At 42.4% G+C, this 57,671-nt stretch carries 51 protein-coding genes and 1 pseudogene; 18 read left to right on the top strand and 34 right to left on the bottom strand.

Going from position 1 to position 57,671, the window contains the following annotated elements:
• Positions 1–67: 67 nt before the first annotated feature.
• The 4 genes from RMY16_RS15615 (at position 68) to RMY16_RS15600 (ending at position 3,172) form a co-directional block, all read left to right on the top strand.
• Entirely contained in the window at positions 68–433 is a 366-nt protein-coding gene (locus tag RMY16_RS15615; protein ID WP_084227153.1) for an STAS domain-containing protein, read from the top strand.
• A 594-nt stretch (positions 434–1,027) separates the two neighbouring features.
• Positions 1,028–1,507 carry a Mini-ribonuclease 3 gene (locus RMY16_RS15610; protein ID WP_322737163.1) on the top strand — a complete coding sequence of 160 codons (480 nt, stop codon included), beginning with the start codon at positions 1,028–1,030 and terminating at the stop codon, positions 1,505–1,507.
• Positions 1,508–1,599: 92 nt separating this feature from the next.
• Positions 1,600–2,778 carry a 23S rRNA (guanosine(2251)-2'-O)-methyltransferase RlmB gene (rlmB, locus tag RMY16_RS15605; RefSeq protein ID WP_322737162.1) on the top strand — a complete coding sequence of 393 codons (1,179 nt, stop codon included), beginning with the start codon at positions 1,600–1,602 and terminating at the stop codon, positions 2,776–2,778.
• An 85-nt stretch (positions 2,779–2,863) separates the two neighbouring features.
• Positions 2,864–3,172: a DUF1816 domain-containing protein gene (locus RMY16_RS15600; RefSeq protein ID WP_322737161.1), complete on the top strand. Its 309-nt coding sequence runs from the start codon at positions 2,864–2,866 to the stop codon at positions 3,170–3,172.
• A 165-nt stretch (positions 3,173–3,337) separates the two neighbouring features.
• On the opposite strand, the gene RMY16_RS15595 is transcribed toward RMY16_RS15600, so the two are convergent.
• Complete coding sequence (locus RMY16_RS15595) at positions 3,338–4,186, bottom strand: alpha/beta hydrolase (protein ID WP_322737160.1); 849 nt, start codon at positions 4,184–4,186, stop codon at positions 3,338–3,340.
• A gap of 289 nt (positions 4,187–4,475) precedes the next feature.
• A complete protein-coding gene (locus RMY16_RS15590; protein ID WP_322737159.1) occupies positions 4,476–4,619 on the bottom strand; it encodes a hypothetical protein in 144 nt (47 codons plus the stop codon).
• Between the two features lie 48 nt (positions 4,620–4,667).
• Between RMY16_RS15590 and RMY16_RS15585 the strand changes: the two genes are divergently transcribed.
• A complete protein-coding gene (locus tag RMY16_RS15585) occupies positions 4,668–5,384 on the top strand; it encodes an SGNH/GDSL hydrolase family protein (RefSeq protein ID WP_322737158.1) in 717 nt (238 codons plus the stop codon).
• A 53-nt stretch (positions 5,385–5,437) separates the two neighbouring features.
• Here the strand turns inward: RMY16_RS15585 and RMY16_RS15580 are convergent, their stop codons facing one another.
• Entirely contained in the window at positions 5,438–6,673 is a 1,236-nt protein-coding gene (locus RMY16_RS15580) for a methionine gamma-lyase family protein (RefSeq protein WP_322737157.1), read from the bottom strand.
• A gap of 90 nt (positions 6,674–6,763) precedes the next feature.
• Between RMY16_RS15580 and RMY16_RS15575 the strand changes: the two genes are divergently transcribed.
• From RMY16_RS15575 to RMY16_RS15565, 3 genes are all read left to right on the top strand, one after another.
• Complete coding sequence (locus RMY16_RS15575) at positions 6,764–7,585, top strand: acyl-CoA desaturase (RefSeq protein WP_322661850.1); 822 nt, start codon at positions 6,764–6,766, stop codon at positions 7,583–7,585.
• Positions 7,586–7,783: 198 nt separating this feature from the next.
• Entirely contained in the window at positions 7,784–8,836 is a 1,053-nt protein-coding gene (locus RMY16_RS15570; RefSeq protein ID WP_322661848.1) for a fatty acid desaturase, read from the top strand.
• A 220-nt stretch (positions 8,837–9,056) separates the two neighbouring features.
• Entirely contained in the window at positions 9,057–10,136 is a 1,080-nt protein-coding gene (locus tag RMY16_RS15565) for a fatty acid desaturase (protein ID WP_322737156.1), read from the top strand.
• Positions 10,137–10,253: 117 nt separating this feature from the next.
• On the opposite strand, the gene RMY16_RS15560 is transcribed toward RMY16_RS15565, so the two are convergent.
• From RMY16_RS15560 to fdxB, 7 genes are all read right to left on the bottom strand, one after another.
• Positions 10,254–10,703: an ArsC/Spx/MgsR family protein gene (locus RMY16_RS15560; RefSeq protein WP_322737155.1), complete on the bottom strand. Its 450-nt coding sequence runs from the start codon at positions 10,701–10,703 to the stop codon at positions 10,254–10,256.
• Positions 10,704–11,158: 455 nt separating this feature from the next.
• Complete coding sequence (locus RMY16_RS15555; protein ID WP_322737154.1) at positions 11,159–11,770, bottom strand: cupin; 612 nt, start codon at positions 11,768–11,770, stop codon at positions 11,159–11,161.
• Positions 11,771–12,049: 279 nt separating this feature from the next.
• Positions 12,050–12,535 carry a hypothetical protein gene (locus tag RMY16_RS15550; protein ID WP_322737182.1) on the bottom strand — a complete coding sequence of 162 codons (486 nt, stop codon included), beginning with the start codon at positions 12,533–12,535 and terminating at the stop codon, positions 12,050–12,052.
• A 72-nt stretch (positions 12,536–12,607) separates the two neighbouring features.
• Positions 12,608–13,207 carry a heme-copper oxidase subunit III gene (locus tag RMY16_RS15545; protein WP_322661839.1) on the bottom strand — a complete coding sequence of 200 codons (600 nt, stop codon included), beginning with the start codon at positions 13,205–13,207 and terminating at the stop codon, positions 12,608–12,610.
• Positions 13,208–13,592: 385 nt separating this feature from the next.
• Complete coding sequence (gene ctaD, locus RMY16_RS15540) at positions 13,593–15,281, bottom strand: cytochrome c oxidase subunit I (RefSeq protein ID WP_100900574.1); 1,689 nt, start codon at positions 15,279–15,281, stop codon at positions 13,593–13,595.
• 119 nt (positions 15,282–15,400) lie between these two features.
• On the bottom strand, positions 15,401–16,390 hold the full coding sequence (locus RMY16_RS15535) for a cytochrome c oxidase subunit II (RefSeq protein WP_322737153.1): 990 nt from the start codon (positions 16,388–16,390) through the stop codon (positions 15,401–15,403).
• A gap of 573 nt (positions 16,391–16,963) precedes the next feature.
• Positions 16,964–17,257, bottom strand: a complete 294-nt coding sequence (fdxB, locus tag RMY16_RS15530; RefSeq protein ID WP_322661831.1) for a ferredoxin III, nif-specific — start codon at positions 17,255–17,257, stop codon at positions 16,964–16,966.
• 1,063 nt (positions 17,258–18,320) lie between these two features.
• Between fdxB and RMY16_RS15525 the strand changes: the two genes are divergently transcribed.
• Complete coding sequence (locus tag RMY16_RS15525) at positions 18,321–19,916, top strand: helix-turn-helix domain-containing protein (protein WP_322737152.1); 1,596 nt, start codon at positions 18,321–18,323, stop codon at positions 19,914–19,916.
• 177 nt (positions 19,917–20,093) lie between these two features.
• Here RMY16_RS15525 and RMY16_RS15520 read toward each other — a convergent pair whose 3' ends face one another.
• Positions 20,094–21,071, bottom strand: a complete 978-nt coding sequence (locus tag RMY16_RS15520) for a sucrase ferredoxin (protein ID WP_322737151.1) — start codon at positions 21,069–21,071, stop codon at positions 20,094–20,096.
• A 1,104-nt stretch (positions 21,072–22,175) separates the two neighbouring features.
• Here RMY16_RS15520 and RMY16_RS15515 point away from each other — a divergent pair.
• Positions 22,176–22,928, top strand: a complete 753-nt coding sequence (locus RMY16_RS15515; RefSeq protein WP_322737181.1) for a Mut7-C RNAse domain-containing protein — start codon at positions 22,176–22,178, stop codon at positions 22,926–22,928.
• 4 nt (positions 22,929–22,932) lie between these two features.
• On the opposite strand, the gene RMY16_RS15510 is transcribed toward RMY16_RS15515, so the two are convergent.
• Positions 22,933–23,154, bottom strand: coding sequence for a hypothetical protein (locus RMY16_RS15510; protein ID WP_094352655.1), 222 nt, complete (start codon positions 23,152–23,154; stop codon positions 22,933–22,935).
• 134 nt (positions 23,155–23,288) lie between these two features.
• On the opposite strand from RMY16_RS15510, the pseudogene RMY16_RS15505 reads away from it, so the two are divergent.
• Both RMY16_RS15505 and RMY16_RS15500 read left to right on the top strand, forming a co-directional pair.
• Positions 23,289–23,429: pseudogene (locus RMY16_RS15505) on the top strand (ROK family protein); the annotation flags it as partial.
• A 21-nt stretch (positions 23,430–23,450) separates the two neighbouring features.
• Positions 23,451–24,092 (top strand): HAD family hydrolase, encoded by a 642-nt coding sequence (locus RMY16_RS15500; RefSeq protein WP_322737150.1) that lies wholly within the window; start codon positions 23,451–23,453, stop codon positions 24,090–24,092.
• Positions 24,093–24,348: 256 nt separating this feature from the next.
• Here RMY16_RS15500 and proB read toward each other — a convergent pair whose 3' ends face one another.
• The 10 genes from proB to RMY16_RS15450 form a co-directional block, all read right to left on the bottom strand.
• The gene (proB, locus tag RMY16_RS15495; protein WP_322737149.1) at positions 24,349–25,452 is read right to left on the bottom strand and encodes a glutamate 5-kinase; all 1,104 of its coding nucleotides are present in this window, start codon (positions 25,450–25,452) and stop codon (positions 24,349–24,351) included.
• Positions 25,453–25,709: 257 nt separating this feature from the next.
• Complete coding sequence (locus tag RMY16_RS15490) at positions 25,710–26,249, bottom strand: YqeG family HAD IIIA-type phosphatase (RefSeq protein WP_322661820.1); 540 nt, start codon at positions 26,247–26,249, stop codon at positions 25,710–25,712.
• Positions 26,250–26,302: 53 nt separating this feature from the next.
• Positions 26,303–26,929: a hypothetical protein gene (locus tag RMY16_RS15485; protein WP_322737148.1), complete on the bottom strand. Its 627-nt coding sequence runs from the start codon at positions 26,927–26,929 to the stop codon at positions 26,303–26,305.
• Between the two features lie 227 nt (positions 26,930–27,156).
• Positions 27,157–27,729: a DUF3727 domain-containing protein gene (locus RMY16_RS15480; RefSeq protein WP_292739658.1), complete on the bottom strand. Its 573-nt coding sequence runs from the start codon at positions 27,727–27,729 to the stop codon at positions 27,157–27,159.
• 143 nt (positions 27,730–27,872) lie between these two features.
• Entirely contained in the window at positions 27,873–28,370 is a 498-nt protein-coding gene (gene ruvX, locus RMY16_RS15475; RefSeq protein WP_322737147.1) for a Holliday junction resolvase RuvX, read from the bottom strand.
• The gene (locus tag RMY16_RS15470) at positions 28,351–29,613 is read right to left on the bottom strand and encodes a GNAT family N-acetyltransferase (protein WP_322737146.1); all 1,263 of its coding nucleotides are present in this window, start codon (positions 29,611–29,613) and stop codon (positions 28,351–28,353) included. Before RMY16_RS15470 ends, ruvX begins: the two co-directional genes overlap by 20 nt.
• Positions 29,614–29,821: 208 nt before the next feature.
• On the bottom strand, positions 29,822–30,028 hold the full coding sequence (locus RMY16_RS15465) for a hypothetical protein (RefSeq protein ID WP_322690484.1): 207 nt from the start codon (positions 30,026–30,028) through the stop codon (positions 29,822–29,824).
• A gap of 123 nt (positions 30,029–30,151) precedes the next feature.
• Positions 30,152–30,643, bottom strand: coding sequence for a hypothetical protein (locus tag RMY16_RS15460; protein WP_289798406.1), 492 nt, complete (start codon positions 30,641–30,643; stop codon positions 30,152–30,154).
• A gap of 121 nt (positions 30,644–30,764) precedes the next feature.
• Positions 30,765–32,906: a pentapeptide repeat-containing protein gene (locus tag RMY16_RS15455; protein ID WP_322737145.1), complete on the bottom strand. Its 2,142-nt coding sequence runs from the start codon at positions 32,904–32,906 to the stop codon at positions 30,765–30,767.
• A 301-nt stretch (positions 32,907–33,207) separates the two neighbouring features.
• Positions 33,208–33,546 carry a hypothetical protein gene (locus RMY16_RS15450; protein ID WP_322737144.1) on the bottom strand — a complete coding sequence of 113 codons (339 nt, stop codon included), beginning with the start codon at positions 33,544–33,546 and terminating at the stop codon, positions 33,208–33,210.
• A 298-nt stretch (positions 33,547–33,844) separates the two neighbouring features.
• Between RMY16_RS15450 and RMY16_RS15445 the strand changes: the two genes are divergently transcribed.
• A complete protein-coding gene (locus tag RMY16_RS15445; RefSeq protein WP_322661814.1) occupies positions 33,845–34,276 on the top strand; it encodes a hypothetical protein in 432 nt (143 codons plus the stop codon).
• Positions 34,277–34,322: 46 nt separating this feature from the next.
• Here RMY16_RS15445 and RMY16_RS15440 read toward each other — a convergent pair whose 3' ends face one another.
• The 6 genes from RMY16_RS15440 to petB all read right to left on the bottom strand — a co-directional run bounded on the left by RMY16_RS15440 (position 34,323) and on the right by petB (position 39,967).
• Positions 34,323–34,694, bottom strand: a complete 372-nt coding sequence (locus RMY16_RS15440; RefSeq protein ID WP_322737143.1) for a hypothetical protein — start codon at positions 34,692–34,694, stop codon at positions 34,323–34,325.
• Between the two features lie 84 nt (positions 34,695–34,778).
• Positions 34,779–35,960 (bottom strand): glycosyltransferase family 4 protein, encoded by a 1,182-nt coding sequence (locus RMY16_RS15435; protein WP_322737142.1) that lies wholly within the window; start codon positions 35,958–35,960, stop codon positions 34,779–34,781.
• A 10-nt stretch (positions 35,961–35,970) separates the two neighbouring features.
• A complete protein-coding gene (locus tag RMY16_RS15430) occupies positions 35,971–36,960 on the bottom strand; it encodes a GDP-mannose 4,6-dehydratase (protein ID WP_322737141.1) in 990 nt (329 codons plus the stop codon).
• A gap of 519 nt (positions 36,961–37,479) precedes the next feature.
• Positions 37,480–37,923 carry an anti-sigma regulatory factor gene (locus RMY16_RS15425; RefSeq protein WP_322661806.1) on the bottom strand — a complete coding sequence of 148 codons (444 nt, stop codon included), beginning with the start codon at positions 37,921–37,923 and terminating at the stop codon, positions 37,480–37,482.
• Between the two features lie 659 nt (positions 37,924–38,582).
• On the bottom strand, positions 38,583–39,065 hold the full coding sequence (gene petD, locus RMY16_RS15420) for a cytochrome b6-f complex subunit IV (RefSeq protein WP_181930359.1): 483 nt from the start codon (positions 39,063–39,065) through the stop codon (positions 38,583–38,585).
• 254 nt (positions 39,066–39,319) lie between these two features.
• On the bottom strand, positions 39,320–39,967 hold the full coding sequence (petB, locus tag RMY16_RS15415; protein WP_322737140.1) for a cytochrome b6: 648 nt from the start codon (positions 39,965–39,967) through the stop codon (positions 39,320–39,322).
• A gap of 406 nt (positions 39,968–40,373) precedes the next feature.
• Here petB and ctpA point away from each other — a divergent pair, with 406 nt between their 5' ends.
• Positions 40,374–41,618 carry a carboxyl-terminal processing protease CtpA gene (gene ctpA, locus RMY16_RS15410; protein WP_322737138.1) on the top strand — a complete coding sequence of 415 codons (1,245 nt, stop codon included), beginning with the start codon at positions 40,374–40,376 and terminating at the stop codon, positions 41,616–41,618.
• A gap of 75 nt (positions 41,619–41,693) precedes the next feature.
• Here ctpA and RMY16_RS15405 read toward each other — a convergent pair whose 3' ends face one another.
• From RMY16_RS15405 to RMY16_RS15385, 5 genes are all read right to left on the bottom strand, one after another.
• The gene (locus tag RMY16_RS15405; RefSeq protein WP_322737136.1) at positions 41,694–47,663 is read right to left on the bottom strand and encodes an AAA family ATPase; all 5,970 of its coding nucleotides are present in this window, start codon (positions 47,661–47,663) and stop codon (positions 41,694–41,696) included.
• 265 nt (positions 47,664–47,928) lie between these two features.
• Positions 47,929–48,810: a ribosome biogenesis GTPase YlqF gene (ylqF, locus tag RMY16_RS15400; RefSeq protein WP_322737132.1), complete on the bottom strand. Its 882-nt coding sequence runs from the start codon at positions 48,808–48,810 to the stop codon at positions 47,929–47,931.
• 92 nt (positions 48,811–48,902) lie between these two features.
• A complete protein-coding gene (locus tag RMY16_RS15395; RefSeq protein ID WP_322737130.1) occupies positions 48,903–49,274 on the bottom strand; it encodes a VOC family protein in 372 nt (123 codons plus the stop codon).
• A gap of 63 nt (positions 49,275–49,337) precedes the next feature.
• Positions 49,338–50,756 carry a DUF3370 domain-containing protein gene (locus RMY16_RS15390; RefSeq protein ID WP_322737129.1) on the bottom strand — a complete coding sequence of 473 codons (1,419 nt, stop codon included), beginning with the start codon at positions 50,754–50,756 and terminating at the stop codon, positions 49,338–49,340.
• Positions 50,757–50,984: 228 nt separating this feature from the next.
• The gene (locus tag RMY16_RS15385; RefSeq protein ID WP_322737126.1) at positions 50,985–52,094 is read right to left on the bottom strand and encodes an S-(hydroxymethyl)glutathione dehydrogenase/class III alcohol dehydrogenase; all 1,110 of its coding nucleotides are present in this window, start codon (positions 52,092–52,094) and stop codon (positions 50,985–50,987) included.
• A 353-nt stretch (positions 52,095–52,447) separates the two neighbouring features.
• Here RMY16_RS15385 and RMY16_RS15380 point away from each other — a divergent pair, with 353 nt between their 5' ends.
• Positions 52,448–53,731, top strand: a complete 1,284-nt coding sequence (locus RMY16_RS15380; RefSeq protein WP_322737124.1) for a valine--pyruvate transaminase — start codon at positions 52,448–52,450, stop codon at positions 53,729–53,731.
• Between the two features lie 107 nt (positions 53,732–53,838).
• On the top strand, positions 53,839–54,426 hold the full coding sequence (gene rimM, locus RMY16_RS15375) for a ribosome maturation factor RimM (RefSeq protein ID WP_322737122.1): 588 nt from the start codon (positions 53,839–53,841) through the stop codon (positions 54,424–54,426).
• 15 nt (positions 54,427–54,441) lie between these two features.
• On the opposite strand, the gene RMY16_RS15370 is transcribed toward rimM, so the two are convergent.
• Complete coding sequence (locus RMY16_RS15370) at positions 54,442–54,942, bottom strand: GNAT family N-acetyltransferase (protein ID WP_322737121.1); 501 nt, start codon at positions 54,940–54,942, stop codon at positions 54,442–54,444.
• A gap of 145 nt (positions 54,943–55,087) precedes the next feature.
• Here RMY16_RS15370 and RMY16_RS15365 point away from each other — a divergent pair, with 145 nt between their 5' ends.
• Together RMY16_RS15365 and RMY16_RS15360 are read left to right on the top strand one after the other, a co-directional pair.
• The gene (locus tag RMY16_RS15365; RefSeq protein ID WP_322737119.1) at positions 55,088–57,469 is read left to right on the top strand and encodes a phosphoketolase family protein; all 2,382 of its coding nucleotides are present in this window, start codon (positions 55,088–55,090) and stop codon (positions 57,467–57,469) included.
• A partial coding sequence (locus RMY16_RS15360) for a hypothetical protein (RefSeq protein WP_322737118.1) occupies positions 57,451–57,671 on the top strand: 221 nt, incomplete at its 3' end. The genes RMY16_RS15365 and RMY16_RS15360, both read left to right, overlap by 19 nt.

Below are 57,671 nucleotides of genomic sequence, written 5' to 3'. Positions count from 1 at the left end.
CAGATTGTAGACAACTTGCTCAAAAACCATCTATACTTGAGCGTTCACTTTAACTCATGAGGAGGGAATTATTGCTGAGCCACTGAATCTAACCGTTAGCCTGAGGGGCACTCGTGAAGTCCGGGATAACTGCCAGCTATTCCGCCTCACAGGTTTGTTAGATGCTTTTTCTGAGCCGACATTTCGCAAGACACTTGGCAGCAAGATAGACGAGGGCCCTAAGCACATTATTTTGGATCTCTCACAAATTGACTTTGTTGATAGCTCTGGCTTGGGTGCTCTCGTGCAGCTAGCCAAGCAAGCTCAAACTGCTGATGGCACTTTGCAAATTGTCACGAATGCCCGCGTAACTCAAACGGTCAAGCTTGTTCGCCTAGAGAAGTTTCTCTCCCTGCAAAAATCAGTTGAAGACGCTCTAGAAAACGTCAAGTAGTCTTGATTGCTCGATCTGAGAGGTAAATTTAGCTATCCAGATTCAATCTCAGATAGCTTAATTTTTAAAACTTCTGGCAGAAAACCTCTCTCCTTGTGGGAGAGGCATAAAGCCAGTTGAGCTATTATGTTTAAAGTTGAGTAAAAACTAAAGATATAGAGACCCAATTTATTGGGTGTGTATTGGGTATGTAATCGTTGGCTAGAATATTGGATAAATAATCAAGTCTGAGATATTTGTTGTAAGAAATACAAAGCCAGCAGATTTGTTTATAGATAGATTTGACTTGATGCTGTATAGTTAAAAGTTGTCGTTTACTCCGTAAGCATCACAATGCTACCAAGTAAAAGGGTGAATTTGATGTTAAAATTTTACCCTATCTTAGGCCCAGACCACAAGAAGTAGGCGAAATTTGGTTTATAGATGTTGACATCAGGGTGATTTTAAATGCCAACTCTCAATCAAAAAGATGAAATTAGGAAGTAATTTTGATAGTATTGATTATGCTAAGTATACTATCACGGCATACTTCAGAAAAATCAGTCTTTGCGAAGAATGCCTGCCAAATGTAGCCCGTCAAGGAATGATTTATTTGTGAAGTCACAGGAGGAAGAGCTATTAGATGGACAAGATGAAACTCCCAAACAGAGCTTGTCTTGGACTGAAGCACTCTTGGCAACCACAGGGCCATTCCAACAGATTTCCCTCTCGCAAGTGCAACAAATTTCTCCTAGTGCTTTAGCATATTTAGGGGATGCAATTTATGAGTTGTATGTTAGAATGTCCTATCTGCTGCCATTGCAGCGGTCAGAAATTTACCATCGTCTGGTAGTGGAGCAGGTAAGAGCAGAAACACAAGCGCTACATTTGCGATCGCTAATTCCTCATCTCAGGGATACCGAATTAGAAATTGTCCGACGGGGTAGAAACGCCGCAACAGGACGCCCTAAGCGACTTAATCCCGAAATTTATCAACAGGCAACTAGTCTAGAAACTTTAATAGGCTACTTATATATCACCGATTACCAACGTCTAACCGAGCTGTTGCAAATACTTCATCTAGAAAAAGAGTGAAAACTCAATTTCGCAGTAGCCACAACACTAGATTAGGTTCAAAAAATTGAGGTAATCGGAACGAGCAACCATACGCTATATTCATAACTCAAATGCAGGATAAACCCAAAAAAGTCAAGACTTCTAGCGAACCAAATCGGGGACAACCCGTAAAAATTAAAGGTAAACGTGTTATTACTAATCCGGCTCGCAATCCCAGGAAAATAGATAGCAACCCCATTTCTGTTGCGAATCCGACTCGCAATCCCAGAAAAGTAGATAGCAATCCCATATCTGGTGCGAATCCGACTCGTAATCCCAGGAAAGTAGATAGCAAACCCACATCTGGTGCGAATCCAACTCACAACCCCAGAAAAGTAGATGGCAACACCATCTCTGTTGTTAATCCGAATCGCAATTCCAGGAAAATAGATAGCAACCCCAATTATGGGAACTCGCGACAACAAAATAGCAACTTCTCCCAGCCGTCTGTATCTACACCGACAGAAGAAGATAACGATCTCATCTACGGTCGTCATCCAGTATTGAGTGCATTGCAAAATCAGCGCAATCTCAACCGTCTCTGGATTACTACCCGTCTGCGGTACGATCCCAGCTTTCACCATTTTCTCTTGCAAGCAAAGGAAAATGGCACAGTTATTGATGAGGTTGAACCCAAACGTTTAGACTATCTCACCAACGGCGCTAATCACCAAGGTGTGGCAGCACAAATTGCTCCCTACGCTTACATGGAATTGCCCGATCTAATTGAGCAATGCAAATCTGTAACTGATGCTGTAATTGTAGTAGCTGACGGAATTACCGATCCCCACAACTTGGGAGCAATAATTCGTACTGCCGAAGCAATAGGCGCTCAAGGATTGGTAATTCCCCAAAGAAGGGCATCTGGGATCACTTCCACTGTCATGAAAGTGGCAGCAGGCGCTTTAGAAAATTTTGCTGTAGCTAGAGTTGTCAACCTCAGCCGCTCCTTAGAAGAATTAAAAGAAGCTGGCTTTTGGATTTACGGTACTGCTGCAAGTGGCAGCGAACCTTTGCATACAGTCAATTTCACTGGCCCAATCGTTTTGGTAATCGGCTCAGAAGGTGAAGGTCTGAGTATGTTAACTCAACGCTCCTGCGATTTTTTAGTATCGATTCCTCTACAGGGTAAGACTCCCAGCCTGAATGCTTCTGTAGCAGCGGGTATGGCGCTTTATGAGATTTATCGCCAGCGATCGCTAAATACCCTGCACTTAGATAAATTACAAAAAATCTCTTTGAAAAAATAACGTAACAGAGTATAAAGAAATGTAAAAGATAATAAAGCAGCATATCGTTTAACACCCTGTAGACGTTTATAAATCGGCTAAAACCATGAAAACCATTTGGCATAACCTCAAGGAAGTGTTAATTAACACATTCGACTACATCGGCTTGGCTTGGTGGGTAGAGATTGTCACACAGAATCCCCGTTGCACGTATTACTTCGGGCCATTTCTAAGTTCTTCTGATGCAACATTAGCAAGCAAAGGATACATAGAAGATTTGGAGATCGAAGGAGCGCAGGGAATTGTTGTGAATGTCAAGCGCTGCAAACCTAGTAACTTAACAATTGCTGACGACTTGGGGGAAAGATTTGACCGCAAAGTACAGCCTGCCTTTGGCGGTCAAATTGTAAGTTAGGCCAGAGAATGAAAAGGATGTTCTGATGCGGGGACGCAAAGACATGGAGACACAGAAAATTCTTTTATCGGGGGTTATTGCGTCTTTTTCACTCATTGCGTCACCACATCTTCTCTCTCCATTTCTTCTTCGTTGTCAATAGTCAAAATTTTTTAAATATTTGGACTATTGACTCTCAACTACCTGCGGATGTTCTTTCAGCCAACGATCAATATCATTTAGCACCTGCTGGGGAACTTCCCACGGAAAAAGATGAGCGGTGTTGGGATAGCACTGCCACTGAGAATTGTTAAGGTGTTGAGCAGTTTGTAAGCTGGAATCAGATGTGATGTGGCGGTCTTTTTCACCAGCAAGTACTAAACTAGGACATTGTATTTGTTCTAAATCTACAAGCCGATTGTATCCTGATTGAATTGCACTATAGAGCGCACGAGTAGCAGCAGGGGAGGTTTGCAAATAAGCCGGTACTGCTTCCTTGGCGATGTAATTGTAACTGGTAGATGTATGTTGTTGGATTAGGTAGCGGAAAAGTGATCGCTTACCAAAAGTTTCAATATTCCATTGCCAACTCGGTTTTATATAGTTCAACAAGGCAGCAATGCCAGTATATAAATTATCTTGCCAAGTAATAGGAGGATGACTGCCACGGGGTTTTGCAGCTGTCGCCACTAAAATCAGCCCAGTAACGCGCTCTGGCAAACGTAATGCCATCTCCATTGCCAAAATGCCACCAAGTGACCATCCCAATACTAAGCACTTTTCAATGTGCAAGCGGTCTAGAAGCGCTTCTAAATCAGTCAAATGGTCATTCATGTCAAAATTGGCGTTGTAGCGGCTTTTGCCGTATCCGCGTAAATCAGGGGCAAAAGTTTTGTAGCGTTTTGATAAATGATTGGTAAAGACAGAAAGACTACGACCAGTACCAGGATGACCATGTAAGCCCAAAATTGGGAATCCTTGACCTTGGGTGTAGACATTTAGACGTGCAGTAGTTGTGGTGTAGCGATCGCTCATTACTCGCCCTTCTCCTGTCTACCGAACAAATGTTCTAAAATACGTTGACTTTCAGTTTTCAAGCCTTTAATCTTAGTCACAACTTATTTCCGTTCAAAATCGCTTCAAAGTTACGTACCTATTCAGTTTAGGTTGTGAACCTACAAGCTAGACACTGTTTTAGTCTTGTATTTGAAGGGTGGTTAGTCTTTCTCTTACAAGCCCTGTCTGTTCAGAGCAGGATTTGTGACAGTAGTTCCATCTTATTTTTCTAATTGTGTCATAGGCTTGAAATCCTTCTGCCCAGCAACTACCCAGAATGAAGAATTATGTTTACCTGTAGCGATCGCACAAGCTGAAGTTCTAATGGCTCAACGTTGAGATGGGTTGCAACCAGTGCAAAAAGTATTCCGAGATTCAGGGTTTGTAACCGCAAATCCATCTTCTGATTCATATCGTCTATCATCTCCTCATGCTAGGGTCGGACAAACAGGAGAGTGTAATGGCTGCGTTTCGACCTACGCGACGACACTTTATTCAAGTATTTGGCGGGACAAGTGTCCTAACTCTCTTTGGCTGCAATCGACGGGAGCAAGAAATGGTGACGCTATATACCTTTGGCGACTCAATTTTAGATTGCGGACGATATAACGAGTTTGGTGTTCATCCAGGGCAACTCCTCGTCCAGAATGATGATCGCCTGTTTCCCGAATTTAAAGGTCAGGATCTAACTTCACGTGGGTCTGCTCAACTGCAACATCGTGCGCGTGATGGTGCAACGGTTGATGGGTTGCCTTCTCAGGCTCACCAATTGCGGGTGGAAGGAAAGGCGATCGCACTAATCACTATCGGTGGTAACGATCTACTGCGGGGATTAATTCAAGATACTGGTGCAGGGATCGCAACTTTTGCCAATACTTTGGACACATTTGTACAGCAGTTGCCAATTCGCCCCGTTGTGCTTGGTAATGTGTACGATCCTACCTTTGGAGATGACAGGCGCAACTTTGTAGGGGTTGAGTCGGCGATCGCCCGCAAGAACCTCCAGCGTATGAACACTGCAATTCAAGAAATCGCTAATCGCTATGGGCAATTTGTCGATCTCCACGCCCATTTCCTAAAGGGCGATCCATCCTGGTTTACAGCGACGATCGAGCCAAGTCTGTTGGGTGCATCCGAAGTGAGACGGGCTTTTCTCCCCTATGTTGTCGGTAAATAAAGATTTTTTTCCTGTGTCGATATATAGTTGAGCGTTACCAACCCAATCCTTAATCACAAACCACTAGTGCCGATTGCATCGATCGCAGCTTCCAAGGCGATCGCCACATGAGTCCAGTGAGTCCCTCCTTGGCAATAAACTACATATGGCGAGCGCATTGGCCCATCTGCTGATAATTCCAAAGTACTCCCTTCAATAAATGTCCCCCCAGCCATGACCACCTGGCTCTCATAACCTGGCATATCATCTGGAATAGGATCTAAGTAGGAACCGATAGGAGAATGCTGTTGTATGGCTTTACAGAAAGCAATTAGCTTTTCGGCAGAACCGAGTTTAATTGCCTGAATTACATCTCCACGGGGAGCTAGGGGAGCAGGATTTACTGGATAACCGAGTTTATCAAATACATAACCAGTAAGATAAGTCCCTTTGATCGCCTCTCCTACCATCTGCGGCGCTAGAAATAAGCCTTGGAACAGCAGGCGATTTTGGTCAAAAGTAGCACCACCATAACTACCAATACCGGGAGCAGTGAGGCGACAAGCGGATGCTTCCACTAAGTCGGCGCGACCGGCTACATAACCGCCAGCACTGACAATGGTGCCACCAGGATTTTTAATCAATGATCCCGCCATTAAATCAGCACCTACGGCTGTAGGTTCCTTTGTTTCAATAAATTCGCCATAGCAATTATCTACAAAGCAAACGGTGTTCGGATTTTGCTGTTTGACTAAGTGAACGATTTTTTCAATATCGGCAATTGATAAACTAGGACGCCAAGAATAGCCACAAGAGCGCTGAATTAAGACTAAACGAGTGTTTTCAGCCACACTAGTTCTTATTGCTTGCCAATCTATAGTTCCTTCTGGGGATAGCTCCAATTGACGGTAATTTATGCCAAACTCGATAAGAGAGCCTTGACCTTGACCCCGTAAACCAATGACTTCTTCAAGCGTATCGTAGGGAGAACCGACCACTGCTAACATTTCATCTCCAGGACGGAGAACACCAAACAAAGCACAGGCGATCGCATGAGTTCCCGAAACAAACTGCACTCGCACAGCCGCAGCTTCAGCACCCATAACTTCGGCAAAAACTTTATCTAAAGTTTCTCGTCCTAAATCATCGTGACCATAACCACTTACACCAGCGAAGTGGTGTGTCCCTACACGGTGATTACGAAAAGCATCCAGCACTCGTTTTAGATTATGCTTGACCTGAGCGTCAATTCCAGAAAAAATCTCTAATAGTGCCTGTTCTGCTTGCCGCAGCTGTTCTAAGCTGTTCATCAGTTCCTCGTTCAAAAAAATTAAGATTATAGATATGCGGATTTTAAGATCGCGCAGACTAGGCTGGAAAATTCAAATTCAGGTTACTGCATGACAATTGCTACTTCAACCAAACCTCAAGTTAACTGGGTTAATACCCTATTTTTCATTGGACTGCACATCGGCGCTTTATTTGCCTTTGTTCCTGGTAACTTTAGCTGGACAGCAGTTGGTGTGGGTTTCCTGCTGTACTGGATAACAGGTGGTTTAGGAGTTACTCTCGGATTTCACCGCCTTGTTACTCATCGCAGTTTTCAAACTCCCAAGTGGCTAGAGTATCTCCTGGTTTTCTTTGGGACACTCTCGTGTCAAGGAGGCCCAATTGAGTGGGTCGGGACACATCGCATTCATCATTTAAACTCTGATACTGATGCCGATCCCCATGATTCTAATAAAGGCTTCTGGTGGAGCCACATGGATTGGCTGATTCACTACTGTCCCGCTCACGCTGATGTTCCTCGTTTCACCAAAGACATTGCCGAAGACCCAGTTTATCAGTTTTTAGAAAAATATTTCATTTTGATCCAGGTTGCTCTAGGTGTATTGCTTTTGCTTCTAGGTGGCTGGTCATTCGTTGTCTGGGGAATTTTTGTTCGCATTGTCTGGGTTTACCACTGCACTTGGTTGGTGAACAGCGCGACTCATAAATTTGGCTATCGGAGCTATGATTCTGGCGATAAATCGACTAATTGCTGGTGGGTAGCCGTACTAGTTTTCGGTGAAGGCTGGCATAATAACCATCATGCTTTTCAATACTCAGCTCGTCATGGGCTGGAATGGTGGGAAATCGATTTAACCTGGATGACAGTTCAATTGTTACAAGCAGTTGGTCTGGCTACTAATGTGAAGTTGGCCCCAACAAAAGTTAGTTAAGAGGTAGGAGTTAGGATGTGTAGCCTTTTTAACTCATAATTGATCACTTCTAACTCCTAACTTTTCAAAAAGCTATTTACTTACGGGTGCGCTTGTGTCGGTTAGGTTGCTATAATCCGAAGCGCTAATGTGAAGAATTTTTACGGCAAGTTACTTTTTGGTGACTTGGTGGAGGAGTTTATTGTTTTTTAGGTGTCCATGACTACATCAATAATTAATAGCCAGAAACTAAGTGATGAGCCTAGTAATTCCGACTTTCGGCTCAAAGATATTGTCAAAACCCTGCCACGCGAATGTTTTCAGCAGAACCGTCGCAAAGCTTGGACACAAGTCCTGCTGAGTGTCTTGGCAGTCGCCTTGGGCTATTACAGCCTGATTATCACTCCTTGGTTTCTTTTGCCCCTAGCTTGGATTTTTACGGGCACTGCTTTAACAGGTTTTTTTGTAATTGGCCATGATTGCGGTCATCGGTCTTTTGCCAAACGTCGTTGGGTAAATGATTTGGTAGGGCATTTTTTCATGATGCCGTTAATTTACCCCTTTCACAGTTGGCGGATTAAGCATAATTATCACCATACTCATACCAACAAGCTGGATGAAGACAATGCTTGGCATCCCATTAGACCAGAAGTGTTTGAAGATTGGGATAAAACCCGACAGTCTGCTTTTGAACTGTTCATGCGTAAACGGTTCTGGTGGGTAGGTTCCATTGGACATTGGGCTGTGGTGCATTTTGATTGGCGGAACTTCAAAACTAAAGACCAATCGAGTATCAAGCTTTCTGTGGCTGTAGTAGTTGTATTTGCTGCGATCGCTTTTCCGCTTCTGATCGCTACAACTGGTATCTGGGGCTTTGTCAAGTTTTGGCTAGTACCCTGGATGATTTACCATTTTTGGATGAGTACTTTTACTATTGTTCACCATACTGCCGCAGATGTTCCTTTTACGACAGCGAACAAGTGGAACGAAGCTCTAGCACAGCTAGCTGGCACTATTCATTGCGATTATCCGCGCTGGGTAGAAATACTGTGCCACGATATCAATGTTCATGTCCCTCATCATATTTCCACTGCGATTCCTTCTTATAATTTGCGGCTAGCTTACAGCAGCATCAAAGAAAATTGGGAGCCTTATCTACATGATGAGTGTCAGTTTTCTTGGCCTTTAATGAAACAGATTACAGACCAGTGTCAACTATACACAACTGACGTTGGCTATAAGACTTTCGACGAACATTATACACAGCGATAAATAGCACTGTGACTACACTCACGCTCTTAAATTTAACGAGAGCGTTTATAATGCTGTGTTTAAATAGAATTTGGCGACTTTTTACTAACTAAAAATTGTTAGGTAAATTGCCAAAGTTTCCCTTCTTTGGTGTTAGCGATCGCTAGCTTCGTGGGCATCCTAGAGGTGAGATTATCTTGTCTCAAATAAAGTTCCGATTTATATCCAACAAAAGAATCCAGTGCAATCAAATATCGTCACGTTCAATAATCCTGCTGGCTACGAAACGTCTGAGGATTCCACTAAATTACCTTTCACTCTTCAAGATTTAAAAGCTGCAATTCCTGCTGAATGCTTTCAGCCCAATGTAACAAAATCACTTTTTTACTTTTTTCGTGACATCCTGATTATCAGTCTGCTTTATGCAGTTGCTTCTTACCTGGATTCTTGGCTTTTCTTCCCGATTTTCTGGCTAATGCAAGGAACGATGTTTTGGGCTTTGTTTGTAGTCGGGCATGACTGCGGACACCAATCTTTTTCTAAGCATAAATGGCTGAATGATTTGATTGGACATCTTTCTCACACACCAATACTTGTTCCTTATCATGGTTGGCGAATCAGCCATAGAACCCATCACAAAAATACTGGCAATATCGATAACGATGAAAGCTGGTATCCTGTAAGCGAATCACAATACAAGGAGATGCCTTTAGCCCAAAAGATCGGCAGATATTATATTTTTCTCTTGGCTTATCCTGTGTATTTGTTTAAGCGTTCTCCTAATAAAGAAGGCTCACACTTTTTGCCCAGCAGTTCGCTTTTCAAACCATCGGAAAAATGGGATGTCCTCACTAGTACTGTACTTTTGATTGGTATGGTAGGTTTGCTTGGCTTCCTCACCTACCAATGGGGTTGGATGTGGTTGCTGAAATATTATGCTGTCCCCTACCTTGTATTTATAGTTTGGCTAGATTTGGTGACATTTTTACACCACACTGAGCCAGAGCTTCCCTGGTATCGTGGAGAAGATTGGACTTTCTTGAAAGGCGCAATTTCTAGTATTGACCGTGATTATGGTTTGGTTAATCATATCCATCACGATATTGGTACTCATGTTGCTCACCATATATTCCTTAACATCCCTCACTACAATTTGCTGAAGGCAACTGAGGCAATAAAACCAGTGATGGGTGAGTATTTCCACAAGTCGGAAGAACCTATTTGGAAGTCATTATGGCGTTCATGTGTCAGCTGCCATTTTGTACCTGATAGTGGTAGTAGGGTTTACTACACATCCAACAACAAGTTAGCTAAAGACTAGAGCCAATTTCAAAAGCCCTCTCCCAAGCTTGGGAGAGGGCTTTTGATTCATGGAAGAAGTCTAATAACTGAAGCTAGCTTGCTTTTGATGTTGTTCACCATGATGGTTACAGCCACCCTAATGATTATGGTGATGATGACCATGCCCGTGGGAGCAGTTTTGCAAATCTTGCTTCATCAGCTTGTCGCTGATTTCTTGCAATGATTCATCCACAGCTTGTAAGCCAATCCAAGTATCAATCTTTTGGACATCAAATCCTACCTCACGGCGATCATTTACTTCTAATAAAGGACGGCGAATTAACAGTGGCTCTTTCAGCATCAGCGCCAAAGCGGTTTGTTCATCCACTTTTTCAGGAACCACCTCACCAGATTTTACTTTGGGAGCGGAAGGATTAAACCATTCGGCTACGGGGCGATCGCCAAAAAATGAACGCAACCGCTCAACTGTCCAAGGTTCTGTTAGCAGATTGCATGGTATCACTTCATGACCGGCAGCTGTGAGCAAAACTTTTTGCTTAGTACCACCTTTACAGCCTGGTTTGCTATAGAAAATTACTCTTGCCATTTAACTACCTCTTAGTAGAATACGATTCGGTTGTAGGGATGCACGGCTGTGCATTGGCGTCAACTTAAGCTCAAACGCTTATTCCACAGGCGTTTTACCCCCCTTAGTCCCCCCTTGGAAAGCTACGGTGTACACACAAGTCTGAAATAGCTGATTAATCTGGGTTTTACCCCACCCTAACCCTCCCCTTGCAAAGGGGAGGGAACTAGATAGATTTTCTTGTTTCCCCCCTTGGCAAGGGGGGATTAAGGGGGGTATTTCGACTTCTGTGTACACGGTAGTCTTGGAAAGGGGGGAAAAAGGAATCTAGTTCCCTCCCCAATACATACGGGGAGGGTTAGGGTGGGGTAACGCAGATCGTGATGGGAAGCCAGAGAACTGAAATATCACGTTTTGACAAGGGTTTCACGTTAGGTTGACACGTATGCACGGCTGTGCATCCCTACTGCGTGATGCTAAAAGTTTTTAGCACTATACTTAATCGGGTCAAACTCAAATCTCTCATTGGGATCGGTTTCACCGTAGATATTAAAAGTCACAGTTGGTTCATCACCCACTGCTTCTACACAGTGAATTGCATCGGGAGTAAAGCTAATAATATCTCCTGGAAATAAAGTTAGCTCTCCCGTCTGTTCAATTTTGTCCTCAAATTCTGGGCTATTAGTGCGTTGCCAAAAAGTATTTTTTTCCTGACCTTTTAGCACCGCCACGATTCCCCATGTCCCATGATTATGAATGTTTGATCGGGTTCCCGGTGCAAATGTTACTGTTTGCACAGTTAAGGGAAAACCCAATTCATCGTATAGGAGTAAAACAGAGGTTCCCGTTTTGGGCGAAGGTTCTAACTGTTGACTTCGTACCCAGTAGGAATTTACAATCAAGCACCTTACGAGCATCCGAATTTCTGGCAGACAACTGACTTCATCATCCCCACTATTGAGAACATCTTCCACCTCAGTTAAAAATCGATAAAGGCGGTAATTTTCTCTCAATAAATCCCATGCTCTTACAGATTTACAAGCTTGATGCTGACCATCCCCCGTTAGTAGCCAATCTCTACCTTTCATAACTTTTAAATTGATAACGGAGAAGATTGGATGATCAGGATTGGAGAGACATTAGGAATATTACCTACAGGAAGTTTAGTAGGTATCGTGACAGGAGGAAAGATAGAGTTACTATCAGTAGCTGCTCCTAATAGGGAGTAAGAGGAATACGATCTGGTAGATAACCAATTGTTCATGATTTTTCGCAAAAAGGGCATTGGGCATCGATTATTTTACAGACGCGATTAATCGTGTCTCTATTCAACTCGACTCTTTCTTGTTGAGAAGTGCATTGACTAATTAATCATCTTCTTCAGCTGGACGTGTCAAAATATCCAGGAGAATTCCAGCACCAAAATCATGCTTTTCATCTATCTCTTTAACTTTGGTGCTGATTTCTTTTGCTTCCTCAATTTCTCCTAACTTTGCTAGTACTAATCCAGAAGCAGCATAAGCATTTAAGTACAATCGAATTTGTGGTTCTTCTTTGCGATTGACTAGTATCGGCTTAAGTTGCTCCCAGTCATCAGGAAATTTTTCTAGTTCTTTAATTTTATCTAATAATTTGATTGTTGTTTGTAATGCAAGAGAATAATTATTTTTATAATAGAAAAATCTATATGCTGCTACCAATACATCTGTATTTTCACCAGTTTGTGCTAAAGCTTGTTGAATATATTTTTCTGATTCTGATGTGTTATCCCAGTTTTGTGCAGCTAAAACTAATAAGTTTTTAATGTCCTCTGGAACCTGGAACCATGAGAATCTGTTTGCATCGAGTTGCATAATAATTTTTTGTGCGTAGGCAATAGGCAATAGTAAAAAAGTAGTAATAATTACCAATGCCTAATGCCCAAGTTAAAACAAAGTGAGAATGTACACCAAAGTGAATAAAACAATCCAAATAATGTCAACGAAGTGCCAGTAAATTTCTGTCATTTCGATGAAAGTATGATTGGTTGCAGAATATTCACCAGGGAGACGCGATCGCCACAATGCGCGTAATATCAATAACAGTCCCACAAAAACGTGCAAACCGTGGAACCCTGTCATGATATAAAAGCAGTTGGCGAAAACATTGGTAGTCAGTCCGTACCCTAATGTTGAGTACTCATAAACCTGACCACCTAAGAAAATTGCACCCATGATTGCAGTAATGGCATACCACAGTTGCATTCCCTTGACGTTATTCTTTTTAATCGCCGTATCACCAAAGTGAATCACGAAACTACTAGACACTAGAATAATGGTGTTAATTGTCGGCACAAGTAGTTCTACTTCACTTCCTTCGGGAGGCCAAACTGCTGTAGTACCTCGGAAAAATAAGAAAGTGGCAAAAAATCCTCCAAACATCAGGGATTCAGAGGCGAGGAATGTCAACAATCCCCAAACTCTTAAATCTGGATGTTCTTCGTGTCCTGTACTGTGATCTTCGCTCGTGGTTGTAGCTATAGTCATAGATTTTTTGACAATACGATCTACTCTGTCTGTTGTGGAAACTTGAATAAAGAATGAAGTATGAACCAGCTAAATTTCCATTCTTTATCCAAAATCCTTGTTTAGCCAAACTCTCGGCTTGTTCAGGAATTTTCAAAATTCCGAGTTTTGTGTTCTGAATTCGGGCGTTCGTTTTCTGAATTCGGGCGTCCGTTTATTGAATTCGGGCGTTCGTTTTCTGAATTCGGGCGTCCGTTTATTGAATTCGGGCATCCGTTTATTGAATTCGGGGGTTCGTGTTCCAAGCTTGAAGTTTCGTGTTCCAAGCTTGGAGTTTCGAGTTCTCAAATCTAATGACTAGAAGTTTTAGTGACTTTAAGTGCGATCGCATCACTCACTCTACGAACTAAGCACTAGCTTCCGGCGTCGCTGATGACTGTAATTCAGTTCTATGCTCCTGACCGTAGTCATAAGGGCCATGAGTGACAATCGGCAACACTTCCCAGTTTTCAATTGCGGGTGGTGAGCTAGTTGTCCATTCTAAGGTCAAAGCTTGCCAAGGATTATCACCAGCCAAAGGCCCTTTCAACCAACTGTAAATCATGTTGATGGCAAAAGGAATTACCGATATCCCCAAAACAATTGAACCGAAGGTACAAATTTGATTGAGGTCGATAAATTGGGGGTCATACATTGCCACTCGTCGGGGCATTCCTTTCAAACCCAATTCGTGCATGGGTAAGAAAGTAAGATTAGTACCGATGAAGGTAAGGGCGAAATGAACCCGTCCCCAATTTTCATTCAGCATTCGTCCGGTCATTTTGGGGAACCAGTGATAAATGCCGGCGTAGATGCCAAACACGGAACCGCCAAACAGAACGTAGTGGAAATGTCCGACAACATAATATGTGTCGTGGACGTGAACATCAAAGGGGGCTGTTCCCATCGTTACACCGCTTAAGCCGCCCATGACAAACATGGATAGCAAGCCAATGGCGAAAAGCATCGCCGTGGTGAAGCGGATTTTACCACCCCAAAGGGTAGCAACCCAGGCAAAAATCTTCACGCCAGTGGGAACTGCAACTATGAGAGTGGAGATGGTAAAGAACATCCGCATCCAGCCGGGTGTGCCACTGGTAAACATATGGTGTACCCAGACGAACAAACCGACAACGCAGATGGCTACACTAGAGTAAGCGATCGCTTTATAACCAAAGATTGGCTTGCGGGCGTGAACTGGAATTACTTCCGACATGATGCCGAAGATGGGCAGAATCATTAGATATACTGCCGGGTGAGAATAAAACCAAAATAAGTGTTGATAAATTACAACGTTACCGCCTGCATCTGGTTTAAAGAAGGAGGTGCCAAAGTTGAGGTCAAACAACAGCAGAACTAAACCGGCTGCTAATACAGGTGTGGAAAGAAGTGCCAGCAGAGAGGTAGCCAAGATTGCCCAACAAAACAAGGGCACTTGATCCCATTTCATGCTAGGAACCTTCATCATCAAAATGGTGATTACGAAGTTCAGCGAACCCAAAATTGAAGAAGTTCCCACTAAGACGATCGCAAGTATCCACATAGTTTGAGCGATTGGTGCTGTCACCAAACTCAAAGGTGGGTAAGCTGTCCAACCAGATTGGGAACCGCCAAAAATGAAACTACCTAAAATGAGCGCACCTGCTGGGGGATTTAACCAAAAGGCGATCGCGTTCAGCTTCGGGAAAGCCATATCCCTGGCACCAACCATCAACGGCACCAAATAGTTACCAAATCCCCCAATGGCGCTAGGGACAATCCACAGGAAGATCATGATCGTCCCGTGATTGGTCATGAAAGCGTTATACAGATTGGGGTCGAGTACGTCTGCATCTGGTGTTGCTAATTCAACACGCAGAGCAACAGCCATCAGTCCGCCGATGAGATAGAAAACAAACGCCGTCACTAGGTATTGGATACCAATAACCTTGTGGTCAACATTAAATGTAAAATAGTCTTGCCATTTCCACGCCTTCGGATGGGAGGTGTGGCCAATTACCATTTTCGGTTTATTTTCTTCTGGTGGAGTATTCCGTGGAAATTCTACCTGCGTCATATTTTTGTCCTACCCTACGGGAAGCCGCCCTCTGGGCGTCTATGTCGTTTGTCATTTGTCCGTTGTCATTCGTCCGTTGTCATTTGAATGACTAATGACCAATGACCAATGACCAATGACTAATGACTCATGACTACTGACTCTAGAGTTACTGCACTAATTCCCATCTCATGGGTGTGGGGCGCGAGAAACTCTGATGTTGATAAGTCGTCTGGATTAACTGCAACGACTTGATTTATATTTTGTTGTTGAGCAATCTGGTTTTCTGTCCGCCAGCTATCATATTCTTCTGGTGTGTGGACAATTACCTGTGTCCGCATTGAACCGTGATAACCACCGCATAACTCAGCACAAACTACGGGATATGTACCTGGTTTAGTGGCGACAAACCGTAATTCGGTAGGGATACCGGGAAGCGCATCTTGCTTCAGCCTAAAGTTTGGCACCCAGAATGAATGAATTACATCTTGTGCTGAAAGGTTGAGTTGAACATCAGCACCGACGGGTATGTGCAATTCCCCAGAGGTGATGCCACTATCAGGGTAATTAAATAACCAGGCGTACTGTATGCCTTTGACATCAACAACTAAATCGGCTGGTTTATCTAGGTTTTTGGGAGACGCGCCAATACCAATTGTTGGGGCTATTGTTGGGGCAGTTGTTGCTTCTGAGGTATCGCTTAATGTAGCTGCAAGAGCGGTTCCCGACTGATGAGCAACATGAGCGGCTGAATGAGGATGACCCGCAGGCTCAAATCCACCCATTCGGTTAAAAACATCTACACTGTAGATGCCCAAACCGAGGACAATCACTGTGGGAATTGCTGTCCAAAAGATTTCTAAGGGAACGTTGCCTTCTATTGGCAAACCATCGGTATCATCACCGCGACGGCGACGAAACTTAACCAAAAAAACTACAATTGTTCCTTCTACCACCAAGAAGAGTGCGATCGCAATGGTAAACATGACGTTGAAAAAACCGTCTACCAAAGGCGCTTGTAACGATGCCTGCGCCGGCATGAGAGTGTGGTTTTGACCGATCCAAATGCTGATTGCTGTAACTACTATCCCAGCAACCAGAGTCCATAGTGAAACAGGAATTTGTTGCATACATGCTACCTGCTTTGTAAACCGTCTTTAGAGCTGTTATTTTCTGAGAATTGGGCATCGGGCATTGGGTACTAGGCATTGGGCATTGTTACCTATTTCCCATTCCCTATACTTCGACTTACCTCGGCTCCGGTTCCATCGAGCGAAGTCGAGATGCTCGGCACGAGTCGCTCAGTACAAGTTCCCCATTTCCTATTTCCTTTTCACTTATTAACTTTCTAACGTGCAGCCATAAAAAATGGGGGAAACTTCCAGATTTTTTCCATATCTTTCCCCCAAAAAATGGCAAATTATATTTCAACTCATACCACAAAGTTAGCCCCCTGCTTTCATAAAAGCTAGTTGTTCCAAGAGGGCACTGTTAGGCCTAATATTGATTAGGCTATATTAGCAGCAAGTTTAAATTTGTTAATAGCTAACATTTTGCAATTCACGGATTTGTTTACTGTGAACTTTTTATTAATTCCAGTAAGTATTGAGTATTCCCCTCAAGTTACCTTGCCTAGCGCATTTGCGCTTTATTCAAACAGTGCCTCCTTCGACGAACAACAATTTTGACTAACTTCAAAAACTTTAATTATTTAAAGCAACGTGGGTGTAGCAGTTCTTTGGACAAATCCGCGAACAAGCTTCACAACCAATACAGTTTTCTGGAGAAGTAACTGCCATTACTTTCCGTTCAATTTCTTCATCATCTTCATCTTCCACAAATTCACCTTCTTCATTGAGCGCCTTCAAGCCAAGCACATTGTATCCGCATACCTTAATGCATCTGCCACAGCCGATACATTTGTCCTTGTCGATTTCCTGAGCGAATTTTGGTGTCCAAGCCTTACCGCCAAATGTCAAACCTGTTAGTTGTGCCATGAATAAATCCTCAGCAATTTTGCCTGTCAATCTGTTGGTGCATTAATCATCATATTATCCTAGTCTTTTATTATTTTGTATTCAAAACTTACTTTTGTCACATCAGTTTTCGATGACTTTGAACACAATGCTCAATTGTTTTTTATGTCATTTTATAGATAAAAATTATTGCAAATAATTCTTATGAATATTTAGTATTCTTCGTTCCTATGCTTTACATCTACATACATTCATTGAGCCTCTGGCTAGAGACAGTAGCCCATGAGCAGCGATTTCCATACAGAGGATAAGTAACAAGTTGAGAATTTGAAACCTCTACAGTTGAGTAAAGCTTCATATCTATGTGATTTATAGCTGCTGATTTAACTATTATTTCCAGCAAATGCAACTATATCTCTAAGAGTAATGATATTCTTTTTCAAATATTTTTAGGCTTAGGCAAATAAGTTTGGATAAAAAGTATATATATATACCAAAATAAATGTTCGCTAGTTACATTTTGATATATAAAATATGTATTTTAGAAAGCAACAATTTTCAATTTAGTTTGATTTAAATATTTAGATAAATGATGACAAAAGCAATATTTGTATTTCATTTGAATACACAAAATTAATTTATAAAGGAACTGTAAAGTTTATGGCAGAATATGAACGTGCTTTAAATATTAAAATTATTAACAAATCAGAGGAAGCTCAAATATAGGAGGCTCAAAGATTTAGAAAAAATATTTTGTTTAAGGTTTTATCGTCAAAGCTAAAATGTTCATTAAGTACTAAATTAAATAAATGTTAAGAGTTTTTTCCAAGCTCAATACGAACAAAATAATCATTTTTATCATGAAATGTATAGTTAATAAGAAGTTTTATTAGGCTATTTTTGAAGCAAATAGCTTGCACTTGGATACGAATTTAACAAGTGGATGTGGGAATTGAATGTGGTGAGAAAAGATTATTCTCACTAGAAATATCGTGTGGTAGCGAGTCATGAATAAACAGGACTCATCCAGGGGAGAACTGAGCCAGACATCTCAACGATTAGAGTGGGAAAAGAGCCAAACCAAATGCCTTATACAATTCCTAACAACAGTTGCGTTGGATGTGACAACTGCCGCCCCCAATGTCCTACGGGTGCAATCAGAATAGAGGACAATGAATACTGGGTCGATCCTGGTCTTTGTAACAATTGCGAGGGCTATTATTCAGAACCGCAATGTGTAATAGCTTGTCCAACTAATTCTCCTATTCCTTGGCAGGCGAAAAAGGGAAGATGCAAAGTTGAACCAAGAGATGCTAGCAGCTTAGACTTGTTTTCTAATGGTAAGAATAATCCATTTGCTTCAGCGATCGCAATTTGGGAAGCTTGTAATGTATTAGCGCAGCGCACATCCCTACACTGGGAAACTGATGAAGAAGGTTACATCAGTTACAGCCGACAAGTCAATCAAGGACGAGGTGCGATCGCTTTTCATATTCAAGATCCCTTCAAAGTGAACGACAAGGCCACAGATATAGCAGCAATCGAGGGGCTTGACATCAGAGCCGCTTGCATACATCTAATTTTTGCAGCTTATGCTACAGCTTTAGAGCAACCTTGGGAGCAAGAATTTGCGATCGATGAGCGACAAATCGAGAAATATTTGGGGATGGAGAAACGCAAAGACTTGAGCAAAGCTGCCAAGCTAGCTTTAATGAAAAATATCGTTCAGCAAGCTTGCTCCCTAATTATCTCCATTGACTGGCCCCAACAAGGCCGAATTAACGGATTCTCTCTTGTCGGTAGCCGGCTATGGCACTTAGTAGATATTCAGCACCACTTCCAGGAAGACAATCTCGGATGCAAATATCTGATTGGGCTAACTTTTAAAGTAAAAGCAGGGTTATGGGCGCAATATTTCTTAAACAAACAAGCGTGTAAAGAGCGAACTGCATTCTATCAATATGGCAGTCTCCCCAAAACGCTGCTAACCACAGTCATGAGTATTTGGCAGCAACATGAAGGCGCAGTTCGACTAATGCTGTGGTTGCTGTTTAAAACCAAAATGGGCAAAGAACAACGCATTACCATTCCTACCTTGCTGCGTATTGCTTACGGTGAAGAAAAAGTCGCCCTTGCATCCAGACAACGGGAAGAACGCAAACGTCTGCTGCGAACCTTTGAAAGCGATTTAGAAATTCTCAATCACTATGGAATGAAGCCACTTTTCGATCCAGTTACTTACCCACCAGAAATTCAACCTTTGTGGGCGAAATTAATCGATCTTCCTGAAGATCCAGATGAAGCATTAGAATTTTGGACTAATGACGGAGGTGCTGAAACTCGCCTCACAGATACAGGCCCCCGTGGTAAATGGAATCTGCTAATGAATGCGCGGATTTTGGCTTTTGAACTCCCGCCAGAATGGGAACAGCAAATCTCAGAATCGGAAAAAAAGCAACGACGAACTGCTAAAGCCAAAAGGAAGCCCAAAGCTACAAACGATTTGCTAGGCGAACAGATTTTGCAAGCGCGAAAAAATTTGAATCTCTCCCAAAGAGAATTGGCAAAACTTACAGGTAAAAGCCAAAGCTGGATTCGAGATATTGAAAATGGTCGTTTAAAAGCCAAATTAGAAGACCAAGTACTGTTACGAAAAGTCTTAAATATGGCTCCATCTTGATTCAATATTTGGAATTTAAATGCACAGGGGCATAGATATTTTATTACGAATTTGTGCAGTATTATACTAAATACTCAATACAGCATTTCATTAATTCGTAGCGAACTAAACTTAGCAAGACTCTGCGTTACTTTGTGCTTCCCTTGGCGTCCCTCTGCGTTTAAAAACTCTCCACTTCTATGTACTATAACTCATTACCTTACTAGAAGTAATCCAAAAACTACCGACAGCATATTTAGTAACTACCAACTCTCGTGTAGCATTGCATGAACTCTTCAGTTGTTGAGTCTTGGTTTCATCTTTCACAAGTTTAGCCTGGTAAGTGTAGAGAGAACCACAAGGTTGTTCAAAACTAAGTTCAGCTAAGATAGTACTGTTGTCTAAACTTTGCTCTAAAATTTTGCCTGCAACTTTGTAGTTAAACCAATCCCATCCTTTATAAAGGATTAACTCTCTTTCCAAAACCTGAAGTGCAGCAGGGAGAATTCCCCAGCCTCGATAGACTTGATGTAAGCATTGAATATCGCCAGTACGAGTCAAAATCGATCTAAATGAATCTCGATCGAGACGACCATAATATCTTCCTTCTGGCAAGTCTATTACTGTTGGTGCAAACCGATGTCCACCAAAGTGCGATGATTTCCAAATTCGCACATTATCTAAGCACAAATCAGCATTACTCGCTGTTATTTGGAAGTAAAAAGGAGCGCCATATCTCGCACAACACTTATCATGGCTGCCGTGCGTACAAACTAAAATATCTCTAGTTGTACTAGTTTCTACTTCCAAATTAGAATCGATACCCCATATCCATTTTTGGACAACTCCTGCTACTTGCTCAATATTTGCTAGCTGAAACTCCTGCTTATGGTATCCATTACTTAGCCCCTCTTCTTTTTGATAAATCAAAAGCGTAGTGTGATTTACTTTGTGTGATAAATCATTAGCAATTAGGAGAAATCTAATCGGTAGTTTCGCACGCTTCACTTCTTCTACCAAAATCTTCAAATTCTGAGGCACCCATTTGGAGTTAAAGGCTTCTGATGTCCAAGGTAAAGGACACTCAACTAAAATATAAGTTTGATAATTGGTGGCACTACCAATAACATCTTCTCCTACTTGCCGCGAATCATCAGAACAAAAAAAAGTATTCATCTCGCTGTACTCATTAGCATATTTTATGGACAAAAGGTATTACAAAATACAATTGTGTTCTTAGCTACAATATCCTTGGCTCAAGGAGATAAAAAAGAACAATATTCATTTCCTAGCTAAAACTAGGTAGCCACTTTATAACATCATTATTGATCGAGGTCTTTCCGGTTAATAAATTCTCCACAATAAAGATAAATAGTGTCAAGAGATATTTTTCCGTATGAGTGGCGTTAATTTTGTATCTAGTTTTATTGTTATTTGGTATTTAATAAATTTTCATTAGCGGAAACTTAGTTTTTCTGAACTTGGTGTCTTTGGCAAAATCAAGTATATTAAATCTAGTACATAGACGCAAAGCAACTTGGAGAGTTACCGACGATTAACTTGCTTACAATATTGATGTAGCTGATACTACAATCAAAAATGTTCCTAGCAGTAACCTAGTTGTTTAAAGTTTTGCTGAAGTTATCTACATAGCTAATTACATATCCTGTTTTTACATATAAAGATATAATTCAGTGCCGTTCATCTGAAAAATATATTCCTAAAAGTAGATGCGAAAACATTTAATAAACAGAAATCGCTTTGGTAAGCCAATACTGTTTTAAGACTTGTTCCACACTATCTGCTTTCAATTTATCTATCGAATTATCCATATTGCAAATAATTCTCAATAATTTGAGAAAATAAAAAAAGTCAAATTAGGGGTAAATGATTTAATTCCCCGTACTCCATCTGCGATAAGTTAATAATTAAAAGTAGTGACTAATTATTAGCACTGTCACTGACATTAACATTAACAAATTTGCTATTTAGCGTTTTACCTAATCTAACTTCCCGAAGCTTGTGTCAGGGTTTGATGATAGGCATCTGTTTTGACTGTAACTGAAGTCAATAAGAAATGCAAGTTTTTAAGAATCTTTATAACTTCTTTACAGTGTGTTGCCTCTAGGACATTGCTTAAATCAAGGTGAACAGGCATTTCATAGTCAGGATAACCCACTACAAAAAGCATTGAGAGTTTCAATATAATAGATAAAGTTTTGCAATTATGACAAATTGTTGCTAGTAAAGGCGCACTTACTAGTTCAAATATCTGTAGCTATGGCGATCGCATATTTCTACTTTCACGCAGAATTGAATCATTTTTTACCACGGCATCACAAACAGGTGAGAATCTCTCATTTGTTTGAGGAAAAAGCCTCAATTAAGGACATGATTGAGTCGTTGGGTGTCCCTCATCCAGAGGTGGATTCGATAAATGTTAATGGTGAATATGTAAATTTTTCTTACATAGTTTCCGATGGAGACACTATCAATGTTTATCCAATTTCAGCTAGGAGCCTTATTATACCAAGCGTTTCTGTTTTACCAAAACCGCTCAGTATTATCCGCTTTGTTTTAGATATTCATTTGGGGAAGCTTGCGACATCTTTACGACTTTTAGGTTTTGATACTTTATACCGCAATGACTACGAGGACGAGAAATTAGCCCAAATATCTTATACTCAAGCGCGGATTCTCTTGACTCGTGATAAAGGTCTATTGATGCGTAGTTTGGTAACGTATGGGTATTATGTTAGAAACACTAACCCTGAACAACAAATTATAGAAGTACTGCAACGCTTCGACTTGTTTGAATTAATCTCACCATTTAAACGGTGTTTGCGTTGCAATGGATTATTAGCACCTGTAGATAAACAATCTATTATTGAACAATTGCCAGAAAAGGTGCGATCGCAGGTTGATGAATTCCAGCGTTGCCAAGACTGCGATCGCATTTATTGGAAAGGTTCACATTATGAACGATTACAACAGTTTATTGATGGAGTACTCAACTCACAAAAACGTGAGTAACTATTTACCCAGCTGAAATATTTCCACTGATTATTTGACTACCCCCGATTCTGGGATCTTCATCTTCGCGATTCAAATCATCAGGAGTAGGATTTTGCTTACTCTGTCCACTAACTTCTTCTGGTTCAATGGGATCTGCCTCTTGAGCTTTATCAATATCAAGAGAGCGAGGAGGTTCTTTGGCGTGAGAGAAATCGATAAGTGGATCGGGTTGCTCAGTAGTCATGAGTTGCTAAATAATAGTGTAGTTTTTTCTAGTGTTAAATGTATCTTGAGTGCAAACATCTTTCTTCAGAAAGAAACTACGTTGTGTGATGGTGTAATAAAAGGTGAGTGAATGACATTAATTTGAGTTCTCGATTTTGGTGGGTGGTGCGTCAGGCGGCGCGGGAGACGGCTTTGCCAGAAATTGATTTTGAAATTGTGCCGGCAGTTCTGGGGGATGATGCGCCATTGTGGGGCGGTGTGGCGATCGCTTCTATGACAATCCCGAATTTGTAAATGGGCGAGGCGTGGAGCGAAATGCAAACAGAATTAGTTATTTTTGATTGTGATGGAGTGTTAGTAGACAGCGAGGGATTAAGCAATCGCGTTCTTGTGGAATTTGTCGCTGAGTTTGGACTTGCAATGAAACTTGAAGAAGCCATTTTGTTATTTAAGGGTTGCAAAATGGCTGATTGTGTTGCTGTCGTTGAGCAAAGACTTGGGAAAAAGATGCCGCAAGATTTTGTAACTCAGCTTCGTACCCGTACTGCTGAAGCATTCGAGCGTGAACTACGTCCTGTAGAAGGAATAGAAGCAGCTTTAGACAAGATTAATCTACCTATTTGCGTTGCTTCCAGTGGCCCACCGGAAAAAATTAAGTTAGCTTTGCGTTTAACTAACCTACTCCCTCGATTTGAAGGACGTATCTTTAGCTCATATAAAATTGGAAGTTGGAAGCCAGCACCTGACTTATTCTTATATGCAGCTAAAAATATGGGAATTCAAGCTGCATCCTGTACGGTTGTAGAAGATAGCGTTTTGGGTGTACGTGCAGGTGTTGCTGCTGGCATGAGAGTTTTAGGTTACACCAAGCAAAGTGAGGCTAATCTACTTGAGGCATCTGGAGCGCGTGTCTTTTACTCCATGCAGCAATTGCCTTCTTTGTTGTTACACCATTAAACTTATAATTATGAGTTTTATGTAACAATTAACACTCTGAGCGATATTAAAATATTTTCTTTAATTTAAACCTACTATTACTGTTGAATATTTTGACTTTTCAAAGCTGGCTTTAATCGCTTTAAACTGTTCCCAACTTAACCCATGTCGAAAGAAACGTTGTTCTTCTGGTAAATTAACAGAATTTTCTAACGTTTAAGTAATAATATTTTTTACTCTCTCAGTTAGTAGTCACAAAATTTATCTAATTTCCATTTTAAGTCAAAACTAAATTATCTCGATGAATCACGGTTTCTGCACCGGCATAACCTAAAATTGTAGAAATTTCCCGCGAATGATGACCACAAATCTTTTGCAGTTCATTGCTGTTGTAATTTACAAGTCCTCTAGCAATTTCGTTACCGTTTATGTCACACAATTGCACGGCATCCTGTGTATCAAACTCTCCTTCTACTAGCTTAATTCCAGATGCTAATAAGGATTTTCCCGCTAGAGAAATTGCCGCGATCGCACCTTCATCTAAATACAATTTCCCCGCAGGTACAAGTCCGTAAGCTATCCAACGTTTACGCGCCGAAGTTGGTTCAGGTTGCGGTTCAAAATGCGTCCCAATCAATTCGCCTTGGATAATTTTTTCGATATTCCGGGGAAATCGCCCTTGAGTAATTACGGTACGTACTCCCGCAGCGATCGCAATCCTCGCAGCCGAAATTTTTGTCACCATCCCACCAGTACCCCACCGAGAACCTTGGGAACCTATTTGTAATTGAGCTAATTCTTTAATGCTACTAACTAGAGCGATCGGCCGCGCATCTGGCACGGAACGGGGATCGGCTGAGTATAGCCGATCAACATCGGTGAGCAAAAATAGCCAATCTGCTTCTACTAAGCTGGCAACTAATGCCGAAAGAGTGTCATTATCACCAAATTTTAGTTCGTCTATTGCTACGGTATCATTTTCATTTACTATGGGGATCACTCCCAGTCCTAGTAGTTCTTGAAAGGTGTTGTAGGCATTGAGATAGCGGCTGCGCTGTACCAAGTCACTACGAGTTAATAATACTTGGGCGATCGCCTGCTGCAAGGTAGTAAATAAATCATCGTATATCCGAATTAACCTGCCTTGTCCAACTGCTGCTACAGCCTGTTTCAGTGCGATCGCTTTCGGACGTTCAGTTAAACCCAACCGCGCACAACCCACGCCCACAGCGCCAGAAGAAACCAAAATCACCCGATGTCCTTGGCGTCTTAAATTGCAGAGTGTTTCCGCCAACGTAGCAATGGTAGAAAGTGCTAATTGTCCCGTTTCTGGTTGAGTTAGGCTAGAAGTACCGATTTTGACAACAATTGTTAGTGGCATCTAAAAAGTGAGGAGTTAGGAGTTAGGAGTTAGGAGTTGAATTTAATTCATAACTCATAACTTCTAACTCCTAACTCAATTTGTAAAGCGCCAATCCCTCTATAGTGAAGGTTGACGCTTTACGGAAGTATATTTACTTAGTATGAGTTAGGGTCTTTTTTGGCTGACCCCATGTTATTAATACTTATGATCCCCGATTTTTTGGTTCCAGTAAGATTCCTTAACCATTTCTTTAGATTTACTTTCCTGACGATTTCTCAACTTTTGTGAATCTTAGTTTTCTTGGGGGTAATAGATGCTCCCAAAATTTCAGATATCCAAACTTCAAAGTTACGGACGGGATGAGAGCGCAGAGCCACGTCGGCATGAACAATTGGTTCGACTAGAATAGTAAACATCCCCAGGCGATTACCTGCTATGACATCGGTAAACAAGCGATCGCCTACCATCCCCACTTGATGTACTGGTAAATCCATTCCCCTAAGTGCTGCTCTAATTTTGCGTCGGGAAGGCTTGGCTGCACCTAAGTAGTAAGGCAAGTTGAGCGATCGCGCAATTCCACCAATTCGTGCCTCACTGAGGTTGTTACTCACCAAGCACAGTGCAGTACAGGTACGGATTTGCTCCACCCACTCTCGTAGTTCTGGGGAAGCTATCCCGACTGTAAAGGGTACTAAAGTTTCATCTACATCCAATACCAGCCCTTTAAGCCCGTATTTTTGGATAATATCTGGTGTTAGGTTCAACACTGAACCCTCTAAAATCAAGTCAGGCTGTAAAAGATTGTTCCAGGCCATAGTCACCAGTCAAATTTAAATAGCTCAGACAAATGAGCATAACCCAATATAGTTTAGTTAGTCGAACCCCATCCTGGAATATCTCCCTGAACATTTTGAGATAAAATCCCTAAAATCTTATCTATCTCTTTGATGTAATAATTATTTAAATCAATAAATACATCGTTTTCTTTTAATTTCAAAAACTTCCAAATATCCCCTGTTGTTACCGCACCGTAAATTTTTCTGATTTCATTGCCTTCTTGTTGATTAAACAATTGTGCTGCCAACATTGCGGCTGCACATTGACCTAATCCACCTTTAATATTTTCATTTTTGGCTTCAATAATAACCACCACAGGCACATTAATTGTTAGTTGCTCTTTAGAACGACTAATGATAAAGTCACAGTATCCATTCAAACCTTTTTCTGCATCTACATTAAAGTCTGTTCCCGAAAATAAGCTAATTGGATAATTAGCTCTGCGTCTTACCTCCAACAATATCGGAGTGATAATCATTTCTGAACGAGCTTTTTCAGTATTAATTGCTAAAGCCAGTTCCGTAGTTTCTTCTAAAGAATTTTTGAGTTTCTCACTTGCTTGTAAAGGTTTTATGTCAGCACATAAATCAGCTTCTTCATCAATGCGGATGCTGAACGACTTTTTAAATTTACTTAATGTAAAATCGCTATAAGCCATTTTCAGCACCTCATACCAATTTTAGATTTAGATCGTGGAATTGAAAATCACGACCAAAATGCTCGTTCCAGAATTTTAAACAATACTAATTGTGCCAATTTAGTGTCAATTTTCCATAGTTTCCAGATTTAATGGGACATGGTAAAAGGTTTAGGTAGATTTTGATTACAATGAAAATTCACAATTAAAAATTCAAAATGTAACATTTTCATTTTGAATTTTTAATCTTATTCCACTTCATTAAAAAGATGTTCTTCTAAAAGAGGTTGCACTTTACGAAACTCTTCTGGAGAAAGTAATTCTGGCTCACCTGTTTTTGTTATCCGTGCAAAAAACAACAAGGGATCTAGGGGTGTATAAATTGCATACTCCTGATCTTCATCATAGAAGCTAGCGAGTAGCTGTAATTGTTCTGGCTCTAAATCTTCCCCTTCGTCTTCGATTTCTAAGGTAAAGAGTTCTGATTCTTCAACTGGCGGTAAATCACCTGCAACTGTCAGAGCATAAGCTGTGTTCTTCAATATCAGGTTCTGTTCAGATAGCACAGCTTGGGCATTAGCAAAAATTTGCTCAATGATGGCGTCATCTTCTACCAGAACCGCTTCTTCTTCCTCACCGTCACCTTCCCAAGAAAAAATTTCTACAGGTGAGTCTACAGGAAGAAGCAAAACGTATTCTTGCTCATCAACCTCAAGGCGATGCTCTATATAACAGTCGAGCGATCGCCCTTTGTCATCGGTTAAAGTTATGGAACCCGCATGAGCGTTATCATTTTCTTCAGGAAATGGAGAGGAAAACATAGCCGAAATGTAGAAATTTAATAAATACCAGCAAGTTTGAAAATCGCTTAACTATAGTTAATGACATATTATGTCAAACAAATAGCTTTATACGTAGATACAACTGCTGGCTAATCGTTTTCAGAATATCATGTTAAAAGGTATCAATATTCAATAGCCGCAACTGAACTGCGGGAGTTGGCACGCTTAACATCCAGCCATTGTTGTAAAATCAAAGCGGCTGCCTTGCGGTCAATCAAACCTTTATGGCGTGACGGGGAGCGGTTTTCAGCTATCAGGAGTTGCTCTGCTTGAAATGAAGTTAATCGCTCATCCATATATTCCACAGGCAGGTTTAGTGCCTTAGCAAGTCTTGTAGTAAATTTCTGAACTTGACGAGCCTGAAATCCTAGTGAGCCATCCATTGAATAAGGTAAGCCCATAACTAGAATTTGCACCTCACGTTCATTAACTATTTGTCGGATTCGCTCGACATCTTGCTCAAAAGATGCACGTTCAATTGTGGTGATACCCGTGGCAATTAAACCCGTGCGATCGCACCCAGCTACACCAATCCGCTTGCGACCAAAATCTAGTCCCAAGGCTGAAATAAACGGTTTTGGTTGCTCTTGGGATATCACACTAATTCTCCTGCTGTGCATCTGCTGATTCAGCAATCGGCGATGTTTCTATAGTAGGGTTTTGGTTTTTTACCGAAAAGTTAATCGGTTCTGGCTTGCTTGGCAGAGGCTTATCAGATGATGGCAGATTTCCTGGTTGTATCCATGACATCCCACCTGGTATAGGTTTACGAGTAGGTTGTAGACCTTGTAGCATATCAGTCCACTGGATGCCTTCTAAGGAAACGAATTTCGACTCTCTTAACTTGTGCCACACAGAGCGAGACATGACTAATGTATGTTCTATGCGTTTTGCCCCTATTCGCTCCAAATATTCTTCTCGCTCTGCCTGATAGTCTGAGGAGGCTAGTTGTAACCCTTGCTGGGGAAAATCTTGGGCAATGCGAGCTAGTTGAGAGAGTAATTCTGGATAAAGCCAGGTGTAAGCAGGATGAACTGTCAGCGTTGCAACATGGGGAACTTCACCCTTGCGATCGAGTTGCACCTGAAAATAACCGATCGCAGCTTTGCGTTGCGGTTCAAATACGTAACCACTGATTACTTCTGTTTTAGTCAGCCATTGCTTCACTGCATCAGTTAAAGCACCAAATAAACTGGTTTTAAAGTCGCGGGTATTACGGTCAAAAACCTGACGTACCAAAGGTGGCATCGATGCCGTATCTAGTTGATATAGCAACTGGGCATCAGCATTGCTCACTGGCAATAGGTTGGGCAAGTCTGGCTCTGCTTGTGCTAATTCAGCCAGTAATTCTGGCCCAATTTCCCAGTATGTCATTTCTGCCAAACGCTGGAATCCATTTTGCCGATATAGTGCCAGCGCCTCTATGTCATTGATGTTAACTTCTAGTAGCCAAGTGCGAGCTTCTAAAATCGACTCAAAGCAATGACGCAAAAGTTGCGAACCAATTCCTTGTTTATCTACACCACGCTCTAGTAGCACTTGATCGATCCGCCAAGTACTGCGTGTGCGGTTAAAGGGTGACACTTGAATCATTCCTAAAAGTATCCGCCCTTGCTCTGCGACAAAAGCACAGAGGCGATACTGTAGCGGGTTAGGAAACCAACTTAAAAATTTGAGTAATCCATACCAGCGACGCAGCCTTTGCATCTGGCTGATGGCAAAACCTGCTCCCTTCGGAGTAAGGGCTGCGAATGACTCTTGAGTTATGCGCTCAATGCCGTCCAGATCCCGGTATTGGACTGGTCGGATAACAACGCTGAGGTTTCTGGGAAGTAATGAAGTCATTTTTATTCGAGCCGCCATTTAGCCTTAACTAACTGCTCTTCAAAGGAAGGAACTGCTGCAATAATCTTAACTAGTTTCTGCTCTCTACTATTGTGCCAAAAGGGTGATTTTAGTAACTTAATACTTAAAAAGCAGAAAAAGCAGACCTTGTGAGAACACCATTGGCATTGACCCAACAACATCTGCCCTTATTTTATTTGAATTTTGATTAAAATTTGTATATATTTTATAACCCTTGCCGAGAAACTAGCTTTTCAAAGTTGGCTTGGGTTTGATGGAGTAATTGGTGGCGACTATCTACTAGTGTTTGCTTCAGCGTTGGAACAAGATTGCGAGCTTGTAAAGTCATGTGAAGTTGCAGGTTGGCAACATATTCACTGAAATCTTGATTCATTTCATCTGCGCCCGCATCTGTTAATAAATTTGATTCCATTGCCACTGTGTTCTCCTGTGTTAATCCTGTGCTGTCTCTCTTCATGACCAAAAATTATCACGTTGTTTGGACTAACTTCTTAATTTGCAATGAAGTTTAACGCTTCTTAGAATAGCGTGCCCCTTAAAATCTCAAACCAACACCACCTTGTACGGAGATAGCTGTACCACTGCTATCTCGGTAGGCATCAAAAGCAATAATGGCATTGCCAAAAAGGACAGTATTGCTATTTGGGATCATATAATCGATGCCCGGTTGTAAAGCAAAACTAATTTTGTCACCCACCGGAGAAGAACCACCACCACCAGCCAATACTAATCCAGCGCCCAAGTAGGCATCAGCTTGCCAGTTGAGAGGGAAATCGTAAGAAACTGTTGGTACAACTGCTGTATTATTACCAATTAAAACTTGGGCGCGGAGTGAAATTGGTGCTTCCAAAAGCTTGTAGCGCCCCGCGATTACTCCCCCAAATTGGATACCATCGGTAAAACCAACAGTGGGGCCGATACCAATATAACTGCCATAAGCTACTTGAGCTTGTGCTGGTTTAGTACTAACCAGACTCAAGACCAAACCAGCCCCCAAAACTGAAACCAAAGATGGAATATACTTCATAACCAACTCCTCACACCAATTTGTCATTTGTCATTTGTCATTTGTCATTGGTAATTGGGCATGGGGCATCGGTTATTCTCTCCCTGCCCCTCTGCCCCTCTGCTCCCCTGCTCCCTTCATTCTACGGGCAACGGGGATGAATGCCTCCTTGAGTACAAATGTATGCTAGTTGCTTGGCATCTAAATTTTTGGCTTTAGAAAAATCAACCCCTTGGACTACGGCCGATACTGAGCCTAAATCTGGGGTTTGGACAAATTGATCTGCTGGATCTTGTTTGCTAGGAGCAAGAATTGCCCCTTTAAAATCTGCTCCAGCGATGTTTGCCCCTCGTAAATCTGCAAGACTCAGGTCGGCATTTTGTAAGTTAACGTTTTCCATTTGGGCAGAACGTAAAACAGCACCAGTTAAACGAGTAGCGCTGAAGTTAGCATTGCTGAGATTAGCACGATCCAAATAAGCTCCTGACAAATCTGCCCCTTGCCAATCAGTGTTAGTTAAGTTGGCAAAAGATAATTGCGTTCCGATGGCAGTGGCGCGACCTAAACGCGCTGCATACAGATTGGCTTCGTTCAATTTGGCATCGCCTAAATCTGCCCCAGTCAAGCTGGCTTTTTCCAAAACTGCGTTTCGCAGATCGGCTCCTACTAGTTGGGTGCTGTTGAGTTTAGCATCATATAGACGCGCGTTGGATAAGTTGGCTCTGTTAAGAGTAGCGCGACTCAAATCGATCCGGTTCATCAAGACGCGACTGAGGTTAGCATCAGTAAGATTGGCTTGCTGCAACTGAGCTTGGCTTAAATCAGCCATTACATCGTCATAGGTATCCCAGCGCCCATCTTCACCCACACCCCGGAAGCGACTACCCTTAAAGCTGGCTTGGTTAAGATTTGCAGATTTAAACTTAACTCCAGATAAATCAAGATTGTCTAGTACTAAGTTGAAGTAGGAACTTCCGGAAGTACCGCTTTGACCTAATTGAGTCCTATTAAGGTCAACACCCTCAATTTTTTTACCGCTATAAACAGAGAGAATCTTGTTGATTGTCCGTTGGTTTCTTTGTAGCCGCCCTTGCCGTAATTCCCGCTCTTTGGTTGCAGTGCTACCTACAGATTCCAGTTCGCTGACCAAAAACTGATTCTTATTTTTGAGTTCTGGGATGGCTTGGGGCCCGACAGTTGTCAAAGCTTGTTGAATTGTATCCAGAAGGCTGGGGTTAGTTTCGCTAACTAATAAATCCGCCAGAAATTTAATGGACTGTGGGTCATTAAGACCACCCATAGCTAGAATTGCACTTTGGCGTTGCTCATTAGTCGCCCCAGAGTTGGGAGTCAATTGTTTGACAAGTTCAAGGAATTGTTGGCTGTTGATTTGCTTGGTTGCTCGCTGAGATTGTTGAATTTGGATATAAACTTGAGTGCCAATTAAAGTTGCCAGCACAGCAGTCATACTCGTCAGCCCTATCCCAAACAAAGTCAGATTGGGATTTTGCTGTATCCGCCGCCACAAATTAGGCGAATGGCTGGTTTGATCTGCCGCTAATTCTTCTCCCTCCTGGTTTTCTTCTGCTTGATCGTTACCATCAGCAGACTGAGCTTGTTTGTTCCTAGCTAAGAGTGCATCGATTGTATAAGTACCTGCGAGTTGATCGTGTAGTGCGCGACGCCCCCGACGTGATGGTAAGCCTATCCCTTCACCCACAATCATTAATAAAGATAAAAATGTGAATAATCCTAAATTCGGAAAAGCAAAGCTGTAACGCCACAGCAGATAGGCGATGGAAATGGGTACCGTCCAGCGCCCAACTCCTTCTCTAATCACAACTGCCCCCAATCCGGGCGCCTTTCCTTGCTCGTTGACAACCCGGACTTTTAACCAACGTTTCGGAATTGTGCTACCAGTCTTAGCTAATAAATACAATTGCCACCACGAAAGAGTTACAGGTGCTAACAAGGCAATTGTCCACAAAATATTAGTCGGCCATGCAACGTTACGAATGCCATAACTCACAGGTAGAGCTAGGGGTCTGGCGATCGCTCTTTCTGTGACTACCAGCACGGGGTTCAGCGGCACTCGGTTCAGATCGCTTCTAGAATTGGCATAGACACCAATGCCGAAGGGAATCAACCCACTAGTAACCACGAGTGTGATTTCAGCCGTCCAAGCAGCAAAACGCCTACTTGCTAGCAGCAGCGAATTGGCTCTTTCCGATTTTTTTGACTGACCAGATTGATTACTAGTTCTCCTGACAATTGGTGAGGTCATCGTATAATTTCCTTTGATATTATTTCTACGCCGCGATCGGCACAATTAAAATAGACTAAGCTAGTCAGCAAAAAGAAAAGCATATTGAAATAGGATTTAGGAGTAATACAGCAGAATTCAGGAGTCAGAATGGGCTGCGCCCCGCTGCGCTAACAGAAGAAAAACAGGCTTTATACCTAGTTTTGACACTTCGTTTCTGTACTGCACCTTCCTTGAAATCCTCTATAAGTCAGAAGCGGTTTTTATTCCAGCTCCTGACTCTCATAACTCCGGGCAGAGTGCAAAGTAAATGCATATCAACTTATTGCTTACGTTGAAAGCTACCAGACACAAAAAATTTGTATCCAACATACACTAACACTGCCAAAAGTGCCAGACTGATTACAGATGCAACTAGTTTAAACACTGCTTGCAGTATCGCCAAGCCTACTAGCACCGTTACACCCGAAACTATCAGCTTTTTCATACCAGATAAGCTGTTGAACCAAATCTGAAATCGCTCTAGTTGCAAGTTAAAGCTGGCAAAAACAGACTGAGGCGTTTGTTTTTTTTCTTGTGAAACTACCCCAGGCGGGGAATTAATCTCTGCCTCTAGCTTATCGAGACGACGCTGTAAGTCTTCTTCTGGTTGAGGATTCATTAATCTTTCCTACCTCATTAGCATACTTATTCAACAATAGACCAACCAAATTCTATTTTTGGTGGTTGTCTTAGTGATTTTAGCTAATCTCTGTGCGTGCAAGACCTTACAAACATCAATTCTAGAGACGTTGCAATGCAACGTCTCTAAATACACCTATCAAATCTTCACAAATAATCCTTAATTGGCTGGTATTGCTTTATACAGCAGCTTTTGGAACCAAGACGGATTGTTGTCGTCTATATAAATCAGACTGTCTAACAATATTGCTCTAAAAAAATCTGGGGCATTAATTAAAATGAAAACCCTTAGGCTACTTGCAATTATTCCCACGGCTTTGGCGATGAGTCTGGTTTTCACTGAAGCTAATTTGGCACAGACACCAACAATCCAAATTAATCGAAATTCCCAACCCGATCCATTGATTTTGAATGGAAAATCTGGAGGAAGTGTCAAAAGTAATTGTGGCAATATTACCACTGAGCCTAATCAAGTTATCCAAGTTACAGAGTCATTACCTTATTTGCGATTAACAGTAGAGAGCCAAGGAAAGCCAACACTGCTGATCGACGGGCCTGGGGGGCGCTTTTGCGTACTAGCAGATAGTTACTCTGGAGGTAAGTCAGAACTTTCTGGTTATTGGCAGCCAGGAAAATACTCGCTGTATGTGGGCGAACTATCCCAGCAACAGTTTACTTACAACCTTTCAATCTCGCAAAAAAATAAATAGTCATTAATTTTTTGCTTATGTTTTGCTAATGACTAACGATCCTTGACTATTCTTCCAGCGATTTGGCTGGAACTTCGACAGCAGTCACATCAATTGTGCCTTCTGGTGTGAAGCGCTGAAAATGACTATTTTGTACTAACAGCAACTCGTTACAGTTAGGACATTGCAACTGACTGTTATTTAAACCTGTAAATTCATATCCACAGACGGGACATTGATCGGCAACCAAGTTGCGTTGCAGCCACCAACGAAAGCCAAAAAAAGCCGCAATCGGTGCCAACAACAGCAACCCGAAAATAATTAGCAATGAATTAACTAACCAACCCAAGCCCACTGATGCTAGCAACCAAATAACTGCCAGCAGGGTAAGCCAAGGGCGGAGATTTAAAAGATTCAATTGAAATGACTTAAAGCTCATTTTTAATAAATTTTTTCCTGCTCTCCTTCTAGGATAGCGATTTTAGTCATTAGTTATGAGTCATTGATCGTTTGTCATTTGGACTCAAATGGACTTTATTACTGAGGATAGCAGCATTTTTTGTAAGTGCTGTTGGAAGGCATTGATGCCAAATAGAGCGATCGCCTGTTCTCGCAGCCACTTCCCATCACATCGCTGGTCATCCCCTTGAAGCATTTCTATACAAGCTGCTGCTACAGCATCAGGATTGCGGTGTGGAACCCGCCATCCCAGTTTACCATCCTGCAAGGGGTCAGCGGAACCATCATCGTCACCAGATAACACCGGCACTCCACAAGCCATTGCTTCTAGATAAACTATGCCAAAGCCTTCTTGTGAAGGCATAATATAGGCATCAGCAAGGCGGTAATGTTCCATTAATTGTTCTGTGGCAACGAAACCAGCAAATACAACGCGATCGCTCACACCTAAATCTTTTGCTAGCTGCGCCAATCGCGGTTGGTCGTCGCCGCGGCCAATTACTAAATATTTCACTTCTGGGAAAACTTTAGCGATTTGTGGTAAAGCCCGAATCGTGACATCTACACCTTTGTAAATATCTCCTGACCATAACCGCGCTACTGTCATTAACACTTTCGCGCCAGTTAAGCCATACTTCTGGACTAATTCTGGTTGTTTGAAACCAGGAGTAAATTTATCCGCATCAATTGCACAAGGCATCATCTGTACCATTTTCGGGTTTAGACTATTGGCAACACAAGCGCGATCGCGGCTGTAGCGACTTATTGTCCAAATACTATCTGCTGATATCAAGGCACGACGTTCCTGATTTTTCAACGGTTCCCAGACTTCTTTGCCGTAAGTTAGCACGGTGTAAGGAATCCCCAAGGGCTGGCAAAGTGTTTGGATTAATACTGCTAAGTTAATGTGACCGCAGAAAACCTGCTGCGGACGGCTCTGCAACAAACATTTCAGTAAAGCCGCTGCCATTTGCAATCTCCCCAAAGAAGGGGACTGATTTTTAAAGTAATGAAATTTTAAGTTCTCGTCTTCAAATGGATTTAAGCTATCAGCACTATCTCGTAGTAAAAAAACTTCTGCCTTGTAATTTTGGCTCAATCCTAGATAGGCGCGAAAAATATCTTTTATATACGATTGAATACCACCTTCGTGAGCAAAAATTTCTAAAAACACGAAGACATGGTTAGTTTTTTTGTTAACTTGATCACCTAAATTCAGGTTTTTTGTCACTGTAGTGATTTGCATCTTAGATTATTTACACTTGCGATAAGGGCGCAATCGCACCGCTTTGTAACCGCTCTAAATCTGTTTTTACCATGTTTTCTAAAAGTTCCTCAAAGCTTACTTGGGGTTCCCAGCCGAGGTTTCTTTTAGTTTTACTGGGGTTAGCTACTAGTTGAAAATGCTCATCTTGCCGCAACAAGCTAGTATTTAAGACTACATACTGCTTCCAATCCAATCCGACTGACTCAAAAGCTGTGGCAACTAAATCTTTAACACTATGCAGTTTACCAGTACCAATCACATATTCTTCTGGTTCATCAATTTGCAACATTAGCCACATTGCTTCTACATAATCACCTGCAAAGCCCCAATCACGTTTTGCATCAAGATTACCCATTTCTAGGGTGTCAGTTAAACCCAATTTAATTGATGCAGCCGCCAAAGAAACTTTGCGTGTGACAAACTGAGGTGGGCGTAAAGGAGACTCGTGATTATATAAAATTCCGCTACAGGCAAATAGTCCATAACGCTGTCTATGATGCACCATTGTCCAGTGGGCGTGCATTTTAGCCGCAGCATAAGGATTTTTGGGACGAAAAGCGGTTTCCTCATCTTGAGGCGAGAGGAATACATCGCCAAACATTTCTGAACTGCTGGCTTGATAAAATCTGGTAGACAAACCAACTTTTCGTACTGCTTCCAAGAGCCTAGTCGCTGTACCAGTTATTAAATCCAGAGTTCCCAATGGGTCGTTCCAAGAGTCGGGTACAAAACTGGGAGCCGCCAAATTATAAATTTCTTGGGGACGCAATTGTTCAACAGCGGTCAACAGTGCCGCACTATCCCTCAAGTCAACTGTAAAAATTTCTACCTGATTTGCCAGTATTCCCAGTTTTGTCAAATTAGGTTGTCGATGTGGGGGTACTAAGCCGACAACTCGATAACCACGGTTAAGGAGCAAATGGCTGAGATAGTAGCCATCTTGACCAGTAATTCCTGTGATTAGGGCTGTCTTAGTCATATTTTGTCCCTTATTCTGTCTATCTCTTTAAGCACAAAATGGCACTTGTTGGAGAACAAACATCAAGACTCTCAACACTGCTGACAAATCTTAACAAGGGAGCTAGTGTAGCTCGAATGCTATTTTTACTATATTCATTAATTATTTTTATACAAAAACCTACTTAAGATTTTACAAAAAAATCATAATGAGTAGGCAATTTCACATAAAAAATATATTTCTCCAATTTAAAGAATACTGAAAAAATAGTATACTTTTATCAATCAAATAACTATGTATTTCAGCAAAAACTGCTTCTGTTTAAAAGTGTGTAGCTCAACTTTTGGCAAAGTCTTGATTAGCTTGGTAACGGCTATATAAGAAGTTTTATTTGTTTGACTCCTAAGTACAAGAGAGTATTGTAGAGAAGAAAAGCCCTCGTTTTTTGTGGATACTCCTTCCCTACAGTCCACTCCCCTCACAAGCCAAAACTGACATCAGAATTATTCTCTCCTTCCTTTAGCCTTGACTATTTCACTGTTACTTTTGTGCTTCTACAGAGTATTTGACAATGAGCAGGCAATTTCTACCATCCGCACCACGTTCGTATACAACCTTGTCAGCCAACCGCCGGAGGAGAAACCATCCATACCCACCTACTTGCAGAGTACCTGGGGCTGGCTCTGCGATCGCATCAGGATTGAAAGGTTTTCCGTAATCCCAAATTCTAATCTCTAGTCGGTCAATCCACAGATAAACGTTAATTTCAATGATTGTTTCTGGGGGTAACGCATGATGAGCGTGACGAACAGCGTTGGTAAAGCCTTCTGCTAATGCTAAATTGAGGCGATCGAGTTGGGTTTTTGACCAGCCAAGTTGAGACAAGTGTTGCAGACAAAATTGCTCAAACCATTCTTGCACCTGGTTTAAGAGCCTGAGTTCGCTCTTAACCGTCAGATGGTCTTGCTGCACTATACTAAGCATTAACTGTGAGTTGAATATAAGTAAACCCAAGTTGCTAGTTATTAAATTCTGCGCTGTTCGCAAAATTTCTCTGACATAAAAAAATCTAAATTGACATATTCTATGTACCAAAATACAAAACATGAATGATTTTGGCATTCTGAGGGTTGTAACTAGCAACTTACGTTAAGTAAGTAAGAAATGTTTGTATTTGTTGACTTTTGATGATTTGAGATTTTGGAATAGCTTTTCCATCCAAAACTTCAAATCCCAGATGCAATCTGAACTATTGAAGAAGAATTCAGAATAGAGAATTCAGAATGCAATCAGTGAGGATACCCTGCGGGATCTTGCTAAAGACCCAAAACTATCTTGTTGACCACTAAAAAAGCATATTTAGTGTAGGAATTAAACCCGTTTATTAAGACGCTATCTACGAGACGCTGTGCGTAAGTTGCTTTTGCGTAGGATGCGCGGATTTGCTTTGGGTGGCGTTACCCGCTTTTTCATCATTCAGAATTAAATTCTGTTAGCGGATAGCTAAGGTTTAGCCCATTCTGGCTTCTGACTCCTGAATTCTTTCCTGTTAAAATTGACGCCTGTTGATTGTTTTCAAAAGCACATCTATCTGCATCTGCTCTTGAAAGTCACAGGCGTCAAAGCACTTTGTGGTGACTAATTTAGAATAGTCCCAAGGTCAAAGATTTATCCAATGGCAAAGCAGCACCAATACCTAGCCACACGGTGACAAGAGTACCAACAAGGAATACTGTGGTTGCAACTGGACGGCGGAAGGGGTTTTGGAACTTATTCACGTTCTCAATAAAGGGAACGAGGATTAGCCCTACTGGTACGGAACCCATTGCTAACACTCCTAAAAGTTTGTTAGGAAGCGATCGCAAAATTTGGAAGACTGGATACAAGTACCACTCTGGCAAAATTTCCAATGGTGTAGCGAAAGGATTTGCTGGTTCACCGGTCATTGCGGGATCTAGCACGGCTAAAGCCACAATCGCAGCGAAGGAACCCATGATCACAATTGGAAAGACGTAAAGTAAGTCATTAGGCCAAGCGGGTTCACCATAGTAGTTGTGACCCATGCCTTTAGCGAGTTTGGCTCTTAACTGAGGATCGCTCAGGTCAGGTTTTTTTTGTGTTGACATTTTTAAATGTGCTCTCCTGCTTAAGTTAAATTAAAGCATTTGTGAAAGCTATCAGCTACTAGGCAACCAAAAGGCGGAAAACAGCGTTTCTATATCTACAGTCATCCGCCTGAAGTTGTGTATAGCTTGAGGCTTCAGATACAAGTATTTGTTTTTTGGAACTTATGTGCAATTAATTTCTTGTGTTTCATAAGTTTAAAACAAACAACTCGATCTGAAAACTAACAAATGTTGCCTTTCGCTAATAGCTGAGATTACAAAGGCCCGGAAATACCTTGCTTGCGGATCATCAAGAAGTGAAACAGCATGAATACTGCAATCAACCAAGGCAGTACAAATGTGTGTGCGCTGTAGTAACGAGTTAGTGTTGCTTGACCAACACTGGAACCGCCGCGCAGCAGGTCGGAAATCAGAACTCCAATCACAGGAATTGCTTCTGGTACGCCGCTAACGATTTTCACAGCCCAGTAGCCAACTTGATCCCAAGGTAGAGAATAGCCGGTAACTCCGAAGGAAACGGTGATCACAGCTAGGATTACACCACTTACCCAAGTCAATTCGCGGGGCTTTTTGAAACCACCAGTGAGATAAACCCGGAAGACGTGCAAAATCATCATCAACACCATCATGCTGGCAGACCAGCGATGAATGGAGCGAATTAGCCAACCGAAGTTTACTTCAGTCATGATGTACTGGACTGAGGAAAAAGCTTCAGTAACTGTTGGCCTGTAGTAGAACGTCATGGCAAATCCAGTAGCAAACTGGATGAGAAAGCAAACCAAGGTAATTCCACCCAGGCAGTAAAAGATATTGACGTGGGGAGGGACGTATTTGCTAGTAACGTCTTCGGCAAGTGCCTGAATCTCCAGGCGTTCCTCAAACCAGTCGTAAACGTTGGCCATACAATCTCAAGTTCCTAAAAGTCGGTTGCGGTTGATAAATCCCGAAGTTCTGAATCGGCAGAAGCCTTCGCTCAGACTTCTCTCCCAATTAGCAATTTTGGGATTTTAGTAAAGGGGAGTTTTTTTTTGCTTTTCAGCTTTCAGTGTGCTAAGAGACTTCAGAAACTTTACACTCTGTAAAGATGGAATATATTGCGATCTCTTTACGCCCCTACACACAAAATGGTGGACACAAAGTAGATTTTATCCTTTGGTGAGTGGATACGATGCATCAGTTGACTGAACAACTTGATGAGAAAAATGCACCACTTCTATAAAAAAAGTAACATAATCGAGAGATAGATTTCATCAAACAACAGAGGAAGTAGGCATTATCTAGGCAATTTGGGTTGAGGTGGAATTGATAATGGGGTTCATGAATAAACAAGTCTTTCGGGTTGGATTTTCATTGTTAATGGCGGTTTGCTTGGCCTTGGGTACGCTAACTCAGTCATCGCTGGCTTTGACTGGAGAACAAAAGCTGGTTTCGGAAGTTTGGCGAATTGTTAATCGTACTTATCTAGATGAGACATTTAATCATCAAAACTGGGCGGCTGTGCGGCAAAAGGTTCTGGAAAAACCACTGCCAGACTCAAATGCCAGTTATGAGGCAATTGGGAAGATGCTCAAGAGCCTCGACGATCCTTTTACCCGCTTTTTAGATCCAGAACAGTACCGCAGCTTGCAGGTAAATACTTCTGGGGAACTGACTGGGGTAGGATTGCAAATTGCCTTGAATTCTGAGAATGGGAAGTTGGAAGTAGTGGCTCCTATCGCCGGTTCCCCGGCAGATAAAGCGGGGATTCGACCACGCGATCGCATTCTCAAAATTGAAGGTGTTTCCACAGAAAATCTCACCCTTGATGAAGCTGCTACCAGAATGCGCGGGCCGAGTGGCAGCCTTGTGACTCTCGTAATCGAACGGGACGGAGAGGCAGAAACGGAAATTAGACTGACACGCGATCGCATTGCTCTTAACCCTGTGGTTTCAGATTTGCGTGTTTCTGCTGAAGGCACACCCATTGGCTACCTACGTCTTACACAATTTAATGCCAATGCTTCAACGGAATTGGCACACGCTATTTCTAGTCTAGAAAAAAAAGGCGCTGCTGCCTACATTCTAGATTTACGAAATAATCCTGGGGGATTATTGCAATCAGGAATTGAAATTGCCCGTCTCTGGTTAGATTCTGGCACTATTGTTTACACTGTTAACCGACAAGGTATTCAAGGTAGTTTTGAAGCCTTTGGTCCGGCCCTGACGAACGATCCTCTGGTGATTTTGGTGAATCAAGGAACTGCCAGTGCTAGCGAAATTCTCGCTGGCGCACTCCAAGATAACGGCCGCGCCCAGTTGGTAGGCGAAACTACCTTTGGCAAGGGTTTAATTCAATCCTTGTTTGAATTATCAGATGGTTCGGGCTTGGCAGTGACAATTGCTAAGTATGAAACTCCTGAACACCGGGATATTAACAAATTAGGTATTAAGCCGGATAAAGTTATTTCCCAACCAGCCATTAACCGCGAAGAAATTGGTACTGAAGCGGATCTGCAATATCAAGCCGCTGTGGAACTTTTGAAGAAAAACTCAGTGGTAGCGGGGAAAGCTTGAAGAAGGGTACAAGGAGACAAATCAGGTGGAGATTCAGACTCCATCTGATCCCATAAGGAACAAATAAGACTTAAGTTATGCCGATAATGGTAGCTGAATCACAAATTCAGTTCCTTCACCAAGTTGGGAATTCACGGCGATCGCTCCACTATGTTTTTCTACAATGATTTGACGAGCGATCGCAAGTCCTAATCCTGTGCCTTTACCAACAGCTTTCGTTGTAAATAAATGGTCAAATATTTTTTGTTTTACCTCTTCCTCCATACCTTTACCATTATCAGCGATTGTAATTTGAACTAAATTATTTGCTACTGTAGTGGTAATTTTAATGCAGTTCGGATTTGCTTTAATTTCGGCAAAACTTCTGCCAATATTCGATTCCTCTAAGGCATCAATGGCATTTGCTAAGATATTCATAAATACTTGATTTAATTGTCCAGGAAAACACTCAATTTGAGGCAAAGTGCTGTATTGAGTTATCACTTCAATTGCTGGACGTTGCTCGTTAGCTTTGAGACGATGTTTTAAAATTAGAATCGTGCTATCGATGCCTTGGTGAATATTAAACGGTACTTTATAGTCTTTATCGGCACGCGAGAAAGTCCGCAAACTGGTGCTGATATTTTTCAGGCGATCACACGCCATCGACATGGCATCAATCATCTTGGGCAATTCTTCTAAGCTATAATCCAAGTCAATTTCTTCAGCATGGTTTTTAATTTCATCATTTGTGTGGGGTAAACTTTCTTGATAAAGCTTTAAGTGTTCAACAATATCAGTAACAGTAGGTTTAGCTTGTTTGAGACTGGCAGCAATAAAACCGAGAGGATTATTCATTTCGTGAGCAACACCAGCAACTAAGTTCCCTAGTGCAGACATTTTCTCACTTTGCACCATTTGTAATTGGGCGTTTTGCAGTCCGGTGAGCGCTTGTTCTAAGTCAAGTGATTTTTGCTGCAAGGCAAGTTCAGCAACTTTGCGTTCGGCTTCAAGCCGCGCCCTTTCGCTAATATCTCGCATCACAACGACTGCACCGAGTTTATTACCCGAAGAATCGAAGATTGCTTGTCCGCTGGCTAACAAAATTCTCATAGAACCATGCTTCGGTGCAATTACCATTTCGGCATTTTCGACGATTTCTCCCTGCAAGGCGCGAAATAAAGGAATTTCCGTTTTTGATAGGAGTGTTTGACCATCAGGTTGATAGAGATCGAAATGTTCTGCCCATTGTTCTGCTGGTAATGATTCTACTGGTAGACCATGAAATTCACGAGTTGCTTTGTTAAATAGAGTCAATTTGCCACTAGTATCACAAACAACAATCCCATCGGTAATATTGTGAATAATGGCATTCAAGAACTCTCGTTCTTTGGCTAAAGATACTTCAGCCTGTTTCAATTCTTCTAGTGATGCTTGTAATAACTGAGATTTTTCCTGCTCTCTGGCATACAGCCGAGCATTTTCCAGAGAAATTGCGGCTTGGGCACAAAGTAAGTTCAGCAGTTCGACGCGATCGCTTGTAAAGGCTCCGGTTGCCAAATTATTTTCCAAGTACAATACGCCCAGCAATTTACCCTGATGCAAAACTGGGCTGCACAAGATACTCTTGGGTTGCTGTTGCTGAATATACGGGTCATTGAGTAGTTGCGGATGCATCATGGCATCAGTAATTACTGCTGGTTGTAAGTTGCGTTTGACATTATTAATTAAGCCAACTGGCACATCAACAGAGTCTTCAACAGGCTCTGGGTTGAGCAACATCGAGTAAAAATCGACGACGTTGGCAGCCTGTTGGTTCTGGACACCGCTCAGGGAGAGCTGTGCTAAAGCCTGAACTAGCAACCGATCTGACTGCAAAAGCATGAATACACACTTATCGGCTCCTGTATTTTCAATGACAATATGCAGCAAAGCTGAAAGCAGTTTTTCGAGTTCGATTTCCCCAGAAAGGGTTTGGGAAGCTTTGAGAATGGTAGCTAAATCTAAAGCAACAGAGACGCTGCTACTATTGCAAGTGGCGGAACTGGTGGAGGTGACACTCGCCAATGTGAAAATAGTTTCGTTAGTTGAGAGGGGAGAACGGGTTTGCTCTAAGATCGGGGCGAGGAGTTGGGGATAGCGTCGTTCCAAGTCGGCGACTTTGGCTTTAGCGCCCCAACGAGCATAGCCATAATAGGCTTGGGTCATATATGACTGAGCAATCCGCTCTTTGCGCCAATTGAGGTAGAATTTAGCGGCCAGTTCATTAGCAAGTGCTTCTTCTTGGGTATAACCGTGTTCTTTAGCTAGAGTTATGGCGCGATCGTACAAATCTATTGCCTCTGATTTCTGCCCTAACACTCGGTATAGGTCGGCTTCAACTAAATAAAATTTGTGCAGGTAATTTTCTGGAGCATGGTCAGCCCACTTTTTCATTTTTTCCTGATTTTTAGCCACCCGTTGCAGAATGTGTTGCTGTTGTGCCTCACAAACCTGAGAATAGATTGCCAGATGGGCTAGAGAATCATAGGTGTAGCAGAGCGGAATTATAAATAAGCCTGTAGCACCACCTATATAGTTTTCAGCAGCGATCGCAGCTGACACCGCCAACTCAAACTTGCCAAACATATAACACAGACCAAGTTGGTTGGCATAGAAATAATACAGCGCAGTCTGATCGCCCGATCGCTGGAGGGCTGGCACAATTTCCTCGCGATTAAAGGCATTTCCAGTCAGTTGCCAAGGTTCAGCAGAATCGCCAAGCATATTCAAAATTGGTTGCTGAAAAACGGTCAGATGGCTGGTAAGACCTTCTTGGTTGAGCTGCCCAAGCTGATTTCGGAAGGCAGCACTCTCTCGGCTGAGATCGCTTAATTCTTTGCCCAGAAACCAACAGTATGAGATGTAAATGAATCCGCAAATAGCAGCCGATTCTAAATCTCCCGTTTCCAATCCAACTTCGTAGCCTTCCCGAAGAAACGGTAAGGAGTTCTTGAGCGGCTCTTTCCAATGCCACACGCAACAGTAAATTCCGACATAGACTCTGGATTTCAGTTCTTTGGCATTGAAATGTTCCAGCAACAAGTGTGCTAGTTGTGCAAACTCATACCCAAAGTCAATCTCTCCTGTCATCCCACAAAGTATCATTCCATAGTAGCCATAGCCAATTGCCGAAAATGAACTATTGCCATATTGAACGGATAAATTGACCTGTTCGAGAACAATAAACGGTAAGAGCGCTGGAGTGACAACAAAAGCAGCAGAAGTGACAGTGGCAAGAATCCGTACAACTGCTAATTTGTTAGGATCTGTCATTTGGGGCAAATTGATTAAATCTAGCGGTTGCCTTCCAGCCAAGATGGATTTAGTCGTCTCAAATGCTTTGGCAATATCTGATTGACTGGGTTGCTTTGGAAGGCTGTTTCCTAAACGCTCCACACTCTTGAGAGCAATCTCTACTGCTTCTATAAATTGATGTTGGGCTTGAGCTGCTTGAATTTGAACTTCATAGACCTTAATCGTATCCAACAAGTTTCTAGAGTGTTCTGTAATGATTGCCGCCAATTGTGTCATCCGCTCAAAGTTGCCGCTCAGGTAAGCGGCTTCAGTGGCGGCTTCATAGAGGGCTAAGGTTAACTCATACTGCGTTTGCCACATATCTTCAGTTAACAAGGCGATGCCCGTAGTGGAATACTCAAATGCGGCTGTATAGGCAGTTGCGGCTCTGGCTTTTTGTCCAGCTTTCAGATTGAGTTGGGCGAGTTCTATTTGCTTAGATAAATCGACAATTAGGGATTTGCCGATATTAAGTTGGTTAACGATTTCAAATAATTTTTCGTCTTGTTTGGCAACAGGGGTATGAGTCAGTAATAGTTGCCCAATTTTTAGGTGAGCGATCTGTTTTTGTTCGCCTGGAATCAGGAAATAAGCAGCTTGCTGAACGCGATCGTGCAAGAATTTGTAAACCGTCATTTGTCCTTTGTCATTTGTCATTTGCAAATGACCAATCACTAATGAGGAATCCTGATAAAACTTGTAAATTTCATTGGTAGGAATGATAAATCCTTCTTGCAATGCTTTCCACAAGTCTGAAGCGGTTTCTGCCTGCGACTTTTCATAAACGATCGCTAACGTCGCCAAATCGAACTGGTTGCCGATACAGGCTGCCAGTTTTAAAACATTTTGAGTGTTTGGTGGCAATTTTTGAAGTTGTTGTGCCATAAATTCCACCACATCATCAGTCAGAGCAAGCAATCGCACTTGTGCTATATCACACTGCCAAAAACCTGCTTCCCAATTAAAGGTAATCAGCCCATCCTCATGTAGCGCTTTCAAAAACTGAGTTGTGAAAAAGGGATTGCCTTTGGCTTTTTGATCGACTAACTCTGTTAACGGTAATGCCTGTGCCGTCGTACAACTGAGAGAGTCGGCGATTAAATGGTTGACATCTGCTTGACTCAAGGGAGCTAGGCTCAAGGTTTTGATGCCAGAAGAAGTTTTTTCAATTTCATCTAGCGTCAACATCAGTGGATGAGCTGCAAACACCTCGTTGTTACGGTATGCGCCAATAATAAATAGATGGCTGCAATCGCTCTGAGCCATCAACAGCTTCAGCAAATTCAGCGATGCCGAATCTGCCCACTGCAAGTCATCCAGAAATATTACCAACGGATGCTCTCTGGTCGCGAACACCTGAATGAACTTTTGGAACAGCAGATTGAAACGGTGTTGTGCGGCACCGCCCGATAGTTCAGCGATCGCAGGCTGTTTGCCGATCAACTGCTCCAGTTCAGGAATCACTTCGATCAGAAGTTGTCCGTTCTCTCCAACTGCCGCTAAAATCTTACTTTGCCATTGCTCCAGTTGAGTATCGCTTTCCCTTAGCAACTGTCCCATCAGATCGCGAAAGGCTTGTACAAAAGCAGACAGAGGAATGTTGCGGTTGAACTGGTCGTATTTTCCTTTGATGAAGTAGCCGTTCCAGCGCACAATCGGTTTATGCACTTCATTGACGACTGCGGTTTTGCCAATACCAGAAAAACCTGCCACTAGCATCAGTTGAGAGCCACCATTGGCCACATAACCAAATGCTTCTAATAAGGTCTTTACCTCCGATTCCCGCCCGTAGAGTTTTTCGGGTATGAGAAAGCGATCGCTGATATCGCGCTGTCCTAAATCAAACCAGGTGTGTTTGCCTGTTTCTCGCCACTGTTCTAAGCAGGTAACAAGGTCATGTTTAAGTCCTAGCGCACTTTGATAGCGGTCTTCGGCGTTTTTCGCCATCAGTTTGCGGACAATTTCGCCCAGCATCAAGGGCAATTCGGGGTTGAAATCGCAGAGAGAGGGCGGAAGTTTCGCAATGTGGCAATGCACCAACTCCATCGGTTCATGGGACTCAAAGGGCAATTTTCCACTTAGTAGTTCAAAGAAAGTCACACCTAAAGAATAGAAGTCACTGCGGTAGTCAATGCCTCTGTTCATCCGTCCGGTTTGTTCTGGCGACAGATAGGCTAGCGTTCCCTCTAGTCCATTGAGGCTTTGGATTTCTTGGGTTTCTCGTGGTAAGAGCGAGGCAATACTAAAGTCAATCAGCTTGATTTGTTTCGTGTCAGGGTGAATCAAGATGTTGACTGGCTTGATGTCTTTGTGAATGACGCGCTGTTGATGTAACTGATGTAAAGTGTCTAGTAGTTGCAGAGCAATGGGTAGGAATTGCTCTAATGTCAGTGTTTTTCCTTGAGTAAATTGCCGCAGGGAAACACCACCAAAGTCTTCCATGACTAGAGCATAGCCATTATGATGGGATTCCAGGCTGTAGGGTTTGATAATGCTGGGAATATTTAGGTTTTTAGCGATCGCATATTGGTTGCGAAACTGTACTAATTCGCTAAAAGTTGGGTATTCTCGTTTTAAGAGCTTGATGACAACTGGTAGGCGATGCCTGCGGCGGGCTGCGCCTACGCATTCTCTAACTGCCCGATACACTTGAGTGCGAGAACCTGAATAAAGTTGCTCGATAATTTGGTAGCCAGCAATCCTTAAAGTTCCATCAACTTTTGCGCTCATAAGTTTTTACGAGAATTTCTTTATACTAGTGTTATAATTCCCACTACCATAAATTGGGTAACAACCATTAGAAAAGTTACATTCGGTATGGGGCACTGGAGGCAAAGAATAGGAATGCAAAGCACCTTCATGTAGAAGATATGTCCATCGCTTTTTGATGATTTACCAAAGTAGCATCAGAACTCTGTCAAGGAGTTTTTGATCGTTGCGTAAGTCTTGTTAAAAATCAAATAGGTTTCCTAATTTTTACTATTTGAATTTAGATTTAATTGGGTGGTAATTCTAAACTCATTTCACCCAACAACCCCTTGCGAAAATCTGTTAAAAGTTGCCTTGCTGCTCGCTCTACATCACCTTTGTAACGATGCTCTGCTAAGGCCTGTAAATAGGTATCTCCAGTGTCTGATGTTGAATCGAGTTGGTAGCGAGACTGTAATGGTTTTTTTGGTAATAAATCTCCTGTGACAGCTTCTAAATAGTTGAGTAAATCCACTAAGGCTGCTGCTACTAGTTGGTTATCGTAAGATGCTTCACCGATATCATCACAAATAGCTAATTTCAAGGCTGCGTCTTGGTCTTCTAATCTTAAAGGGATGACACCAGGAGCATCAAGCAATTCTAAATGTTCAGAAATTCGCACCCAGCGTAGTTGGCGAGTTACCCCAGGACGAGCTGCACTTTCCACGACTCGCTTTCCTAACAGGCGGTTAATTAAAGCTGATTTACCGACATTGGGAAAACCAATCACCACAGCCCGCACTGGACGGGGTAACATCCCGCGATCGCTTCTTCTTTGATTGAGTTCTATCCCAGCGGCTTGCGCTGCCCGCGCTACTTCTGCTATACCTTTACCATGTTGAGCGTTGGTAAAATAAGGGACTTCTCCTTGACGTTTAAACCAATCGATCCAGAGCGATCGCATTTGTGGCGTAATCATATCTACTCGGTTAAGTATCAACACTCGTTTTTTACCTTCTACCCACTCACCTATTTGGGGATGGTGAGTTGCTAAGGGAATCCGAGCATCTCGTACCTCAAACACCACATCTACGCGCTTCAACTGTTCTTTGAGCTTCTTTTCAGCTTTCGCAATGTGACCTGGATACCATTGAATCAGGTTTAATCTATAGTTTTGAGTTATAGCCATTTATCCTTTGTCCTTTGTTATTTGTTATTTGTCCTTTGTTATTTGTCCTTTGTCCTTTGCAAATGACCAATGACAAATGACTAATGACTCCCTCAAGCAGGTTGATGTAAAATCAGACGATTGCCATCAGGATCATAAGCATATATTTCTCTGCCGTGGTCAGCAATGGAAATATTTCCTAGTGGAGGATAGCCCAAAGTAGTTAGGTAAGCGATCGCATCTTCTAAGTTACTCACCTCTAAACACAAACTGATCTTACTTTTGGCGTTCGATTCAAATTCTGATTCGTTTGTGTTTTTTGGTTTAAAAATACCTAATCGCATACTAACTAAATTAAACTCAGCATAGACACTCGGAATCAAAGGAACTGGCTTTTGCTCCAGCAATTTGGTATAGAAATTCACTAACTTCTCAAAATTAACCGATGCTATGGTGACAAATGCGTTAGTGTACTGAAAAACCATATAAGCTTTAAGTTATTTGATTTTTTTTGTAGAAGAAGTGCGATCGCCAATCAAGAAAGACTCTCACTTTTCTAAAGTTTTTACACTCAGTACTTGCGGCGGTGTCGAATCTGGTGGATAAATCACATCTACCTGTACTATTCGCTGAGTTGAAGGTGGAAGTACAAGCTGTACCATTGGTTCTAACACCTGACCAGTTCTGTGCCATAGATGTATGTAGCGCGTCTTTTGTTGACCTTGGTCATCAAAGTAGCGTAGCCGCACTGTACCACGAAAAAAAGGAAAATCTAAGGATGGTTTGCGAAAACGTAGACCACCTTGGGATAATTTATCTTCCTTCAAAGGTGTTTCTAAAGTAACAGTCACGGTCTGGTTTTGGTTGGTATTGTTGCTTAAAGGTAAGGTGAGTTTATATTCCACTCCATAATTGCCATGTGCTTCATAAGCCGTATCTGGATAACGTACCAGCATTTTAGCTGTTTGGATTTGTTGAGTGCCCAATCGACCACTAAGCAATGTGTCTAAACCATAAGAAATAGCTTTGCCAGGTTGGGGAATAGTCAGATATTTGGTTTGGGGATTATCTACCAACTTTGCTTGCCATTGGGAACCACTAGACACACCAGCTACACGCCCATAGATGAGTGCGCCACTGGTAGCATTTAGAGGAGTCGGGGTTTTATCTCGCGGCCCAGCAAAGTTGCCGGTATTTAGTAAAGCTTGCCATTCTGCAAGAGTGGGTTGGCGTTCTGTATTATCAGAATTTTTCTTGGCAAACATTGCTAAACTTGCCGCATAAACTCGATCGCTACTACGCAAGCGCATAAAGCTAGAGCGACCATTCACCGGTTTTTCTAGATTTCGTACAGGAATCGGATGATTTAACAACATCCGGCTTTGTCCTGGCGGAATTATCAGCTTTGCGGGAAAATCTGCTTGTCGAACACCTTGGAATACATCACCAACAGCGCGATCGCCTGGGCCTGAGTAAGCCTTACCATCGTTATTTTCTATGTAGGGGGGTAAGGTGACAAAGGGCGCATCCTGCATCAAATAACTCGCGGCTTGTAACACGTCTACTGTTACAGGTTTTTTACCAGGGTTCTGCACAATCACACCCAGGTATAGCGTTTGTAAATCCTTGGGAGTGTGGCTGTAGTGGTGGGCGAATAAGTCAAAGCGTCCCTGAAAAGGAAAATTGAGATGCGCTGCTGAAACTTTTTTACCGTTTGGAGGAAAGGTAGAAAGTAAAATACCTTCAGTTTTAATCCATTCTGGGCTATTGCTGTTAAAAACGGGTATTTTATCCAACTTGCCTGGTAAGGCTCGAACTTCTCCTGGTTGCACAATTACTTGGGGCGCTGGCTTTGGTGATGTTTGAGCGATCGCAGAATTATATTTTTGAGTTGTGCATCCAAAGGTTTGAGTTATGCCAAGTCCTAATAGAAGTGTAAATACAGGTGATGGGAATTTAGCCAGCATAAATTTGAGCGTCAAGAAAGCTGTGGTATCAAAGATCAGAAGTTATTACTACAAGTTCCTTGAAGGGGATTTCTGAGAATGCGTAGGCATAGCCTGCACTTCGGCTGCGCTCAGTGATCAGCGCAGGCATCGCTATTAGATTTTAAGTGTAGTTCCAGTGAGGATGTTTGAGAAGTCGGGCAGGTTTGCGATCGCAAGAAGCTAAAAGTACAAATTACAAACTCCGAATTAGAAAGTCACCACACTGCGAATTGATTCACCTTTATGCATCAATTCAAAAGCATCATTAATTTGCTCAATGGGCATTACATGGGTAATTAAATCATCAATATTTATCTTACCTTCCATATACCAATCAACAATTTTTGGCACATCTGTACGCCCTCTAGCGCCACCGAAGGCCGAACCTTTCCAAACTCGCCCAGTTACTAGTTGAAAAGGACGAGTGCTGATCTCCTGTCCAGCACCAGCAACACCAATAATCACGCTCACTCCCCAACCTTTGTGGCAGCATTCTAATGCTTGACGCATCAATTTAACATTCCCAATACATTCAAAGCTGTAATCAGCACCGCCTTTTGTTAAATCAACCAAATAGGGAACTAAATCACCTTCTACTTCTTGAGGATTGACAAAGTGCGTCATACCAAACTTTTCTGCCAAGGCGCGTTTGTTGGGATTAATATCCACCCCGACAATCATATTCGCCCCTACCATCCGCGCTCCTTGGATGACATTTAAGCCAATACCACCCAAACCAAAAACTACAACATTTGCTCCAGGTTCCACCTTGGCAGTATTGATAACTGCACCAATACCAGTAGTAACACCGCAGCCAATGTAACAAACTTTATCAAAGGGGGCGTCTTCCCGAATTTTTGCCAAGGCGATTTCTGGCAGCACCGTATAGTTAGCAAAAGTGGATGTACCCATGTAATGATGAATCATTTGCCCATCGATACTAAAGCGACTGGTGCCATCGGGCATCACACCGCGTCCTTGAGTTAGGCGAATGGCTTGACAGAGATTAGTTTTGAAACTCAGACAATATTCGCACTGGCGACATTCGGGAGTGTAGAGGGGAATCACATGATCTCCTGGCTTGAGACTGGTGACACCAGCGCCTACTTCCACCACCACACCAGCACCTTCATGTCCCAAAATAGCCGGAAACAAACCTTCTGGATCGTCACCAGATAAGGTAAAAGCGTCGGTATGACAAACCCCGCTTGCTTTCACTTCAACTAACACTTCGCCGACTTGTGGTCCCGATAGTCGAACGGTTTCAATCGTCAACGGCTTACCTGCGCTGTAAGCTACTGCTGCTTTAACTTGCAATGTCAGCGCTCCTGTATAGTTTTGTCATTTGTCATTTGTCATTAGGCATTGGGATTAGGAGAGAGGTGACAGGTGATAGGGAATAATTTGTACCCTGTACTCTATTCTCTTTTTTACTCCCCAGTTTCCTCACAGGCATTGAACGCATGATAAACTTTTGTATTACTTCATTGTATTTACTAAGCACAATCGCGGCTATAACGATAAATTTTATTACCTTTGTCAAAATATCATTCTCTAGCTAGATTGGTTAAAGGCGGCAACAGCTGTTTTGGCAACGATGTAAACTGGATGTCAGCAGCAAACCCCAAATAATTTGTCCACCCCTCAATTAATATATTTTGTTACAGCTTATGAACCCTGCCCTAACTCAAATTGGCGCTCAAATGTCCAACCTGACTGGCGTCAGAGCAATCATGAAGGATATTATCGAAACATTACGAGCGGGTGCAGGGCAGCAGTTTATTAATTTGAGTGCTGGTAATCCGTTGATTTTGCCAGAGGTAGAGCAATTATGGCGGGATTGTACTGCACAACTTTTGGCTAGCCCAGAATATGGTGAGGTAGTTTGTCGCTACGGTTCAAGTCAGGGCTATGCACCATTTGTTGAAGCGATCGCTAATGATTTTAACAACCGCTACGGGTTAAATTTGAGCGATCGCAATATCCTGATCACCCCCGGTAGTCAAACCCTCTACTTCTACGCTGCCAATACCTTCGGTGGCTACACCCCTAGCGGCGAGTTAAAACAAATCGTTTTACCCCTCAGCCCTGACTACACAGGTTATGGCGGTATCTGCTTAGTTCCAAAAGCCTTAACTGCTTACAAACCAACTCTCGATATTGATGCAGCTGCCCACCGATTTAAATATCGCCCCGACTTTAGTAAACTTACAATTACAGAAAATACTGGTTGTGTCCTCTTCTCTCGCCCCTGTAATCCTACTGGTAACGTCCTCACCGATGATGAGGTGAAAAAAATTGCTGCCCTAGCTGCGCCTTACAATCTACCCGTGTTAATTGACTCGGCTTATGCGCCTCCCTTCCCAGCATTAAACTTTACCGAAATGACACCAGTGTTTGGTGATAACATTCTCCACTGCATGAGTTTATCGAAAGCTGGATTACCAGGAGAAAGAATTGGTATTGCCATAGGGGATGAAAAGTGGATTGAAGTGCTGGAGTGTTTTCAGGCAAACATGAGTCTCCATTCTTCACGTTACGGACAAGCGATCGCAGCTTATGCAATCAATTCTGGCGCTTTAGTAGAAATTTCTCACACTGTCATCCGTCCTTTTTACCAAAATAAGTTTACCGTTTTAGAAACCAGCTTAGAAGAGGCGATGCCCAAGGATTTACCTTGGTATCTCCATCGCGGTGAAGGAGCAATTTTTGCGTGGTTGTGGCTACAGGATTTACCCATGAGTGACTGGGAATTTTACCAGCTAGTTAAGCAAGTAGGTGTGATTATTGTCCCTGGAAGTACCTTCTTCCCCGGTTTAGAAGAAGAATGGGCGCACAAACACCAATGTTTCCGCATCAGCCTCACAGGTACAGATGAAGAGATAGCCACTGCTATGCAACGTTTAGCAAAAGTAGCTGAAGAAGCTTATAAAGGTGCGGCGGTGACTGCCTAGTGTTGAGTGTTGAGTGCTGAGTGCTGAGTGCTGAGTGGGGAGATGAGTGAGACAAGGGAGACAAGCGAGAAATTAAGTAATGCCCAATTCCCAATGCCCAATGACAAATGACAAATGACAAATCAGATAATTGGCTAGAAATTGGTAAGATAGTTGCCCCACAAGGATTATCTGGAGAATTACGGGTTTATCCTGTATCAGACTTTCCCGAAAGATTTGAGGTACCAGGAAAACGTTGGTTGTTGTGTTCAGGTGACACAGAACCGCAACCAATCGAATTATTAACAGGACGTTATATCAGTAACAAAAACTTGTATGTCATCAAATTAGCTGGTGTGGAAAATTGCGATCAGGCGGAGGCGTTGCGTGGTTGTAAGTTAATGGTGCCAGCAAGCGATCGCCCCCAATTAGGCCAAGATGAATATCATGTCCTCGATTTAATTGGCTTGGAAGTCTTCATGCAAGCATCTGGTGAACTCGTTGGTACAGTGGTAGACATCATCCCGGCTGGCAATGATTTGTTAGAAGTGAAATTACACCCATCTTTTGCCACTGACAAAGGACAAATGACAAATGACAAAAAACAAAAGACTGTTTTGATTCCATTTGTGGAAGCGATCGCTCCAGTGGTAGACTTACAATCTGGTCGTATTGAAATTACGCCGCCATCTGGATTATTGGAAATTAATAATTAGAAAGTTTAGACATACTTACAAAAATCTTTCAATGATGATTTCGTCTATATATGTCCTGTTAATTTTGGCTTGTCTTTTGGCTGTACCAATGATGTAAAAACCTTGGTCAAGGTAAGTAGCTAGCGCCGCCATATTATCTGCACGGATAAAAGTGAATAGTTTCTCATATCCTCGCTGACGGGCAACCTCAAACGTAGCATTAAATAAACTTGTAGCAACTTTTTGTCGTCGATGTGACAAAGCTACATAAGTTCCTAGCACTCCCACATGATCGAAAGCATGGGTGTAAGTAGCAAATGGTTCCATACTTTGAAATCCCACAATCTTTTGTTCATGACCACAGATAGCTACGTGGAATACTCCACGCACTGGAAAGTTTAAAATATATTCGCGTTCAGCTTCTACAGTGAATGGGGTATCAAACGCTGTGTATACTCCAGCTTCAATGATTGGGTTCAAAATGCTGATAATAGCTTCAGCATCGTTAAGTTCAACTTGCCGAACCGATAAATCCACGTTCGATTGCCTTTTAACACTAAGGAGTATTTTATTCACAAAGACTGGAAAAATTCATCATGAGTTAGATGGCTATTATTGTGAAAATAAGTAAAATTACATACTGAATCAAACCGCCAAAATCCTTGTGTAATGGAGCGTCGAAATGACATTAGCCAGTCCTCCACAAACAAAGCCTTTAACAGATGAAGAATTACGGAAGATCAACGCCTATTGGCGTGCAGCTAACTATCTTTCCGTTGGGCAGATATATTTACTCGACAATCCGCTACTGAGAGAACCGCTAAAGCTGGAACACGTTAAACCCAGGCTTTTAGGCCACTGGGGAACAACACCAGGGCTGAACTTTATCTATGCTCACCTGAATCGGGTCATCAAAAAATATGACCTCAACACAATCTACATTGCTGGCCCTGGTCATGGTGGTCCTGGACTAGTAGCCAACACCTACCTAGAAGGCACTTACACCAAGTATTATCACAACATCTCCCAGGATGCTGAAGGAATCCAGAAACTCTTCAAACAGTTCTCTTTCCCTGGTGGTATTCCCAGTCACGTTGCACCGGAAACCCCTGGTTCGATCCACGAAGGTGGGGAACTAGGTTATGCCCTCGTCCACGCTTTCGGTGCTGCCTTTGATAACCCTGACTTAATTGTTGCTGCTGTTGTCGGTGACGGCGAAGCCGAAACAGGTGCTTTAGCGACTAGCTGGCATTCCAACAAGTTTCTTAACCCTGTACATGATGGGGCTGTACTTCCAATTCTGCACCTGAATGGATATAAAATTGCTAATCCAACAGTATTGGCAAGGATCAGCCATGAGGAATTAGAAAGCTTATTTGTCGGCTACGGCTACAAGCCATACTTTGTTGAAGGTGACGATCCCGCAGATGTACACCAGCAGATGGCGGCGACTCTAGATATAGCGATCGCCCAAATTCAAAGTATCCAAAGAGAAGCCCGCGTACATGGTTTCACTGAACGTCCGCAGTGGCCAATGATTGTTTTGAAAACCCCCAAAGGTTGGACAGGGCCAAAGGAAGTTGATGGCAAAAAAACAGAAGGTTTTTGGCGATCGCACCAAGTTCCCTTCGGCAACATCGCCAAACAGCCAGAACATCTGAAACTCCTAGAAGATTGGATGAAGAGTTACAAACCAGAAGAACTCTTCGACGCTAACGGCACACTAATTCCCGAACTAGCAGAACTAGCTCCCAAAGGTCATCGACGCATGGGTGACAATCCCCACGCTAACGGCGGTCTTTTGCTATGCGACCTGAAGATGCCGGACTTTCAAAAGTATGCTGTAGATGTTCTCAAGCCAGGGCAAGAGATCGCAGAAGCTACCCAAGTTGCCGGAAAATTCCTGCGGGATATTATGCAACTTAACCAAGAAAGCCGCAACTTCCGCATCGTTGGTCCCGACGAGACGGTATCAAATCGTTTAGGCGGTGTGTTGGAAGTCACAGACCGGAATTGGGCAGCCCAGATCCTCCCGGAAGATGACCACCTTTCCCCCGATGGTCGGGTAATGGAAATTCTCAGCGAAACTAATTGTCAGGGATGGTTAGAAGGCTACCTCCTCACAGGACGCCACGGGTTCTTCTCCTGCTACGAGGCATTTATCCACATCATTGACTCAATGTTCAACCAGCACGCCAAATGGTTGAAAACGACTAGAGATATTCCCTGGCGCAAACCAATTGCTTCCCTCAATTATCTACTTACCTCTCACGTTTGGCGACAAGACCACAACGGTTTCTCTCACCAAGACCCCGGTTTTATTGACCATGTAATCAACAAAAAAGCAGAAATCGTTCGCGTGTATTTGCCCCCCGATGCCAACACTCTGCTATCGGTAACTGACCATTGTTTAAGAAGCCGCAACTATGTCAACGTCATCGTTGCCGGAAAGCAACCAGCATTGCAATACCTAAATATGGATGCTGCTATCAAGCACTGCACCAAAGGCATCGGTATTTGGGAATGGGCAAGTAACGACCAAGACGGTGAACCAGATGTAGTGATGGCTTGTGCTGGGGATATTCCCACCTTAGAAACTTTAGCGGCTGTGGACATTCTGCGTCAGCATTTCCCTGAGTTAAAGGTGCGGGTAGTGAACGTAGTTGATTTGATGACACTACAGCCAAAAAGCGAACATCCGCACGGTTTGAGCGAAAAAGACTTTGACACGATTTTCACCACCGATAAACACATTATCTTTGCCTTTCATGGCTATCCTTGGTTGATTCATCGCTTAACCTATCGCCACACTAATCACGATCAGTTGCATGTGCGTGGCTACAAAGAAGAAGGAACCACCACCACTCCCTTTGATATGGTTGTACTTAACGAGCTAGATCGCTTCCATCTAGTGATGGACGTAATTGATCGCGTACCAAAACTAGGGTATAGGGCAGCTTATGTCAAACAGCAGTTGCAAGATAAGCTGATCGAACACAAACATTACATTGAGAAGTACGGCGACGATATGCCGGAAATTCGTGATTGGAAGTGGCCCTATTAAAAGGGAATGAGGATACAGAGGCTTTAATTCCGGTTCCCCCTTTTTTAAGGGGGGTTAGGGGGGATCAACAAGTGCCTAAAATCACAGCTAACTACTTTTCAAACAACTACAGTACTAAGTATATTTGCAAAAGTGAGACACCCGCCTCAATACTTCTCGGGTTTTGGGGAAAAGGGGAAAGGGAAAAGGGAAAGAAAAAACC

It is taken from the genome of Nostoc sp. DedQUE12b (assembly GCF_034530835.1).
GTDB lineage: Bacteria > Cyanobacteriota > Cyanobacteriia > Cyanobacteriales > Nostocaceae > Nostoc.
Note: the sequence above shows the minus strand (reverse complement) of the source record. Positions and strands in the feature narration are given on the sequence as shown.

Excerpts from the sequence above, each read along its gene's own strand:
- rlmB (WP_322737162.1), top strand. The coding sequence starts at position 1,600 with ATGCAGGATAAACCCAAAAAAGTCAAGACTTCTAGCGAACCAAATCGG.
- RMY16_RS15600 (WP_322737161.1), top strand. The coding sequence starts at position 2,864 with ATGAAAACCATTTGGCATAACCTCAAGGAAGTGTTAATTAACACATTC.
- RMY16_RS15595 (WP_322737160.1), bottom strand. The coding sequence starts at position 4,186 with ATGAGCGATCGCTACACCACAACTACTGCACGTCTAAATGTCTACACC.
- RMY16_RS15590 (WP_322737159.1), bottom strand. The coding sequence starts at position 4,619 with ATGAATCAGAAGATGGATTTGCGGTTACAAACCCTGAATCTCGGAATA.
- RMY16_RS15585 (WP_322737158.1), top strand. The coding sequence starts at position 4,668 with ATGGCTGCGTTTCGACCTACGCGACGACACTTTATTCAAGTATTTGGC.
- RMY16_RS15580 (WP_322737157.1), bottom strand. The coding sequence starts at position 6,673 with ATGAACAGCTTAGAACAGCTGCGGCAAGCAGAACAGGCACTATTAGAG.
- RMY16_RS15575 (WP_322661850.1), top strand. The coding sequence starts at position 6,764 with ATGACAATTGCTACTTCAACCAAACCTCAAGTTAACTGGGTTAATACC.
- RMY16_RS15570 (WP_322661848.1), top strand. The coding sequence starts at position 7,784 with ATGACTACATCAATAATTAATAGCCAGAAACTAAGTGATGAGCCTAGT.
- RMY16_RS15560 (WP_322737155.1), bottom strand. The coding sequence starts at position 10,703 with ATGGCAAGAGTAATTTTCTATAGCAAACCAGGCTGTAAAGGTGGTACT.
- RMY16_RS15555 (WP_322737154.1), bottom strand. The coding sequence starts at position 11,770 with ATGAAAGGTAGAGATTGGCTACTAACGGGGGATGGTCAGCATCAAGCT.
- RMY16_RS15550 (WP_322737182.1), bottom strand. The coding sequence starts at position 12,535 with ATGCAACTCGATGCAAACAGATTCTCATGGTTCCAGGTTCCAGAGGAC.
- RMY16_RS15545 (WP_322661839.1), bottom strand. The coding sequence starts at position 13,207 with ATGACTATAGCTACAACCACGAGCGAAGATCACAGTACAGGACACGAA.
- ctaD (WP_100900574.1), bottom strand. The coding sequence starts at position 15,281 with ATGACGCAGGTAGAATTTCCACGGAATACTCCACCAGAAGAAAATAAA.
- RMY16_RS15535 (WP_322737153.1), bottom strand. The coding sequence starts at position 16,390 with ATGCAACAAATTCCTGTTTCACTATGGACTCTGGTTGCTGGGATAGTA.
- fdxB (WP_322661831.1), bottom strand. The coding sequence starts at position 17,257 with ATGGCACAACTAACAGGTTTGACATTTGGCGGTAAGGCTTGGACACCA.
- RMY16_RS15525 (WP_322737152.1), top strand. The coding sequence starts at position 18,321 with ATGCCTTATACAATTCCTAACAACAGTTGCGTTGGATGTGACAACTGC.
- RMY16_RS15520 (WP_322737151.1), bottom strand. The coding sequence starts at position 21,071 with ATGAATACTTTTTTTTGTTCTGATGATTCGCGGCAAGTAGGAGAAGAT.
- RMY16_RS15515 (WP_322737181.1), top strand. The coding sequence starts at position 22,176 with ATGGCGATCGCATATTTCTACTTTCACGCAGAATTGAATCATTTTTTA.
- RMY16_RS15510 (WP_094352655.1), bottom strand. The coding sequence starts at position 23,154 with ATGACTACTGAGCAACCCGATCCACTTATCGATTTCTCTCACGCCAAA.
- RMY16_RS15500 (WP_322737150.1), top strand. The coding sequence starts at position 23,451 with ATGCAAACAGAATTAGTTATTTTTGATTGTGATGGAGTGTTAGTAGAC.
- proB (WP_322737149.1), bottom strand. The coding sequence starts at position 25,452 with ATGCCACTAACAATTGTTGTCAAAATCGGTACTTCTAGCCTAACTCAA.
- RMY16_RS15490 (WP_322661820.1), bottom strand. The coding sequence starts at position 26,249 with ATGGCCTGGAACAATCTTTTACAGCCTGACTTGATTTTAGAGGGTTCA.
- RMY16_RS15485 (WP_322737148.1), bottom strand. The coding sequence starts at position 26,929 with ATGGCTTATAGCGATTTTACATTAAGTAAATTTAAAAAGTCGTTCAGC.
- RMY16_RS15480 (WP_292739658.1), bottom strand. The coding sequence starts at position 27,729 with ATGTTTTCCTCTCCATTTCCTGAAGAAAATGATAACGCTCATGCGGGT.
- ruvX (WP_322737147.1), bottom strand. The coding sequence starts at position 28,370 with ATGCACAGCAGGAGAATTAGTGTGATATCCCAAGAGCAACCAAAACCG.
- RMY16_RS15470 (WP_322737146.1), bottom strand. The coding sequence starts at position 29,613 with ATGGCGGCTCGAATAAAAATGACTTCATTACTTCCCAGAAACCTCAGC.
- RMY16_RS15465 (WP_322690484.1), bottom strand. The coding sequence starts at position 30,028 with ATGGAATCAAATTTATTAACAGATGCGGGCGCAGATGAAATGAATCAA.
- RMY16_RS15460 (WP_289798406.1), bottom strand. The coding sequence starts at position 30,643 with ATGAAGTATATTCCATCTTTGGTTTCAGTTTTGGGGGCTGGTTTGGTC.
- RMY16_RS15455 (WP_322737145.1), bottom strand. The coding sequence starts at position 32,906 with ATGACCTCACCAATTGTCAGGAGAACTAGTAATCAATCTGGTCAGTCA.
- RMY16_RS15450 (WP_322737144.1), bottom strand. The coding sequence starts at position 33,546 with ATGAATCCTCAACCAGAAGAAGACTTACAGCGTCGTCTCGATAAGCTA.
- RMY16_RS15445 (WP_322661814.1), top strand. The coding sequence starts at position 33,845 with ATGAAAACCCTTAGGCTACTTGCAATTATTCCCACGGCTTTGGCGATG.
- RMY16_RS15440 (WP_322737143.1), bottom strand. The coding sequence starts at position 34,694 with ATGAGCTTTAAGTCATTTCAATTGAATCTTTTAAATCTCCGCCCTTGG.
- RMY16_RS15435 (WP_322737142.1), bottom strand. The coding sequence starts at position 35,960 with ATGCAAATCACTACAGTGACAAAAAACCTGAATTTAGGTGATCAAGTT.
- RMY16_RS15430 (WP_322737141.1), bottom strand. The coding sequence starts at position 36,960 with ATGACTAAGACAGCCCTAATCACAGGAATTACTGGTCAAGATGGCTAC.
- RMY16_RS15425 (WP_322661806.1), bottom strand. The coding sequence starts at position 37,923 with ATGCTTAGTATAGTGCAGCAAGACCATCTGACGGTTAAGAGCGAACTC.
- petD (WP_181930359.1), bottom strand. The coding sequence starts at position 39,065 with ATGTCAACACAAAAAAAACCTGACCTGAGCGATCCTCAGTTAAGAGCC.
- petB (WP_322737140.1), bottom strand. The coding sequence starts at position 39,967 with ATGGCCAACGTTTACGACTGGTTTGAGGAACGCCTGGAGATTCAGGCA.
- ctpA (WP_322737138.1), top strand. The coding sequence starts at position 40,374 with ATGGGGTTCATGAATAAACAAGTCTTTCGGGTTGGATTTTCATTGTTA.
- RMY16_RS15405 (WP_322737136.1), bottom strand. The coding sequence starts at position 47,663 with ATGAGCGCAAAAGTTGATGGAACTTTAAGGATTGCTGGCTACCAAATT.
- ylqF (WP_322737132.1), bottom strand. The coding sequence starts at position 48,810 with ATGGCTATAACTCAAAACTATAGATTAAACCTGATTCAATGGTATCCA.
- RMY16_RS15395 (WP_322737130.1), bottom strand. The coding sequence starts at position 49,274 with ATGGTTTTTCAGTACACTAACGCATTTGTCACCATAGCATCGGTTAAT.
- RMY16_RS15390 (WP_322737129.1), bottom strand. The coding sequence starts at position 50,756 with ATGCTGGCTAAATTCCCATCACCTGTATTTACACTTCTATTAGGACTT.
- RMY16_RS15380 (WP_322737124.1), top strand. The coding sequence starts at position 52,448 with ATGAACCCTGCCCTAACTCAAATTGGCGCTCAAATGTCCAACCTGACT.
- rimM (WP_322737122.1), top strand. The coding sequence starts at position 53,839 with ATGACAAATGACAAATCAGATAATTGGCTAGAAATTGGTAAGATAGTT.
- RMY16_RS15365 (WP_322737119.1), top strand. The coding sequence starts at position 55,088 with ATGACATTAGCCAGTCCTCCACAAACAAAGCCTTTAACAGATGAAGAA.